This window comes from Actinomadura sp. KC06, assembly GCF_004348735.1.
In the GTDB taxonomy this organism is placed as follows: Bacteria; Actinomycetota; Actinomycetes; order Streptosporangiales; family Streptosporangiaceae; genus Spirillospora.
In genome coordinates this window covers 1-53,867 of sequence record NZ_SMKT01000004.1, presented here as the reverse complement: position 1 = coordinate 53,867, position 53,867 = coordinate 1, and the positions used below count along the sequence as shown (strand labels likewise).

Sequence of the window (53,867 nt, the reverse complement as noted above, 5' to 3'; positions counted from 1 at the left end):
CGCGATCGAGCCGAAGACCAAGGCCGACCAGCAGAAGCTCGGCACCGCCATCCAGCGGCTCGCCGAGGAGGACCCGTCCTTCCAGGTCCGCACCGACGAGGACACCGGCCAGACCGTCATCTCCGGGATGGGCGAGCTCCACCTGGAGATCCTCGTCGACCGGATGAAGCGCGAGTTCAAGGTCGACGCCAACGTCGGCAAGCCGCAGGTCGCCTACCGCGAGACGATCAGCCGCAAGGTCGAGAAGGTCGAGTACACCCACAAGAAGCAGACGGGCGGCTCGGGCCAGTTCGGCCGCGTGATCATCGACCTGGAGCCGCTCGGCGGCGGGTCCGACGGCTACGAGTTCGAGAACAAGGTCACCGGCGGCCGCATCCCGCGGGAGTACATCCCGTCGGTCGACGCGGGCTGCCAGGAGGCCGCCGAGTTCGGTGTCCTCGCCGGCTACCCGATGGTCGGCGTCAAGGTCACTTTGCAGGACGGCGCCTACCACGAGGTCGACTCCTCGGAGATGGCGTTCAAGGTCGCCGGTTCCATGGCGTTCAAGGAGGCCGCCCGCAAGGCGTCCCCCACGCTGCTGGAGCCGATGATGGCGGTCGAGGTCACCACGCCCGAGGACAACATGGGCGACGTGATCGGCGACCTCAACAGCCGCCGAGGTCAGGTCCAGTCCATGGACGAGCGGCACGGCATGCGCGTCATCAAGGCGCTCGTGCCGCTGTCCGAGATGTTCGGCTACGTGGGTGATCTGCGCAGCAAGACCCAGGGCCGGGCTGTCTTCACGATGCAGTTCGACTCCTATGCCGAGGTTCCGGGGAACGTCGCGCAGGAGATCATCGCCAAGGCACGGGGCGAATGATGAAAAAGCTGCGAAGCCGGCCCGCCGCCGACCACAGCACCCTGTGCGGTGGCATGCGGCGGGCAGGCGAGCAGGTTTTTCATCAGCAATAGAGCGCCGGCCTGCCCACCAGATCACCAGAACGCACATCGAAACGGTCGTCGAGGACGGCCGAGGATCGCAAGCAAGGAGCAACCAGTGGCGAAGGCCAAGTTCGAGCGGACGAAGCCGCACGTGAACATCGGCACCATTGGACACATCGACCACGGTAAGACCACGCTTACCGCGGCGATCACCAAGGTGCTCCACGACAAGTACCCGGACCTCAACCCCTTCACGCCGTTCGAGGACATCGACAAGGCGCCGGAGGAGCGCGAGCGCGGCATCACCATCTCCATCGCGCACGTCGAGTACCAGACCGAGGCCCGGCACTACGCGCACGTGGACTGCCCGGGTCACGCGGACTACATCAAGAACATGATCACCGGTGCGGCGCAGATGGACGGCGCCATCCTGGTGGTCGCCGCCACCGACGGCCCGATGCCGCAGACCAAGGAGCACGTGCTCCTGGCCCGCCAGGTCGGCGTCCCCTACATCGTCGTCGCGCTGAACAAGTGCGACATGGTGGACGACGAGGAGATCCTGGAGCTCGTCGAGCTCGAGGTCCGCGAGCTGCTCACCGAGTACGAGTTCCCGGGCGACGACCTGCCGGTCATCCGCGTCTCCGCCTTCCAGGCCCTGCAGGGCGACGAGAAGTGGTCCAAGTCGATCGGCGAGCTCATGGACGCCGTCGACGAGAACGTGCCCGAGCCGGTCCGCGACGTCGACAAGCCGTTCCTGATGCCGATCGAGGACGTCTTCTCGATCACCGGCCGCGGCACCGTCGTGACCGGTCGCGTCGAGCGCGGTGTCGTGAACGTCAACGAGACCGTCGACATCATCGGCATCAAGAACGAGAAGACCACGACGACCGTCACCGGCGTCGAGATGTTCCGCAAGCTCCTCGACCAGGGCCAGGCGGGCGACAACGTCGGCCTGCTCCTGCGCGGTGTCAAGCGCGAGGAGGTGGAGCGCGGCCAGTGCGTCATCAAGCCGGGCACCACCACCCCGCACACCGAGTTCGAGGCGCAGGTCTACATCCTGTCCAAGGACGAGGGCGGCCGCCACACACCGTTCTTCAACAACTACCGTCCGCAGTTCTACTTCCGGACCACGGACGTGACCGGCGTGGTGAACCTCCCCGAGGGCACCGAGATGGTCATGCCGAGCGACAACACCGAGATGCGCGTCGAGCTGATCCAGCCCGTCGCCATGGAGGAGGGCCTGAAGTTCGCCATCCGCGAGGGTGGCCGGACGGTCGGCTCCGGTCGCGTCACCAAGGTCATCAAGTAGCACCGTCGTAGAGCGGCGGCCCAGCCGTGTCGGTCTGGGGGGACGACCCCCCCAGACCCCCCGGAAGGGCCTTTGGGCCGGGCCGCCGCTCCTACGCCACCGAAGTATCCAGCGGCACTACAGCAAAGGACACCGAGGCCACCATGGCGGGACAGAAGATCCGCATCCGGCTCAAGGCCTACGACCACGAGGTCATCGACACCTCCGCGAAGAAGATCGTTGAGACGGTGACGCGGACGGGCGCCAAGGTCGCGGGCCCGGTGCCGCTGCCGACCGAGAAGAACGTGTACTGCGTCATCCGCTCGCCGCACAAGTACAAGGACAGCCGCGAGCACTTCGAGATGCGCACGCACAAGCGGTTGATCGACATCATCGACCCGACGCCCAAGACGGTGGACTCGCTGATGCGGCTCGACCTTCCGGCCGGCGTCGACATCGAGATCAAGCTCTGAGGGACGCACCGACATGAGTACGCAGAGGAAGGGCGTCCTGGGCGAGAAGCTCGGCATGACCCAGGTCTTCGACGATGAGGGCCGGATCGTTCCGGTGACCGTCGTCCAGGCCGGGCCGTGTGTCGTCACGCAGCTCAAGACCCAGGAGAACGACGGGTACACCGCCGTCCAGATCGGGTTCGGGCAGATCGACCCGCGCAAGGTGAACAAGCCGCGCACGGGTCACTTCGAGAAGGCCGGCGTCACACCGCGCCGCTACATCGTCGAACTGCGCGCTGACGACACCACCGGGTACGAACTCGGCCAGGAGATCACCGCCGACGTCTTCGAGGCCGGCCAGAAGATCGACGTGACCGGCACGAGCAAGGGCAAGGGCACCGCCGGTGTCATGAAGCGCCATGGGTTCAAGGGCCTCGGCGCTTCGCACGGCACCCAGCGCAAGCACCGCTCGCCGGGTTCGATCGGCGGCTGCGCGACCCCCGGTCGCGTCTTCAAGGGCCTCCGCATGGCGGGACGGCACGGCAACGCCCGTACCACCGTGCAGAACCTGACCGTCCACGCCATCGACGCGGAGAAGAACCTGCTGCTGATCAAGGGCGCGGTTCCCGGTCCCAACGGCGGCGTGGTGCTGGTCCGCGACGCGACGAAGGGAGCGGGCAAGTGACCTCCAAGCTCGACATCGATCTGCCCGCCGAGGTCTTCGACGCGAAGACCAACATCCCGCTGATCCACCAGGTCGTGGTGGCTCAGGAGGCGGCGGCGCGGCAGGGCACGCACTCGACCAAGACGCGCGGCGACGTCCGCGGCGGCGGTCGTAAGCCGTACCGGCAGAAGGGCACCGGACGCGCCCGCCAGGGCTCGACCCGCGCTCCGCAGTTCGCCGGCGGCGGCATCGTGCACGGCCCCCAGCCGCGCGACTACTCGCAGAAGACGCCCAAGAAGATGAAGGCGGCGGCGCTTCGCGGCGCCCTGTCCGACCGCGCCCGGTACGGCCGGGTGCACGTGGTCGACCACCTCATCGAGGGCGACACCCCGAAGACGAAGACGGCGCTGAAGGCGCTGCGCGAGGTCACCGAGGCCAAGCGCGTTCTCGTGGTCGTCGACCGCGAGGACGAGCTGACCTGGCGGAGCCTGCGCAACGAGCCCGCCGTGCACGTGCTCGTCTCCGACCAGCTCAACACCTACGACGTGCTGGTGAACCACGATGTCGTCTTCACGAAGGCGGCGTACGACGAGTTCATCTCGCGTGCGGCGAAGAAGTAAGGAGGGTCGCACATGAACAAGATCGCCGACCCCCGCGACATCATCATCGCGCCGGTCGTCTCGGAGAAGAGCTACGGGCTGCTGGACGAGAACAAGTACACGTTCGTCGTCCGCCCGGACGCCAACAAGACCCAGATCAAGCAGGCGGTCGAGGCGGTGTTCGGCGTCAAGGTGACGAGCGTGAACACGCTCAACCGGCAGGGCAAGCGCAAGCGCACCCGGTTCGGCTACGGCAAGCGCAAGGACACCAAGCGCGCCATCGTCAGCCTGGCCGAGGGCGAGCGGATCGACATCTTCGGCGGCCCGGCCTAACCGGCCGGGGCCCGAAGCAGACAAGGGATGAACGAATAAGATGGGCATCCGTAACTACAAGCCGACGACTCCCGGTCGTCGCGGCTCCAGCGTGGCCGACTTCGTCGAGATCACGCGCACCGAGCCCGAGAAGTCGCTGCTGCGTCCGCTCCCCAAGAAGGGCGGCCGCAACAACCACGGCCGCATCACGACCCGGCACCAGGGCGGCGGGCACAAGCGCGCCTACCGGATCATCGACTTCCGGCGGCACGACAAGGACGGCGTCCCGGCGAAGGTCGCGCACATCGAGTACGACCCGAACCGCACCGCCCGGATCGCGCTGCTGCACTACGTGGACGGCGAGAAGCGCTACATCCTCGCCCCGCGCGGCCTGAAGCAGGGCGACCGCGTCGAGAACGGGCCGAGCGCCGACATCAAGCCGGGCAACTGCCTCCCGCTGCGCAACATCCCGACCGGTACCGTCATCCACGCCATCGAGCTCCGGCCCGGCGGCGGCGCCAAGATCGCCCGCAGCGCGGGCGCCGGCGTCCAGCTGCTGGCCAAGGAGGGCAAGTACGCCACGCTGCGCATGCCGTCCGGCGAGATGCGGATGGTGGACGTGCGCTGCCGCGCGACGGTCGGCGAGGTCGGCAACGCCGAGCAGTCGAACATCAACTGGGGCAAGGCTGGCCGCATGCGGTGGAAGGGCAAGCGCCCGACCGTCCGCGGCGTGGCCATGAACCCGATCGACCACCCGCACGGTGGTGGTGAGGGCAAGACCTCCGGTGGCCGGCACCCGGTCAACCCGGCCGGCAAGAAGGAAGGCCGCACTCGCCAGGCGAACAAGTCGAGCGACCGGCTGATCGTCCGTCGTCGCAGCAAGAAGAAGCGGTAGGAGTCGCTCGTCATGCCACGTAGCCTTAAGAAGGGCCCCTTCGTGGACGACCACCTCATGAAGAAGGTGGACGACCAGAACGAGAAGGGCACCAAGAACGTCATCAAGACGTGGTCGCGGCGCTCCATGATCGTGCCGGACATGATCGGTCACACGATCGCCGTGCACGACGGCCGCAAGCACGTCCCGGTGTTCATCACCGACTCCATGGTGGGGCACAAGCTCGGCGAGTTCGCGCCGACGCGCACGTTCCGCAGCCATGTCAAGGAAGACCGCCGCAGCCGTCGCGGCTGAGCAGGCCAGCAGAGAGAGGGAAAGCGATGGAAGCCAGGGCCCAGGCGCGGTTCATCCGCGTCACGCCCAGGAAGGCCCGCCGCGTGGTGGACCTCATCCGCGGCCTCCCGGCCGCGGAGGCTCAGGCGGTGCTGCGGTTCGCCCCCCAGGCTGCGAGTGAGCCGGTGGGCAAGGTGCTGGCGAGCGCCATCGCCAACGCCGAGCACAACTTCAAGCTCGACACCGACACGCTCGTCGTCAGCCGGGCGTACGTGGACGAGGGGCCGACGCTGAAGCGTTTCCGTCCCCGCGCCCAGGGCCGGGCTTACCGCATCAACAAGCGCACGAGCCACATCACCGTGGTCGTGGAGTCGCGGGACGAAGCGTCGTCCGCGTCCGGCGGCGGTAAGAAGACGAGGAGGGCCCGGTAGTGGGTCAGAAGATCAACCCGCACGGGTTCCGGCTCGGTATCACCACCGATCACAAGAGCGTGTGGTTCGCCGACAAGCTCTACAAGGACTACGTCAAGGAAGACGTCCAGATCCGGCGCATGCTGCAGAAGGGCATGGACCGGGCGGGCATCTCCAAGGTGGAGATCGAGCGGACCCGTGACCGTGTCGAGGTCAACATCCACACCGCCCGGCCGGGCATCGTCATCGGCCGCCGCGGCGCGGAGGCCGAGCGCCTGCGCGGCGACCTGGAGAAGCTGACCGGCAAGCAGGTCCGGCTGAACATCCTCGAGGTCAAGAACCCCGAGATCGACGCGCAGCTCGTCGCGCAGGGCGTGGCCGAGCAGCTGTCCAGCCGGGTCGCGTTCCGCCGCGCCATGCGCAAGGCGATCCAGTCCGCGATGAAGTCGGGCGCCAAGGGCATCAAGGTGCAGTGCGGCGGCCGTCTCGGCGGCGCCGAGATGTCGCGGTCGGAGTTCTACCGCGAGGGCCAGGTCCCGCTGCACACGCTGCGCGCCGACATCGACTACGGCTTCTACGAGGCCCGGACGACGTTCGGCCGCATCGGCGTCAAGGTGTGGATCTACAAGGGCGAGGCCGCATCGACGCGCGCCGAGCGCGAGCAGCAGGCCGCGCAGCAGCGCGCCGCGGGTGGCGGCGGTGGCCGTGAGCGTCGCGGCGAGCGTCGCGGCGGTGGCCGCGGCGGCCGTGGCGGACGCGGCGGCGCCGGTGGCGGCGAGCGCGGCGGTGCCGGTGGCGGCGACCGCGGTGGCGCGCCCAAGCAGCAGCAGAGTTCCGAGCAGCAGGCGCCGGCCGCCGAGGCTGCTCCGCAGGGTGAGGGGAGCTGAGTAACCCATGCTGATCCCTCGCAAGGTCAGGCACCGCAAGCAGCACCACCCGAAGCGTCGCGGCATGGCCAAGGGCGGCACGAGGGTGGCGTTCGGCGAGTACGGCATCCAGGCCGTCGAGCCCGCGTACGTGACGAACCGGCAGATCGAGGCCGCGCGTATCGCGATGACCCGGCACATCAAGCGCGGCGGCAAGGTCTGGATCAACATCTTCCCGGACCGTCCGCTGACCAAGAAGCCCGCCGAGACCCGCATGGGCTCCGGCAAGGGCTCCGTGGAGTGGTGGGTCGCCAACGTGAAGCCGGGCCGCGTGCTGTTCGAGATCTCCTACCCGAACGAGCAGATCGCCAGGGAAGCCCTCACGCGCGCGATCCACAAGCTTCCCATGAAGTGCAAGATCGTTAAGCGAGAGGTGGGTGAGTCCTGATGGCCAAGGGTCTTACCGCCGACGACCTGCGGACCGAGCCCGAGGACGTCCTGGTCACCAAGCTCAAGGAGGCCAAGGAGGAGCTGTTCAACCTCCGCTTCCAGGCCGCGACCGGTCAGCTTGAGAGCCACGGGCGGCTCCGCGAGGTCAAGCGCGAGATCGCCCGCATCTACACCGTGATGAGGGAGCGCGAGCTCGGCATCGTCACGGTCGAGGACGCGGAGGAGAGCGAATGACCGAGCAGCAGACAGAGCAGACCGCCGCGCAGCGGAACAGCCGCAAGATCCTTGAGGGTCTCGTGGTCAGCGACAAGATGGACAAGACCGTCGTCGTGTCCGTCGAGGACCGCGTGAAGCACGCCAAGTACCACAAGGTGATCCGCCGCACGAAGAACTACAAGGCGCACGACGAGGCCAACGAGTGTGGCGTCGGCGACCGCGTCCGGCTCATGGAGACCCGCCCGCTGTCGGCCACCAAGCGGTGGCGCGTGGTGGAGATCCTCGAGAAGGCCAAGTAATTACTGGTTCCACCAGGCTGCCGCCGAGACGGCGGCAGAACCGGTGTGACGAACAGGAGTTGACGTGATCCAGCAGGAGTCGCGACTCAAGGTCGCCGACAACACGGGTGCGAAGGAGATCCTTTGCATCCGGGTTCTCGGCGGCTCGGGTCGGCGCTACGCGGGAGTCGGCGACATCATCGTCGCGACGGTGAAGGACGCCCTTCCCGGCGCGGGCGTGAAGAAGGGTGACGTCGTCAAGGCGGTCGTCGTGCGCACCCGCAAGGAGCGCCGGCGCCCGGACGGCTCCTACATCCGCTTCGACGAGAACGCCGCAGTGCTCATTAGGGACGGCGGCGACCCCCGCGGCACCCGAATCTTCGGCCCGGTGGGCCGCGAACTGCGCGAGAAGAAGTTCATGCGCATCATCTCGCTCGCGCCGGAGGTGCTCTGATGAAGATCCGCAAGGGCGACGAGGTGATTGTCCTCGCCGGCAAGGACAAGGGCGCGACGGGCAAGGTCCTGCGCACCATCCCCCGCGAGGAGCGGGTGGTCGTCGAGGGCGTCAACCTCATCACCAAGAACATCAAGGCCGACGCGCAGCGGGCCGGCAAGGAGAGCGGCCGCGTCACGGTCGAGGCGCCGCTGCACGTCAGCAACGTCGCGATCGTGGAGGACGGCAAGCCGGTCCGGGTCGGATACCGCATCGACGAGAACGAGGACGGCACCACGACCAAGGTCCGGGTCTCGCGGCGCAGCGGTAAGGAGATCTGAGACCGATGACCGACACCGTCACCGAGACGCAGACCGACGCGCGTCCCGTCCCGCCGCCGCGGCTCAAGGTCCGCTACCGCGAGGAGATCGCGGGGCAGATGCGGGAGCAGTTCGGCTACGAGAACGTCATGCAGATCCCCACCCTCACCAAGATCGTGGTGAACATGGGGGTCGGCGACGCGGCCAAGGACGCCAAGCTGATCGAGGGCGCGATCCGCGACCTGGCGCTGATCACCGGCCAGAAGCCGGCCGTGAACCGGGCCCGCAAGTCCATCGCGCAGTTCAAGCTGCGCGAGGGCATGCCGATCGGCGCGCACGCCACGCTGCGCGGCGACCGCATGTGGGAGTTCCTGGACCGGCTGCTCGCGACGGCGCTGCCCCGCATCCGCGACTTCCGCGGCCTGTCGCCGAGGCAGTTCGACGGCAACGGCAACTACACGTTCGGGCTGACCGAGCAGGTCATGTTCCACGAGGTCGACCCCGACAAGGTCGACCGGCAGCGCGGCATGGACATCACGGTCGTGACGACCGCGAAGACCGACGACGAGGGCCGGGCGCTGCTGAGGCTCCTCGGTTTCCCGTTCAAGGAGAACTGAGCACATGGCGAAGAAGTCGATGATCGCCAAGGCGGCGCGGAAGCCGAAGTTCGGCGTCCGCGCGTACACTCGATGCTCGCGCTGCGGGCGTCCGCGCTCCGTCTACCGGAAGTTCGGCCTGTGCCGCGTCTGCTTCCGGGAGATGGCCCACCGCGGCGAGCTGCCCGGCATCACGAAGTCCAGCTGGTGACCGCGTCCCGGGGCGCGCCCCGGGACGGGCGGGAAACCGGCCTGATAATGACCGACCGGGCGTCCGCGAGGACGCCCACGACCGCGCCAAAGGTCCACGGGCGCATCAGTCCAAGGAAACCGTGGCGAGGGAGGGCCAGTAGGCCATGACGATGACCGACCCGATCGCAGACATGCTGACGCGTCTGCGGAACGCGAATTCGGCGTACCACGACCAGGTGGCGATGCCGTACTCGAAGATCAAGGCGCACATCGCCGAGATCCTCCAGCAGGAGGGCTACATCTCGGGCTGGAGCGTGGAGGACGCCGAGGTCGGCAAGAAGCTCAACATCGAGCTCAAGTTCGGGCCGACCCGGGAGCGTTCGATCGCCGGCATCAAGCGCGTCTCGAAGCCGGGTCTGCGCGTGTACGCGAAGAAGGACAACCTGCCCAAGGTCCTCGGCGGGCTGGGCGTCGCGATCATCTCGACGTCCTCCGGCCTGATGACCGACCGGCAGGCGGGCAAGCGCGGCGTGGGCGGCGAAGTCCTCGCCTACGTGTGGTGAGGGGGGTTCTGACCAATGTCTCGAATCGGACGTAGCCCCATCGCCGTGCCCGGCAACGTCGAGGTCAAGCTCGACGGCCGGGAGGTCACCGTCAAGGGGCCGAAGGGCACGCTGTCGCACACGGTCGCCGAGCCCATCGAGGTCAAGCAGGAGGACGGCAAGATCGTCGTCTCCCGGCCGAACGACGTCAACAAGGTGCGCGGCCTGCACGGGCTCACCCGGACGCTGATCAACAACATGGTCGTCGGGGTGACCGACGGCTACAAGAAGACCCTGGTCATCCAGGGCGTCGGGTACCGCGTGGTGGCGAAGGGCAAGAACCTGGAGTTCTCGCTCGGATACAGCCACCCGATCACCGTCGAGCCGCCCGAGGGCATCAGCTTCACGGTGGAGCGTCCGACCCAGCTGGTCGTCGAGGGCATCGACAAGCAGAAGGTCGGCGAGGTCGCCGCCAACATCCGCAAGCTGCGCAAGCCCGACCCGTACAAGGGCAAGGGCGTGCGGTACGAGGGCGAGCAGATCCGCCGCAAGGTCGGAAAGGCTGGTAAGTAGTCATGGCAGGCACCAAGACCCTGGCCGGCAAGGCCACGTCGGCGCGGGCCAAGGCCCGCAGGCGCCGGCACATCCGGGTCCGCAAGAAGGTCCTCGGCACCGCCGAGCGTCCTCGCCTGGTCGTGACCCGCTCCAGCCGGCACGTGTTCGTCCAGGTCATCGACGACGACAAGGGCCACACGCTGGCCAGCGCGTCCACCATGGAGGCGGACCTGCGCGCCGACTCCGGCGACAAGACCGCCAAGTCCCGCAAGGTCGGCGAGCTCGTCGCCGCGCGGGCCAAGCAGGCCGGCGTCGCCGCGGTCGTCTTCGACCGGGGCGGCAACAAGTACCACGGCCGCATCGCCGCAGTCGCGGACGGTGCGCGCGAGGGGGGCCTCCAGCTGTGACGACCGTCCTCCAGCCCCCACCCACCACCTACAAAGGACGAGCTTCGCTCGCACCCCTTGTGAACGAGAGGAACCACTGATGGCAGCGCAGAGGCGTGGCGGCGGTCAGGGTGGCGACCGTCGCGATCGCCGCGACGACCGCCGCGGTGGCGCCGACAAGGGCCAGTCGTACATCGAGAAGGTCGTGGCGATCAACCGCGTCGCCAAGGTCGTCAAGGGCGGGCGTCGCTTCAGCTTCACCGCCCTGGTGATCGTCGGTGACGGCAACGGCACCGTCGGCGTCGGCTACGGCAAGGCCAAGGAGGTGCCCGCGGCGATCGCCAAGGGCGTCGAGGAGGCCAAGAAGCACTTCTTCAAGGTCCCGCGGATCCAGGGCACCATCCCGCACCTGGTGCAGGCGCGGGACGCGGCGGGCGAGGTCCTGCTGCGTCCGGCGAGCCCCGGCACCGGCGTGATCGCGGGCGGCCCGGTGCGCGCGGTGCTGGAGTGCGCCGGCATCCACGACGTGCTGAGCAAGTCGCTGGGCAGCGACAACGCGATCAACATCGTGCACGCCACGATCGCGGGTCTGAAGGCACTGAAGCGTCCCGAGGAGATCGCGGCCAAGCGCGGCCTGCCGATCGAGGACGTCGCCCCCGCGGCGATGCTGCGGGCCCGCGCCGCGGGCAGCGAGCCCAGGGCGGAGGCCGCGACCTCATGACCCAGTTGAAGATCACGCAGACCAAGTCGGTGATCAGCGAGAAGCAGAACCAGCGTGAGACGCTGCGCACCCTCGGCCTGAAGAAGATCGGGCAGAGCGTGGTCCGCGAGGACCGCCCCGAGGTGCTCGGCATGATCCGGACGGTGGCGCACCTGGTCACCGTCGAGGAGGTCGACTGAGATGGCTGATCTCTCCAAGGACGCCCCCGAGGCCGAGGACACCGCCGCGGGCACTCCGCTGCAGGTGCACGATCTGCGTCCGGCCCCGGGTTCGAACCGCCGCAAGGTCCGCAAGGGCCGCGGCGAGGCGTCCAAGGGCAAGACCGCGGGCCGCGGCACCAAGGGCACCAAGGCCCGCGGCACCGTGCCGGTCGGTTTCGAGGGCGGCCAGATGCCGCTGATCCGCCGGGTGCCGAAGCTCAAGGGCTTCAAGAACCCGAACCGGGTCGAGTTCCAGGTCGTGAACCTGGACAAGCTCGCCGCGCTCTACCCCGAGGGCGGCGAGGTCACGGCGGACGATCTGGCGGCCAGGGGCGCGGTGCGCCGCGGCCGTCCGGTCAAGGTCCTCGGCACCGGCGAGATCTCCGTCGCGGTTCAGGTGAAGGCGCACGCCTTCTCCGGCACCGCGAAGGAAAAGATCGCCGCGGCCGGTGGAACCGCCGACGAGCTGTAAGAAGGACCACGTCAGATGCCGGGGCCGCTCTCGCCAAGCGCCCGGGGCCGCAAGGCCGCCGGGACTGGTGGGACGGCCCCGGTCGCTTCTGCTGTTAGAGTCACACCGGCGGCGTTCCGCGTGAGATTGCACACTCCCGCCTCTCACCCGGTATTCTCCGCCCGACGTCATGGACCTGTAACCGGCCCCTCGGCGGCCATGAATTCGCCAGTCACGCAGGAGGAATGGTGCTGACCGCTTTCGCTCGGGCTTTCCGTACGCCTGACCTGCGTAAAAAGCTTTTGTTCACGTTGTTCATCATCTTGGTGTTCCGGCTGGGGTCGATCATCCCGACGCCGAACGTGAACGTGAAGGTGCTGAAGGAGACCGCCGACGCGGCCAAGGAGAGCAACAACCTCTACGGCCTCGTCGACCTGTTCAGCGGCGGCGCGCTGCTGAAGTTGTCGATCTTCGCGCTGGGCATCATGCCGTACATCACGGCGAGCATCATCCTGCAGTTGCTGACGGTGGTGATCCCGCGGCTGGAGGCCCTCAAGAAGGAGGGCCAGGCCGGCACGACGAAGATCACCCAGTACACCCGTTACCTGACGGTCGGGCTGGCGATCCTGCAGGCCACCGGAATCGTCGCGATGGCGAGCACCGGGCAGCTGTTCCAGGGCATCTCCGGGAGCGGCGACATCCTGTACGAGACGGGCGTCTTCCCGATCATCACGATGGTGATCTGCATGGTCGCGGGCACGTCGGTCATCATGTGGCTGGGCGAGCTGATCACCGACCGCGGCGTCGGCAACGGCATGTCACTGCTGATCTTCACCCAGGTCGTCGCGGTCTTCCCGGCCCAGTTCTGGAGCATCTACAAGGCCAAGAACGGCTTCGTCTTCGCGGTGGTGCTGCTCGTCGGCCTCGCGATCATGGCGGGCGTGGTGTTCGTCGAGCAGGCCCAGCGGCGCATCCCCGTCCAGTACGCCAAGCGCATGGTCGGCCGCCGCATGTACGGCGGGACGTCCACCTACATCCCGCTCAAGGTGAACCAGGCCGGCATCATCCCGATCATCTTCGCGTCGTCGCTGCTCTACCTGCCGGTCCTCGCGACCCAGCTGTGGCCCGACACGAAGTGGTTGCAGAAGGTACAGCCCTACCTGCAGCAGGACAACCCATGGCACATGGGGATCTTCTTCGTCTTCATCATCTTCTTCACCTACTTCTACGTGGCGATCACGTTCAACCCCACTGAAGTGGCCGACAACATGAAGAAGTATGGTGGATTCATCCCAGGTATCCGTCCTGGTCGGCCGACCGCCGAGTACCTCGACTTCGTGCTGACCCGGATCACCACACCCGGTGCGCTTTACCTGGGGCTCGTGTCACTGATCCCCATGGTGGCGTTCGCACTCCTGAACGCGACCCAGGAGTTCCCCTTCGGCGGCGCGAGCATCCTCATCATCGTCGGCGTCGGACTGGATACCGTGAAGCAGATCGAGAGTCAGCTCCAGCAACGCAACTACGAGGGCTTCCTTCGGTAGATGCGTATCGTCCTGGTGGGCCCCCCGGGTGCGGGCAAGGGGACGCAGGCCCAGTTCATCGCATCGCATCTGTCCATCCCGAAGATCTCGACAGGTGACATCTTCCGCGCCAACGTGAGCGGCGGTACGGAGCTCGGCCGGCAGGCCAAGCAGTACATGGACCGCGGCGACCTGGTGCCCGACGAGGTCACGATCGCGATGGTGCGCGACCGGCTCGCCGAGGACGACGCCCGCGACGGGTTCCTGCTGGACGGGTTCCCGCGCAACGTCCCGCAGGCGGAGACGCTGAAGAAGATCCTCGCCGAGTGGGACGCCAGGCTCGACATCGTGCTCGAGCTGGTCGTCGACGAGGACGAGGTCGTCCGGCGGCTTTCGGGCCGCCGGACCTGCGACCGGTGCGGGCGGATCTGGCACGTCGACTTCGACGACAAGCAGGACGACATCTGCGACGACTGCGGCGGCCACCTCTTCCAGCGCGACGACGACAAGGAACAGGTGGTCATGCACCGCCTGGAGGTCTACAAGCACGACACGGCCCCGCTCGTGCAGTTCTACGCCGACGAGAACATCCTCGTCGGCATCGACGCGACGGGCCCGGTCGAAGAGGTCACCAAGCGCGCCCTGACAGCGCTGCGCCCCTTGGAGAAGTGACGGGCCTGCCAGAGCGGTGCCAGGGCCGATGAGAAGTGGCGGGCCCTGCAGGGGGAGAGATGTTCAAACGGCGCAGGCTCGAGATCCAGCTGAAGACCGCGGAGCAGATCGAGCTGATGCGCGCGGCCGGGCTCCTGGTCGGCCGCACGCTGGAGCTGCTCCGCGACGCCGTGCGGCCGGGGATCACCACCCTCGACCTTGACGAGCTCGCCGAGCGGCACATCCGCGACAACGGCGGCGTCCCGTCGTTCAAGGGCTACCACGGCTTCACCGGGACGATCTGCGCGTCCGTCAACGAGGAGATCGTGCACGGCATCCCGCGGCCCGGGAAGGTGCTCGCGGACGGCGACATCGTCTCCATCGACTGCGGCGCGATCGTGGACGGCTGGCACGGCGACGCGGCGATCACCGTCCCCGTCGGGGAGATCACCGCGGAGCGCCGGCGGCTCCTGGAGGTGACCGAGGCGTCCCTGTGGCACGGTCTCGCGGCCGGGAAGGCCGGGGCCAGGCTCACCGACATGTCGCACGCGATCGAGTCTCACATCCGCTCTCAGGGCGCCTACGGCATCGTCGAGGGCTACGGCGGGCACGGCATCGGCACCGAGATGCACATGGACCCGCTCATCCCGAACCACGGGCCGCCCGGGCACGGACCCGTCCTGGAGCCCGGGATGTGCTTCGCGGTCGAGCCGATGGTGAACCTCGGCGCCAAGGACACCGTGGAGCTGGACGACGGCTGGACGGTCGTCACCGTCGACGGCCGCGCGTCGGCGCACTTCGAGCACACGTTCGCGGTCACGCCGGACGGCCCGCGCGTCCTGACGGCGCTGGACGAGGGCGAGGAATGGCTCGGCAGGCTCGGCGTCGTCCAGAATGAAACCGAGACCTCGTCCTGACGAGCGGAGGAATCATGGCGCCGAACCCAGACCTCCGGGCCTCGGACGCCGATCGCGACCGGGTGGCCGAGAGCCTGCGGGAGCACTGCGCCGAAGGCCGGATCACCGTGGACGAGTTGCAGGAGCGGCTTGAGGCCGTGTACGCGGCGAAGACCCTCGGGCAGCTCCAGGAGGTCACCTCCGACCTGCCGGAGGAGGATCTCTACCAGCTCCCCGTCCCGGCGGCGCAGCCGAAGAGCACCGCCTCGCCGGCCGTGCGCCGGTCGTCGAGCGACCTGGAACTCCAGCGCATACGGGCGATGTGGGGCGCCTGGGCGGTCGTCGGCGGGATCAACTTCGTCATCTGGCTGATCCTGACGGTGCAGGGATCTGGGGCGGTCTACCCGTGGTGGATCTGGGTGGCGGGCCCGTGGGGCGCGCTCCTGTTCCTCCGCACCGTCCTCGGCCGCCACCGCGACGGCTGACGCCCTCGTCCAGCGGTCACTCCACGTCCATGAGCGGCCGGTAGTTCCCGGTCGGCGCGAAGTGGGTGGTCGCCGAGCCGTCCGTCCCGATGAGGTGGATGGCGAACCCGGCGGGCTCCCCGGTGACGGCCGCGCGGCCCTGCGACGTGAGGTCCAGGAACAGCTGCCGGTAGGTGCTCGGGCACGTGGTGCTGACGGTCCCCGCCAGCGACCCGACCGACGCGCGGTGGACGTGCCCGGAGATCACCCGCACCACCTGCGGGTGCCGGGCGATCACCGACGCGAACCCGGCCGGGTCGACGAACCGCAGGTCGTCGATGAACCGCATCCCGATCGGGAACGGCGGATGGTGCGTGGCGATGACCGTCGGGGTGTCGGGCGCGGCGCCGAGCGTGCCGTCGAGCCAGGCGAGCCGCTCTTCGCTCATGTGCCCGTGGGCGTGGCCGTCCACGGTGGTGTCGCAGCAGACGAGCCGCACGCCGGCCACGTTCACGGCGTACTGCACGGGCGCCTGCGGGACGGTCCCCGTGCCCGTCACCTCATGGTGGTCGTCGAACACCTTCCGCATCTCGTCGCGATCGTCGTGGTTGCCGCACATGGGGTAGACGGCCATCGGCAGCGGCGACAGCAGCGCGTGGAGCCGGGCGTACTCGGCGTGTTTACCGCCGTCGGCGAGGTCGCCGGTGATGACGACGGCGTCCGGCCTGGCCGGCAGCGAGAGCAGGCTCGACACCGCCGCCCGCAGCGCGCGCACCGGTCCCGAGCCGTCGTCCACCTCGCCGTCCCGTCCGGCCGCCAGGTGGATATCGCTCAGCTGCGCGATGATCGCCATCGATCGTCTCCCCCTTGCCCAAGCACATCACGGACCTTCGGTTCAGGCGCCACCGGCACGGCACCGGGACGATCTTCGCCCCCGCCGCCCCGCACTGTCGACTCGGGGCGCCACCTGCCGCCCGGCCGGTTCCCGGCGCTGTCACGCAGAGGCACGCGGCCCCGACCCTGGGCGAACGCGACGCGGGCATTTCGTGCTTGTTGGGCTCGGAAACGCGGCGTATGCCCGGAAGTGCGGCCTATGCGACGTGCGGGATCACCAGGGAGAGGGCGGAGGTGACCTCTTCGGCGGCGGGCGCCACGTCGGGGACGACGTCGCGGAGCGCGAGCCAGCCGTTGATCGCCTGGACGGTCGGCTTCGCCTCCACGAGCTGCGGGTCGTCCAGCCCGTAGTAGGCGGCCACCTTGGACCAGCGCCACAGCCGGTGCCCGGCCGTCGACATCTCCGACGAGGGGAAGCCGGCCGCGCCGCGGGAGCCGGTGATGGCGTGCCGGACCGAGTCGAGGGAGCGTCCGACCCGTTCGGCGATGTCGCGGATCGTCAGCAGCGGGTCGGCCTCGACCTGCAGGACGTGCACGCCGGGCGCGCTGGCCTCGACGTGCTCCACCACCTCCATGATCGCCGCGGCGAGGGTGGCGCCCGGCCAGGAGCAGGACGCGTTGCCCGGACGGTCGGCGTGCTGCGGCTCGCTGATGATCGACACCGTGACGGCGCCGTGGGTGCGGCCGAACAGCGGGTCCAGCTCGTCCTCGTAGAGGGGACGGCTCAGGATCAGCGCGAAGTCATAGCTCGGCATGCTGATCCTCCTCGAACGTATCTCTCCTGAAAGGTACAACGCGCACGCGATGTATGCTTGGGTCGGGAGGAGTCTCCGGACCCGTGTCATGCGCTGATTTCGCATTGGACGGCCGGTTGACGTAGACTCCTTAGTCGGTCCGTCGCCGACCGTCTGATTCCCCTTCCTGACGCCTCCCGCGTCGCGGTGTGGATTGTGGATTGCGGTCGATTCTCCTCCGGGAGCCGGGCCGAGTCCAATGAGCCGATCAGTGAAGCGCGGAGGACATGCCCAAGAAAGAAGGGGCCATCGAGATCGAGGGCACCGTCATCGAGTCCCTCCCGAACGCCATGTTCCGGGTGGAGCTCGACAACGGGCACAAGGTGCTCGCCCACATCAGCGGCAAGATGCGGATGCACTACATCCGGATCCTGCCGGACGACCGCGTCGTTGTGGAGTTGAGCCCCTACGACCTCACGCGCGGTCGGATCGTCTACCGCTACAAGTGAATCCCACTGGGGTTGCCTTCCCCGTGCGTGGCGGCGCGGGGGTGACCCTGATCTCTAGGAGACCCAGTGAAGGTCAAGCCGAGCGTCAAGAAGATCTGCAAGAACTGCCGGATCATCCGGCGGCACGGCCGGGTCATGGTCATCTGCTCTGACCCGCGCCACAAGCAGCGCCAGGGCTGACACAGGCCGGGCGCGGCACAACAGCTAGCGCATCGCAACCTTCACACGGGCAGCCGTACGACCGTCGAAAGATCGGTTCGTGCGGCACCGCCGTGTGAGGACCACCCCCGGATCGTCGGAGGCCGGGGCCGCCACCCGGGCAGGGTGTTCGCGGACGCGATGCGTCCATACCTCCGCGCAACGAAAGGGAACTGCCCACATGGCACGCCTCCTCGGCGTCGACCTCCCGCGCGAAAAGCGCCTGGAGGTCGCTCTCACCTACATCTTCGGCATCGGCCGGACGCGCGCGCTCGAAACCCTCGCGGGCACCGAGATCAGCGGCGACATGCGGGTGCACCAGCTCGGCGACGACGAGATGGTGAAGCTCCGCGACTGGATCGAGGCGAACTACAAGATCGAGGGTGATCTTCGCCGCGAGGTCCAGGCGGACATTCGCCGCAAGATCGAGATCGGGTGCTACCAGGGCGTCCGGCACCGCCGCGGGCTTCCCGTGCACGGTCAGCGCACGCAGACCAACGCGCGCACCCGCAAGGGCAAGAAGAAGACCGTGGCCGGCAAGAAGAAGGCCGGCAAGAAGTAGTCCGGAGTCGGTCCTCCGGATCGATGACCTCAAGAGTAGAGAGAGCAGATGCCTCCTAAAAGCCGTGTCGGCGCGAAGAAGGTGCGCCGCAAGGAAAAGAAGAACGTCGCTCACGGGCACGCCCACATCAAGAGCACGTTCAACAACACGATCGTCTCGATCACCGACCCCAACGGCAACGTGATCTCCTGGGCCTCGTCCGGCCACGTCGGCTTCAAGGGCTCCCGCAAGTCCACGCCGTTCGCCGCGCAGCAGGCCGCCGAGGCCGCCGCCCGGCGCGCGATGGAGCACGGGATGCGCAAGGTCGACGTCTTCGTGAAGGGCCCGGGCTCGGGCCGCGAGACCGCCATCCGGTCGCTGCAGGCGACCGGCCTCGAGGTGGGCTCGATCCAGGACGTCACGCCCGTTCCGCACAACGGCTGCCGCCCGCCCAAGCGTCGCCGGGTCTGAGGCAGGGGAGATCTAAGACAATGGCTCGTTACACCGGTGCGGACTGCAAGCTCTGCCGCCGCGAGAAGATGAAGCTGTTCCTCAAGGGCAGCAAGTGCGAGGGCCCCAAGTGCCCGATCGAGATCCGTCCCTACCCGCCGGGTGAGCACGGACGCGGCCGGCCGAAGGAGACCGAGTACCTGCTGCAGCTTCGCGAGAAGCAGAAGGCGCGGCGCATCTACGGCGTGCTGGAGCGGCAGTTCCACAACTACTACGTCGAGGCGAACCGCCAGCAGGGCAAGACGGGCGAGAACATGCTCGCCCTCCTGGAGCGCCGCCTCGACAACGTGGTCTACCGCGCGGGCTTCGCCAAGTCCCGCGACATGGCCCGCCAGCTCATCCGCCACGGCCACATCAGGGTCAACGGCAAGAAGGTCAACATCCCGTCGGCGCTGGTGACCGAGGCCGACATCGTCGACGTCAAGCCGAAGTCGCTGGAGATGGTCCCGTTCCAGGTCGCCAAGGCCGAGGTCGGCGACCGTCCCGTCCCGGCGTGGCTCGGGGTGGACGGCGAGAAGATGCGGGTCCTCGTGCACTCGATGCCGGTCCGGCAGCAGATCGACGCTCCCATCCAGGAGCAGCTCATCGTCGAGTACTACTCGAAGTAGAGACTCGGCTCCGCCGGGATTCCGCGGTGTCATCCGTGGGATCCCGGCGAATCGGGGAACACTCACAGTCGCGGTAGTCAAATAGCGGGCACCGCGGAAAGAAGGCACCACCATGCTCATCGCTCAGCGTCCGACTCTCACCGAAGAGCAGGTCGACGAGTACCGGTCGCGGTTCACCATCGAGCCGCTGGAGCCGGGCTTCGGCTACACGATCGGCAACTCGCTGCGTCGCACCCTGCTCTCCTCGATCCCCGGTGCGGCCGTCACCAGCATCCGCATCGAGGGCGTCCTCCACGAGTTCTCCACCGTTCCGGGGGTGAAGGAGGACGTCACCGACATCATCCTGAACCTCAAGGAGCTCGTCGTCTCGTCCGAGCACGACGAGCCGGTGGTCATGTACCTGCGCAAGCAGGGCCCGGGCGAGGTCACCGCGGCCGACATCGCGCCGCCCGCGGGCGTCGAGGTGCACAACCCCGACCTGCACATCGCCACGCTGAACAACAAGGCCAAGCTGGAGATGGAGCTGACGGTCGAGCGCGGCCGCGGCTATGTCTCCGCCGCGCAGAACAAGCAGCCGGGCCAGGAGATCGGCCGGATCCCGATCGACTCCATCTACTCGCCCGTGCTGAAGGTCACCTACAAGGTCGAGGCGACCCGCGTCGAGCAGCGCACCGACTTCGACCGCCTCATCCTGGACGTGGAGACCAAGCAGGCGATGCTGCCGCGCGACGCGGTCGCGTCCGCCGGCAAGACCCTCGTCGAGCTGTTCGGGCTGGCCCGGGAGCTCAACGTCGAGGCCGAGGGCATCGACATGGGCCCGTCCCCGACGGACGCGGCGCTCGCCGCCGACCTGGCCCTGCCGATCGAGGAGCTGAACCTCACCGTCCGCTCCTACAACTGCCTGAAGCGCGAGGGCATCCACTCGGTGGGCGAACTCGTCGCCCGCTCCGAGCAGGACCTGCTCGACATAAGGAACTTCGGCGCCAAGTCGATCGAAGAGGTCAAGCAGAAGCTCAACGACATGGGCCTGTCGCTGAAGGACTCCCCGCCCGGGTTCGACCCGAGCGCGGCGGCCGACAGCTACAGCGACGACGACCAGAGCTACGCCGAGACCGAGCAGTACTAGAAACCAGATCCCGGACGGCCGGGGGCGCGTTCCCCGGCCGTCCCGGGACCAGCTGACACCGGTACCTGACACGGCCGGTGCAGGAAGGAAGCACAATGCCCAAGCCCACCAAGGGCGCCCGCTTCGGCGGCAGCCCCGCTCACCAGCGCCTCATCCTGGCGAACCTGGCGACGGCGCTGTTCGAGCACGGCCGCATCACCACCACCGAGGCCAAGGCCCGGCGGGTGCGTCCGCTGGCCGAGAAGCTGATCACCAAGGCCAAGAAGGGCGACCTGCACAACAGGCGCCTGGTGGCCCGGACGATCCGCGACAAGGGCGTCGTGCACGAGCTCTTCACCGAGATCGCGCCGCGCTTCGAGAACCGCCCCGGCGGCTACACCCGCATCACGAAGATCGGCCCCCGCAAGGGCGACAACGCGCCGATGGCCGTGATCGAGCTGGTGCAGGAGCAGATGCCGTCGGTCTCGACCGCCAAGGCCGCGTCCACCACCAAGGCCGCGCCCGCGAAGGCGAGCGAGGACGTCGACCTTCCCGCCGAGGACGAGGTGACCCTCAGCAAGGCCGAGGACACCAAGGCCGAGGACACCGACGCCGAGGAGACCGAGGGCGACGACACCGGCGCCGACGCCGAAGCGAAGAAGGACGAGTAGCCTCTGGCTGCAGACCGTCGGTCTCGCACCCCGTGCATATGGGGGTGATCTGACCCCTTGGCTAATCCATTAATGGTCTAGGCCGACATGATGGTTTGGGTCCGCCGTCCGGTACAGGACGGCGGGCCCTCTTCTTTGCCAGACTTGATCGCATGGTCATGGCAGGCGGGCGAGCATTCGCAGGGGAGCGTGTCAGGGGGGTTCCCGTAGGGCGGGGCGGCTCATCGGGAGAACGGACGGGGAGTGACAGAGAAGGACAGCTCAGCTGACATGACCGCTTTGGTACGACTCCGGCTCGATATCTCCTATGACGGGTCGGACTTCGCGGGCTGGGCGAGGCAGCCGAACCAGCGGACCGTCCAGGGCGTCATCGAGGACGCGCTGGCCCGCATGCTGCGCCTGGACCCGCCGCCCATGCTCACCGTCGCCGGCCGGACGGACGCCGGCGTCCACGCCCGGGGCCAGGTGGCCCACCTGGTGGTGCCGGTCGCCGCGTACTCGGCGATCAACGGGACGATGCCGCGGCGGCTCGCCGGGCTGCTGCCGCCGGACGTGCGGGTGTGGCGCGTGTCCATCGCCCCGGAGGGGTTCGACGCGCGGTTCTCCGCCCTGTCCCGCCGCTACGTGTACCGGGTGTGCGACAACCCCGTCGGGGTGGAGCCGCTGCGCCGCCACGACGTGCTCTGGCATCCGCGTCCGCTGAACCTGGCCCGCATGAATGATGCCGCGCGGCGGCTGCTGGGCGAGCAGGACTTTGCCGCCTACTGCCGAAGGCGGGAGGGTGCGACGACCATCCGGGAGCTGCTGCGCTACGAGTGGGCCCGCGACGACCGCGACCCGCACCTGGCGCTCGCGACCGTGGAGGCCGACGCGTTCTGCCATTCGATGGTCCGCGCGCTGGTCGGGGCGCTGCTGATGGTCGGGGACGGGCGGCGCGAGGTGGAATGGCCGGCCGAGGTGCTCGCGGCACGCGTCCGCGACTCCGGTGTGAACGTGGCACCCGCGCACGGGCTGTCGCTGGAGGAGATCCGCTACCCGGAGGACGACAGCATGGCCAAGCGCGCCCAGGAGACGCGCCGCGTCCGGACGCTCAACGCCGCCGCGGCCGCGGAAGCCGCAGCGGCGGAGGCCGCGGCGACCGGAGAAGGCTCCGGCCCCTCGTCCGAGAGGGAAACCTCCTAGCGCACGGTGCGGCGGCCGTCTATGGCGTGGGTCAGCTTCCGGCGCGGGCGATGATCGGGCGCAGGTCGTAGTCCAGGAACTGCTGGGCGGCCTGCCTGATCGTCTGGTCGCCGGGCTCGGCCTTCTTGCCGTTCGCCCACTGAACGTAGGCGTAGGCGACGTACCGGCCGCGGACGGTCGTGGCGGCGTATCCGCCGGCGCGGTCCAGGTCCGGGGCGTTCTTGCCGCCCATGCCGCGGAACCACTCGTACTTGGCGGGGTTCCCGGCCTTGCTGATCGCGAGCGCGGCCTCCTTCGTCGGCATCACCGCGATTCCGGACGTGACGGCGAGCGAGCTCTTCCGGTCGATGTACGTCGCGCGGACGATCTTGCGGCACTGCTCGCGCTCCAGCGCCTTGAGCATCGCGCCCCTGGCCGCGTACGACGGCTCGCGGTTCAGGGACCAGCGCTCGCGGGTGAAGGTCCGTCCGCCGAGCTTGATGACCTCGGTGGGGAACACGTCGCGGAACGCCAGGTCCTTGGTGTCGCTCTTCTCGTTCGTGATGTCCACGGGCGTGGACGGGACGGCGGTGCCCGGCGGGGTGCCCGCCGGCGTGGACGTCGCGGCGGGGGACTCGACGGCCTGGCCGCCCTTGCCCTCGTCGCCGCTGGAGCCCGGCCCGCCGATGACGAACAGGGCGGCGGTGGCGGCGAGGACGGCCGCCGCGACCCCGCCGATCAGCAGCGGCCTGCGCCTGCTGCCGCCGCCCGCGCCGCGATGCGGGGGACGTCCGGGCGGCGGCGGTGTGTCGATCGGGGCGCCGCCCTCGGCGTGGTAGATCGGCGTGATCACCGGTGGCTGCTCGGCGGTCGCCGCGGCGTTACCGGTGTTCGCGGCGTTCCCGGCGTTCCCGGGGGCCTCGGTCTGCGGGAACGGTCCGCTGCCGGTGGGCGGCTCGACGCCGGGCGGCAGGATCGCGTCCGGCACGAGAACCGGCGCCAGCGACGCGGACGACGCGTTCTCGGCCTCCTTGGCCTTCTCGAACGCGGGGTCTGCCTCGGGCGGCGCGAGCGGCGCCGTGACGGTTTCCTGGGCGGGTCGCTGTTCCACGGGAGCGTCCACAGCGGTCTCCTCCGGTGCGGCATCGTCCGCTGGACGGACGGGCGGGAAGCCGTCGGGATCGGTGTCGCCGCCGGCGGGCGGACGCTTCACGATCGGCGCGGCGGGCACGGCGCGGCGGGAGTCGACGCTGGGGACGCCGACTCCGGCGACGAGCCTCCCGGGCGGGAGGTCGGTGGTCTCAATCCCGGCCGGACGGTCCTCGGCGGGCGCGGCGGGCACCGCGCCGAAGACGATCTCCTCGGGCTCGGGCTCGTCCGCCGGTGCTTCTTGTGCGGGTCGTCCGCCCTCTGCGGCGGGGGCGTCTTCGGGAGGCGTGTCCTCGGCCTCGGCGGGCGGGGCCGCGTCGGAGGACTCGGCGGCCCACCAGGGAGCCTCAAGGCCGAACGCGGGCGGCCTGATGGAGGCGTGCGGCGCCTCCTCCGCGATCGAGGCGTCGGCGGAGGGCGTTTCGGCGGAGGGCGCGTCGGCGGGAGCCGCGTCGGCGGGGGGCGGCCCGGCGGCCGGGGGCACCGCGCCGCCGAAGCTGGGCGGCACCGGGTCGGCGAGGACGTCGGACGTCCCCGCCGGCTCGGCGGACTCCCGGGTGTCTCTAGGTCCAGACATAGGCAGAGAGGGTATTCAAACGGGTCACTTTTGGAGGGGTTTGCCTTCGGTTTCTCTGTAGTGCAGGGCGAGGGCCAGGTTGCTGCCCTTCACCATCTGCGTACCGAAGACACGGACGGCCGCATGGTACTTGCTCGCGATTTTCTTGCCGTCCGGCCGCTGCACCCACGTCATCACCAGGTAGTGTCCGCGCGCCTGGGAGGTGCCGAGCGCCTCGCCCTTGCCGTTGGTCTTGGAGACGCCCTTGCCGGGCAGCGCCAGCAGGAAGGCGTCCTTGGCGGCGGCGGCCTTGACGGCCTGCTCGGCCGCGGCCTGGTTCTCGAGGTTGAACACACCGACGGTGCCGATGAGGGAGCCGGTGGTGAGCGCGTACGTAGCCCGTAGCGCCTGCGTGCAGCCGCCCTTCTTGAGGACCCTGTCCAGCTTGGCGCCGCCCGCGACGCCGGTGCAGTTCTTCGTCGAGGCCACGGCCGTCCGGACGTACCGGTACTTGCCCGCCTTGAACTTCCCGTTGCCGAAGACCTCCTTGAGCGTCAGCGGCTTCGGGTCGGTCGTGCGGCTCTGCAGCTTCACCGGCGCCAGGACGGGCTGCGGCGGGCTCGGGGTGCCCTGCGGTTGCTTGGACTCGGCGGCCTTCGGCGACGCCGGCTCGGAGTCGTCCTTCAGTGCCGACGACAGCGCGACGCCGCCGCCGATCAGCAGGAGCCCGGCGACCGCCGCGCCGCCGATGACGAGCGGCAGGCCGCGGCGCCGCTCGGGCGGGTTCGGCCCGCCACGGGAGGGATCACCGCCGGACGGCCCTGGAGGCCCTGGCGGCACGCCTTCGTAGGCCCCGTAGGACTGGTCCGGCGGGAAGGAGGGAGGCGCGTTCCCGGCGGCGGGCTCGTCGGCCCACGCGACGGTCTGATCCGCCGCCCCGCCGTACGGCTCGCCGCCGAACGGCTCGTTCCCGTACGGCTCATTGCCGGAGGACTGGTTGCCGAAGGATTCGCTACCGAAAGGCTCGTTGCCGAACGGCATCGCACCTGGCCCCTCCTCGCGTGGCGCGAAGGGGGCTTCGTCGTTGTCGTGGCCGTACGGCGGCGCTTCGGCTCCGGGTCCGTACGGCGCGTGCGGCGGCTGCTGATGAGGGGGCCAGCCGCCGGGCTTGCCTTGATCGCCCGGATAACCCATGGCTTGGACCTTACCGTTCCTCGTTCAGGGCTCTGGACCTTCGCGACACCCACCATGACATGGGGGCGAACCGGACGCCGGTGATTTCGCGAAGGTCAGGGTCATGATCATTTCCAGCCGAAGTCCTGTGTCCACAGCGGGCCGCCGGGTCCTGAGGCCTTGCCGACGCCGATGGCGCGCAGGTCGCAGTTGAGGATGTTGGCGCGGTGTCCCGGGCTGTCCATCCATCCCTTCATCACGGCCGCGGCGGTCGAGTAGCCCTTCGCGATGTTCTCCGCGCCGGGGCTGGGGTAGCCGGCGTCCTCCATCCGCTTCCACGGGCTGTCGCCGTTGCGCGAGGTGTGGTCGAAGTAGCCGTTGGCCGCCATGTCGGCGGAGTGCCGGCGGGCCGCGGTGACGAGCCGCTGGTCGACGTGCAGCGGCTCGCAGCCCGCCTTGGCGCGCTCGGCGTTGGTGAGCGACACCACGGCCGCCTCCGCGCCGGACGACCCGCCCGATCCGCCGGGCGAGCGCGCGCCGTCGCCCGGTGCCCTGCCCGTCTCGGGCGGCGTGCCGGGCCCGGACGGCTTGCCCGCCGCGCCGCCGGGCGCGCGCATCGTCTTCAGCGGCGGCGTCGGCACGTCCGCGTTCGGCGCCGGAGCGCCGCCGCCCGCGGGTGCCTTGCCGCCGCCCGCGGCGCCCGTCCCTGGCCCGGACCCGGTCGACGGGTCGCTCTGCGGCCCGGGCTCGACGATGTCGGGCGTCCGCGCCTCGGGCCCGGCCGAGGTGGTCGGCTCCGAGCGCAGCTCCGGCAGCAGGAGCCGGTCGATCGCGACGCCGACGCCGATGGCGAGGCTGGACGCGGTGACGGCCACAACGATGCTGCGCCGCGCCCGCCCGCGCCCCTTGACTTGGGGTCGACGACCGTCGCCCTGGGGCGGACGTCCGGCGTTCTGAGAGTGCCGGCCGCCCTGCGGCCGCCGGTGGTCGTCGTGCGGCGCGCGGCGTCCGGACGGCGGGCTCGGCCGGGGCGCGTCGCGCCGGGGGCCACTGGCGACGAGTTCGTCACCGTAAGGGGAGGTGCGGCGGCGGGAGGCGTCAGGGGACGCGGCGCCGGGCTGCCCGATGTACCCGGGCTGGCGGCGTCCGGCGGGATCACCTGGTCTGCGGGGAGTGGACAGCGGGGGCTCCCGGGTGCGGGCCGGCGTATGCCGGCGTGGACCGGTCGCCCGGCACAATATCCCGGTATTCACCCCCTGTTACGAAGATCGCCCAAAAAAGATCAATACAACTACTAGGTGTAACTCGTCCGCCGCTGACCGTTCCATTCCGGGCCGATCGGGCGGACCGCGGAACGGCCACGAGGGCCCCAGGCGCGGGCCGTTTTGACCCTTGGGCGCGCGGCCGAGTATCCTGCCTGTTTGTTGTGTGCGTCGTGCCCGCCGACGGCGGGCAGTAGACGACGCGACGACGTGTCGGTGTGCCCCAGGAGTGTTCGCGTCAGGCGACGCGGGCGCCGGTCCGGGCCCCGGCATCCCGGAGCGCCAGGTCGGACGATCCTCTGATCGGCGCGAGCAGGATTCCGCTGACGGCGCCCGCCCCGTGAGGGCGGGCGAGGATCGAAACCGCCTGTAAGTCGACGAGAAACGAAGGCCTACGACCGTGCGCACGTACACCCCTAAGCCCGCTGACGTCCAGCGTCAGTGGTACGTCATCGACGCGACCGATGTCGTGCTTGGCCGTCTCGCCAGTCAGGTCGCGCAGCTGCTCCGGGGTAAGCACAAGCCGATCTTCGCGCCGCACCTCGACACCGGTGACTTCGTCGTCATCGTGAACGCCGAGAAGGTGGCGCTGTCCGGCAACAAGCTGGAGCAGAAGCGCGCCTACCGGCACTCCGGCTACCCGGGCGGCCTCCGCTCGGTGACCTACGCCGACCTGCTGGCCAAGCACCCCGAGCGGGCCGTCGAGAAGGCGATCAAGGGCATGCTGCCCAAGAACTCCCTCGGCCGGAAGATGTTCGGCAAGGTGAAGGTCTACGCCGGGCCGGACCACCCGCACCAGGCGCAGAAGCCGGTGCCGTTCGAGATCACCCAGATCAGCCAGATCAAGAAGTGACGCCCGCGCACGCCGACGCGCGTGCGCACCCGGAACAGCGGCCGCCGGGGCACCCGTGAGACGGGCCAGCCGCCCTGGCTAGAACACCCCAAGGAGAACCGTGGACGAGACCACCGAACCGGCCGTCGAGGCCGAGTCGTACGAGGACGCGCCGTCCGAGTACAGCACCGAGACCCCCGAGACCGCGGGCGAGGGCCTTCTCGGCCAGCCCATCGCGACGGGCCCCGCGGCCGGCACCGGCCGCCGCAAGCAGGCCATCGCGCGGGTCCGCATCGTCCCCGGCAGCGGCCAGTGGAAGATCAACGGCCGCACCCTGGACCAGTACTTCCCGAACAAGGTCCACCAGCAGATCGTGAACGAGCCGTTCGTGCTGCTGGGCCTGGAGGGCCAGTTCGACGTGCTCGCGCGCGTGAACGGCGGCGGCACCACCGGGCAGGCCGGCGCGCTGCGCCTCGGCATCTCCCGCGCGCTGCAGTTCGGCAACATCGAGCACCGCCCGGCGCTGAAGAAGGCCGGCTTCCTCACCCGCGACGCGCGGGTGCCGGAGCGCAAGAAGGCCGGTCTCAAGAAGGCCCGCAAGGCCCCGCAGTACAGCAAGCGCTAATTCCCAGGGGGGCGACCCCCTGGAACCCCCGTCACGGTCGGGAGGCCGTTTCCCGAGCCGCTGGCGCGTCTCGCGAAACGGCCTCCCGACCGGCGGGTCGTGCGACCTCCGGCGCTGGGCGCCTACGGCCGCACGACCCGTGCCCCGGCTGAGGTCCGTCCAAGGGGTGCCCAGGTCGTGGACGGTCTACGCCGGTTGTTGGGGGTTCGTAGGGGCGGTGGCCACTAGATTTGACCGCGCGGAGCGGGCAGGGGTGTGAACCCCCAGATCCCGTCCGCGCGGTCTTTCGTCTTTATCGGGAGTGAAGCTGTGGGTCGTTTGTTCGGGACTGATGGTGTGCGTGGGCTCGCCAACCGCGATCTGACCGCGCCGCTCGTCATGGACCTGTCCGTCGCGGCGGCGCGGGTGCTGGGCGAGCAGGGCGCGTTCAAGGGGCACCGGCCGCTGGCGGTGGTCGGGCGCGATCCGCGGGCGTCCGGCGAGTTCCTGGAGGCGGCCGTGGTGGCGGGCCTCGCGAGCTCCGGGGTGGACGTGCTGCGCCTCGGCGTCCTGCCGACGCCCGCGGTGGCGCACCTGACGCACCAGCTCGACGCCGACCTCGGCGTGATGCTGTCGGCGTCGCACAACCCGGCCCCCGACAACGGGATCAAGTTCTTCGACCGCAGCGGCCACAAGCTTCCCGACGAGCTCGAGGACCGCATCGAGGCGCGGCTCGGCGAGGTGTGGGACCCGCCGACCGGCGCCGGGGTCGGGCGCGTCCGGGAGGCGCACGGCGCGGTCGAGCAGTACGTCGCGCACCTGCTGTCGACCGTCCCGGTGTCGCTGGACGGCCTGCGCGTCGTGGTCGACTGCGCGAACGGCGCGTCCAGCGACGTGGCGCCCGAGGCCCTGCGCCGCGCCGGCGCCGAGGTGATCACGATCGGGACGGCGCCGGACGGCCTGAACATCAACTCGGGCTGCGGTTCCACGCATCTGGAGGCGCTGCAGCACGCCGTCCGGGAGCACGGCGCGGACGCGGGCATCGCCAACGACGGCGACGCCGACCGCTGCCTGGCCGTGACCGCGTCCGGCGAGATCGTGGACGGCGACCAGATCATGGCGATCCTGGCGCTGGACCTGCGGGAGGCGGGCGCGCTGGCCGCCGACACCGTCGTCGCGACCGTGATGTCGAACCTCGGGTTCAAGCTCGCGATGCGCGACGCCGGGATCAACGTGGTGGAGACGGCGGTCGGCGACCGGTACGTCCTGGAGGCGATGAAGGAGGGCGGGTTCGGCTTCGGCGGCGAGCAGTCCGGCCATGTGATCATGCTGGATCACGCGACGACCGGCGACGGGGTCCTGACCGGCCTGCACCTGCTCGCCGCGATGATCCGCCGCGGCCGCCCGCTGGACGAGCTGACGAAGGTGATGACGCGGCTGCCGCAGGTGCTCATCAACGTCAAGGACGTCGACAAGAACCGCGCGAAGACGTCGCCCGAGCTCGCCGCGGCCGTGTCCGCCGCCGAGGCCGACCTCGGCGACACCGGACGCGTGCTGATCCGGCCGAGCGGCACCGAGCCGATGGTCCGCGTGATGGTCGAGGCGGCGTCGGAGACGCAGGCGCAGACGGTCGCCGAGCATCTGGCGGGCGTCGTGAAGACCGCCCTGGGCTAGCCTTCGTCGATCTCCAGCCGGCCGACCTTCAGGTGCTTGATCTCGACGGTCCCGGCCTCCAGGTGGCCGACGACGGCGCGCTTGACGACGAGTTTCCCGATCGCGACCGCGCCGACCGCCAGCGCGCCGACCGCCATCGACCCGAGCGCGAGCGCGCCGAGGCCGTTGCCGGGGCGCAGCGTGAGGCCGGTCAGGGAGGCGCCGGTGACCTCCGCGCCCGTCGCACGCGCGCCCACACCGCGTTCCGTCCGGACGCGGGGCCGCTCGTCCGCGGGTGCCTTCTCATCGTGGGATTCGCTGCTCATGCGACGAGCATAGGAGCCGCCGGGCTAGCACCTTCCGAGGAAGGTCTGGAGGGCGTCGTGGTCGGCGCGGGTTATGGGGAGTGCGTACTTCTTCGCGACGGCGATGTATTTGACGCCGTAGGTGCACTGGAACGCCTTCCGCGGCTTCCATTCGCCGGGGCCGGAGTCGCTTTTCTGCTGGTTGGGCACGCCCCACACGGCCAGCAGGTTGCCGTGGTCGTTGGCGAACCGCTCCCGCCGGTCCTCGGTCCAGCGGGACGCGCCCATCCGCCAGGCGAGCGCGAGCGGGTAGACGTGGTCGATCTGCACCTCGGCGGCGTCCCGCTTGGCGAAGGCGATCTCCTTGCCGGTGTAGGGGTCGCGGAGGCGGCCGGACAGGACCACGCACCGGCCCCTCTTCTCGACCGCCGTCAGGTCGCGGGCGAGGACGTCGTTGCGCTGGTCGCAGCCGTTGCGGTCGACGTCCTTCCAGCGCGTGCCGAACCTGTCGCGCTCGTAGCCGCCGCCGTCGCGCTCGGACGCGATCCGCAGCCCGGACAGGTCCCGGCGGGCCCGCGCCTGGTCGCCCGGCGCGGGCGCTTCGCCGTTCGGCGGCGGCGAGCCGGTCTCCGAGAGGCCGACGTCGGCGTCGCAGGCCGCCGTCGCCAGCGGGACGGTGAGCGCGACGCATGCCAGCGCCGTCCGTCCGGCCGCCCGGGTCATGGCCTCACCGTCCTGGTTTTTCCTAGCTTTTACCCATATCGGACGATCAAAGCGTAGGGCTCGGCCTCGTGGTCACGTCCGCGCGCCGAGTAAGGCAGCATGTGCCTGTGCTTCATCTCAGAGCGATCGTCCCGTCCGACCGGACCGACGCGGTCTGCGAGGCGCTCGCGGACTGCCCCGGAGCCACCAACGTCGTCGTCCTCCCGGGTGCCGCCCGCTCTCCGCGCGGCGACCTGGTGACCAGCGACATCGCCCGCGAGTCCGCCAACGAGATCCTGGACGCGCTGCGCCGCCTCGACGTCGACCGGGACGGGTCCATCGCGCTCGACAAGGTCGACCTGACGCTCTCCGACAAGGCCGACGAGGCGATGGAACGTGCCCCCGGCCACGGCGACGACGCAGTCGTCTGGGAGGAGCTCGACCAGCAAGTCAGCGAGGGGACGGCCCTCACCTGGTCGTTCGTCGCGTTCCTCGCGCTCGCCACGCAGCTGGCCGGGATCGCGGCGCTGATCGACTCACCGGTCCTGGTCGTCGGCGCGATGGTGCTCGGGCCGGAGTTCGGCGCCGTCGCGGCGATCTGCTACGGGCTCCTCCGGCTCCAGCCCCGGCGGATCGTGGACGCGGTCCGGGCGCTGGCCGTCGGGTTCGCCGTCGCGATCGTGATCACCTATCTGTGCGCGCTGGTCAGCCGGTGGATCGGCGTGATCGAGCTGGACCGGCTGCCCGACGAGCGCCCGCTCACCGCGTTCATCTACAGCCCGGACCGCTGGTCGTTCATCGTCGCGCTGCTCGCCGGGGCCGCCGGCGTGCTGTCGCTCACGGCGGGCAAGTCGTCGGCGCTGGTCGGGGTGTTCATCTCCGTCACCACCGTGCCCGCCGCCGGGAACCTCGCGGTCGCGATGGCGCTGCGGCACGGCAGCGAGATCACCGGGTCGGTGCAGCAGCTCGCCGTCAACTTCGCCGGCATGATCATCGCGGGCACGCTGACGCTGCTCGTCCAGCGGGTGCTGTGGGCGGCCGTCCTGCGCGGGCAGGACAGAAGGGTCGCCCGCAGGCGAACTTAGGTCGATCCGGAATCTGGCCGAAAGGCTGAGGCACATCGCTCTTTAGGCTGACGTGACGTGACGCGCCAGCCACTAGGTTCGTATCCATGCCGATCATCGCCACCCAGGGCCTGACGATGAGGTTCCCCCGGGTGACCGCCCTGGACGACCTCTCCGTGGCCGTCGAGCCGGGCGTCGTCGGGCTGGTCGGCGCCAACGGCGCCGGCAAGTCGACGCTCATCAAGATCCTGCTCGGGCTGATGCCGCCCACCTCCGGGACCGCGACCGTGCTCGGCCTCGACATCGCCCGCGAAGGTCTGCGGATCCGCGAGAGCGTCGGGTTCATGCCCGAGTACGAGTGCCTCCCGCCGGACGTGTCCGCGACGGAGTTCGTCGTCCACATGGCCAGAATGTGCGGGCTGCCGCCGACCGCCGCCCGCGAACGCGCCGCCGACACGCTCCGGCACGTCGGCCTGTACGAGGAGCGCTACCGCCCCATCGGCGGCTACTCCACCGGGATGCGCCAGCGGGTGAAGCTCGCCCAGGCCCTCGTCCACGACCCGAAGCTCGTCTTCCTGGACGAGCCCACCAACGGCCTCGACCCGGCCGGACGCGACGAGATGCTCGACCTCATCCGCCGGATCGGCGCCGAGTTCGGGATCAGCGTCCTCGTCACGTCCCACCTGCTGGGCGAGCTGGAACGGGTCTGCGACCACGTGGTCATCATCGACGGCGGGAAGCTGCTGCGCTCCCAGGCCGTCGAGGCGTACACGACCGCGAGCGGCGTCCTCACCGTCGAGGTCGACGAGGGACGCGACCAGCTCGGGCAGCACCTGCACGACCGAGGCGCCGCCGTCCATCCGGAGGGCCGGTTCCTCATCGTCGACATCGCGGGCGAGACGACCTACGACCTGATCCGCGACGGCGTCGCCGACCTCGGGCTGCGGCTGATCCGGATGGAGCAGCGCCGCCACCACATCGAGGAGGTCTTCCAGACCGGGCCCGAGTCGCCGGCGCCGCCGGGCGTGCCGCCGGCCGCCGGGACCGTCCCGCAGGAGGTGTCCCGGTGAGCACGAGCACGATCCACGACATCGGGTACCGGCACTACGACGGGCGCCGCAACGGCCGCGCCTACGTGCTGCGGTCCCTGTACGTGCACAACCTGCGCGCCGCGTTCGGCCTCGGCCGCCCCGTGCGGGCGAAGATCATGCCGTTCGTGCTGGGCGCGCTCATGCTGCTGCCGGCCGCCGGGTCGGTCGCCGCGTTCGCGTTCACCAACGAGGAGGACGCGCTGATCCCGTACTCCGAGTACGCGGATCTGATGCAGGTCATCGTGGCGATCTTCCTGGCCACGCAGGCGCCGGTGCTGGCCTCGCGGGAGGTGCGCTTCCACGTCATCCCGCTGTACTTCTCCCGTCCGGTCGGCCATCTCGACTTCGTCGTGGCCAAGGCCGGGGCGATGGTGACCGCGCTGTTCGCGCTGCTGGCGGTGCCCGTCACCGTCCTGTACGTCGGCGGGCTGGTCACCAAGGCGCCCGACTCGGGGGAGCAGCTGCTGAAGTACCTCGGCGGGCTCGTCGGCTGCGTGCTGTACGCGCTGGTCCTCGCCGCGATCGGGATGGTGGTCGCGGCGTTCACGCCGCGGCGCGGCTTCGGCGTCGCCGCGGTCATCGCCGCCTACATGATCCCCACCGCCGTCGCGGGCGCCGTCCAGGGCATCGCCGAGGCGGAGACGAACTTCACCCTCCAGGGCTGGATCGGCCTGCTGGCGCCGTTCAACCTGGTCGACATCGTCGAGGTCCGGCTGCTCGGCGCCGACTCGGCGTCGCCCGGCATCGCGCCAGGCATCACCGGCGGCGTGGTCGCCCTGGCGGTGTGCGCCGTCCTCGTCCTCGGCTCGATCGCGGTTCTGTACCGCCGGTTCCGGAAGGCGGGCCTGTCATGAGCGAAGCGAACCGGGGGGTGTGGGGGGTCGTCCCCCCACAGGGAGCACAGCATGAGTGAGTTGATTCTGGACAAGGTTTCGCGCTGGTACGGCAACGTCGTCGCCGTCAACGGCGTGTCGATGAAGGTCGGGCCGGGCGTCACCGGGCTGCTCGGGCCGAACGGCGCCGGGAAGTCGACGCTCATCCACATGATGGGCGGGTTCCTGCAGGCGTCGTCCGGGTCCGTCACGCTGGACGGGACGCCCCTCTGGCAGAACCCCGGCGTCTACCGCCATCTCGGCCTCGTCCCGGAGCGGGAGTCGGCGTACGACTTCCTCACCGGCGAGCAGTTCATCGTCGCGATGGCGAAGCTGCACAAGCTGCCCGACCCGGCCGCCGCCGCGCGCCGCGCCATCGGCCTGGTCGAGATGGACTACGCCGCCGGCCGGCAGATCGGCAACTACTCCAAGGGCATGAAGCAGCGCATCAAGATGGCGTCCGCGCTGGTGCACGACCCGCCCGTCCTGCTGCTGGACGAGCCGTTCAACGGCATGGACCCGCGGCAGCGGCTCCAGCTCATGGACCTCATCCGCCGGATGGCCGACGAGGGCCGCACGATCCTGTTCTCCTCGCACATCCTGGAGGAGGTCGAGCGGCTCGCCACCCACATCGAGGTGATCGTCGCGGGGCGGCACGCCGCGTCCGGCGACTTCCGCAAGATCCGGCGGCTGATGACCGACCGGCCGCACATCTTCCTCGTCCGCTCGTCCGACGACCGGCGGCTCGCCGCCGCGCTCATCGCGGACGGCTCGGCCCGCAGCGTCCAGCTCACCGAGAAGGGCCTGCAGATCGAGGCCGTCGACTTCCAGCGCTTCACCTGGCTGCTGCCGCAGGTCTCGCGGGACGCGGACGTGCGGCTGTGGGAGGTCTCCCCGTCGGACGAGTCCCTGGAAAGCGTCTTCTCCTACCTGGTGGCCCGATGAACTCCACGATCGCGATGATCACGTTCCGGTCGATGCTCGGCCGCAAGCGTGCGCTGCTCCTGCTGGGACTGCCGCTGATCCTGCTCGTCCTGGCGGCCATCCTGCGGATGACCGGCAACAACGACCTGGACGTGTCCTCGGGCGTCCTGCAGCAGTTCGGCCTCGCGACCCTGCTGCCGCTGCTCGCGCTGATCGCCGGCACGGGCGTGATCGGGCCGGAGATCGACGACGGCCAGATCATGTACGTGCTGACCAAGCCGATCCCGCGCGAGGTGATCGTGCTGACCAAGCTGGTCGTCGCGATCATCCTGGTGACGGTGTTCGCGGTCGTCCCGACGCTGCTATCGGGGCTGGTGCTGGTAGGCACGACCGCGGAGGTGACGCCCGCGTTCACCGTCGGCGTCCTGGTGGGCGGCGTCGCCTACAGCGCGGTGTTCGTCGCGCTCGGCGTCGCGAGCCGCAACGCCGCCACGATCGGCCTGCTGTACGCGCTGGTCTGGGAGTCGCTGCTCGGCAGCTTCGCGCCGGGCGCCAAGTCGGCGTCCATCCAGCAGTGGTCCCTGTCGGTCACGGACGCGCTCACCAGCGCTTCGCCGGTCGAGTCGTCCGTCAACCTGACCGTGGCGATCACGCTGCTGATCGTGGTGACGGCCGTGGCCGCCTTCCTGGCGGCATTCCGCCTCCGCTCCCTCACGGTCGCCAGCGCCGACTAGGGGACGGAAGACCGGACGGTCATTGCGCCTCGTAGGGTCCCGTGACGACGATGATCACGGGATGGCCGTCCAGCTCCCGGGGGACGCTCCGCTCCACCGGCCCGCTCGTGACGTGGACGCGGATCACGTCCGTCCCGTCCTCCCGGCGGGCGTGGTCGAGCGCCGCGACGCCGTCGATCGCGAGGAACCGGCACCGCTCCGCCCTGCGGTCGTTCACCCTCTGGGCCGCCGGGCGCGGCTGGGACATGGGCGACCCGGCCGCCGCATCGAGCGGCGTCCCGAACCCAGCGGCTCGCCGTCTACGTCAGGCCGCGCGGCGGTCCGCGCCACGGCGCGTGACGCGGGAGACCCGCGCGGACGACGGGAGACCCGCCCGGACGGCACGTGTTACAACGGGCTGGAGGGTCCGATCGTCCAGCAGGGAGTGTGCTCATGTCAGTCTCGCGCCGTCGGCTCCTGGCCGGGACGGGCGCGGTGGGGGCGGGGATCGCCTTCAGCGGCGCCGTCGAGCAGCTGTTCGCGGGGGACGCCGACGCCGTGCCGGTCGGCGGCCGCGACGGGTACGGGCCGCTGGTGCCCGACCCGAAAGGCGTGCTGGACCTGCCGCGCGGCTTCCAGTACACGATCCTGTCGCGCGAGGGGGAGCCGCTCCGGTCCGGGGAGGGGCCGGTGCCGAGCCATGCCGACGGGATGGCGGCGTTCGCCGGATCAGGAGACCGCACCTGGCTCGTCCGGAACCATGAGAACCGGCCGGACGCCGAGCACCGGGTGCCGCCGGTCAAGGGCGTCACCTACGACCCCGCGGGCCTCGGCGGCTGCACCGCGCTGGAGGTCGACCGCGCCGGACGGGTGCACACCGAACGCGTCGCCATCGCCGGGACGGCGGTGAACTGCGCGGGCGGCCCCACGCCGTGGCACACCTGGCTGACCTGCGAGGAGACCGAGGACAAGGCGGGCACCGGCGGCTACGCCAAGGACCACGGGTTCGTCTTCGAGGTCGACCCGTACCGGCGGGACAGGACCGTCCCGGAACCGCTGGCCGCGATGGGACGGTTCCAGCACGAGGCGGTCGCCGTCGACCCGCGTGACGGCGTCGTGTACGAGACCGAGGACGCGTTCGAGAAGCCGTTCGGCCTCTTCTACCGGTTCCTGCCGAAGAAGCCGAAGGGCGGGGCCGGGAGCCTGCGGGCGGGCGGACGGCTTGAGGCGCTGCGCGTCCCCGACGTCCCCGACCTGTCCGTCGTGCGGAAGCCGGGCACGGTGTTCGACCGCGTCGAGTGGCTGCCGGTGCCCGACCCGCTCGCCAAGGAGACGCCCATCCGGTTCCAGGACTTCGGGCCCGGCGGCGTCACGCACGCGCAGAAGCTGGAGGGCTGCTACTGGGGCGGCGACCGCGTCTACTTCGTGTCGAGCTACGCCCGCAAGAAGGAGGGGTCGGGCGCCGACCATTTCGGGCAGGTGTGGTCGTACGAGCCGTCCGCGGGCCGCCTCACGCTGGTGATCGTGTTCGGCCCGGACACCGACGTGGAGGCGCCGGGCGAGTCGCCGGACAACATCTGCCTCGCCCCGCACGGCGGCCTGATGGTCTGCGAGGACGGCGGCGGCGCGCAGCACGTCTACGGCGTGACGCGCCGGCGCAAGGTGTATCCGATGGCCCGGAACAGGCAGAACATCGGCACGGACGGCAAGCCCGAATGGGGCGAGTTCGCCGGCGTCACGTTCTCCCGCGACCGCCGGACGACGATGTTCGTGAACGTCTACGACCCCGGCACGACCTTCGCGATCACCGGCCCCTGGGACCGCCGCTAGCCCTCGTCCCGGGCGTCAGCCGTCGCGGCGCCGCGCTGCGGCCCGCCGCTCCTCGATCTCGCGGGCGCGGGCGGTCTGCGGCGTGCCGTCGCGGTCCCGGCCGAGCCTGCCCGCCGCCACCGACGACGCCAGGACCTCGCAGATCAGCCGGACGCCGAGGAGGCTCGTCACGTCCGACTGGTCGTAGGGCGGCGAGATCTCGACCATCTCCATGCCGAGCAGCCCCTCGGCGGCGAACCGGCGGACGAGCTTCAGCACCTCGCGCGGGTACAGGCCGCCGGGCTCCGGCCAGCCCGTCCCGGGGGCGAACCCGGGGTCGACGGCGTCGATGTCGAACGACAGGTACACGCCCTCGGCGCCGCCGCTCCAGGCCACCTCCAGGGCGAGGTCGGCGGTCCTGTCCACGCCGAGCCGCTCGACGTCCTCCGCGGTCATCACCAGCGAGCCGCCGTCGCGGACGGTGCCGACGCCGGGCCGCGGGACCTGCCAGCCGCCGATCCCGATCTGGACGAGGTTGCCCAGGTCGAAGTGGTGCTCGTGCGCGGCCCAGTAAAAGGGCGTGGTGTGCATGCGCTCGTCGAGGTCGCGCTTCTGGGTGTCCAGGTGCCGGTCGAAGTGGATGACGCCGATCTTCTTGCCGAAGGCGTTCATCACGCCCCTGGCGGTCGGGAAGCCGATCGAGTGGTCGCCGCCGAGCACCACCGGGAACGTCCCGTGCGCCACCAGGTGCTCGACGCCCTTGGTGATCTGGTCGAACGCCTTCTCGATGTTGGCCGGGGTGATGAAGATGTCGCCGACGTCCACCATGTCGAGCTGCTCGCGCAGGTCGATGCCCTGCTCGAAGTAGTACGGCGAGTACAGCGACGAGATCCGCCGCATCCCCTCCGGCCCGAACCGCGGTCCGGGACGGTAGGTGGTGCCGGTGTCGAGCGGCGCGCCCACCACGGCGACCTCGTGCTCGCCGACCCGGTTGACGTCCTCCAGGAACGGCGCCCTCAGGAACGTGTTGATCCCGGAGAAGTGCGGCAGCTCGCCGCGCTGGAAGGTGGACGCCAGTTCCTTGTCCTCGATCGAGTCAGCCGGGGGGAGACCGAGCCGGTGCGTGCGGCGCAGCTCTTCCCGGTACCGGTCGTCGGTGAGCTCCGCCTCCAGGTGCTTGGCCTTCTCGCCGTCCAGTTCGGCCCGCGGATCCTCGTCCGCGCCTCGCCCTCCCATGCCGCGCCTTCCCTTGGGTGACCACGCGTACGCAGGCGTTGCTTCCCGGTGGGCGTGCCGATAGCGCAAAGGCGAGGTAGGGCTTCGGTCAGATGCGGCGCAGGCGCACGCGCTGGACGGCGTGCTTGCGGTCCTTGTGGAGGACGAGCGTGGCGCGGGCGCGGGTCGGGAGGATGTTGGAGACGAGGTTGATCTCGTTGACGTCCCGCCAGACGCGCTGGGCGAACGCGGCGGTCTCGTCCTCGTCCAGCTCTATCGCGTACTTGTGGAAGTAGGAGCGCGGGTCGGTGAACGCGGTGCGGCGCAGCGCGAACAGCCGGTCGACGTACCACTGCCGGATGTCCTCGACCCGGGCGTCGACGTAGATGGAGAAGTCGAAGAAGTCGGACACGCCGAGCGCGCCGGGCGGCGGGGCCTGCAGCACGTTCAGCCCCTCGACGATCAGGATGTCGGGGCGCCGGACGGTCTGCGCCGCGCCCGGGACGATGTCGTACTCCAGGTGCGAGTACACCGGGATCGACGCCTCGTCCGCGCCCGACTTGATCGACGACACGAACCGGACGAGGGCGCGCCGGTCATAGGACTCGGGGAAGCCCTTGCGGTCCATGATCCCGCGCTCGGACAGGACGGCGTTCGGGTAGAGGAAGCTGTCGGTGGTGACCAGCTCCACGGTCGGGTGCTCGGGCCACCGGGCGAGCAGCGTGCGCAGCAGCCGGGACGTCGTGGACTTGCCGACGGCGACGCTGCCCGCGATGCCGATGATGAACGGGGTGGGCTGGACCTCGCCGCCGAGGAAGCCGCTGACGGTGTCGCGGAGCCGTCCGTCCGAAAGGAAGAACAGGTTCAGTAACCGCGACAGCGGCAGGTACACATCCTCGACCTCCGCGATGTCGATCGGGTCCTTGAGACCGCGCAGAGCGTCCAGTTCGCCGGGTGTGAGGGGCAGCGGCGTGTTCTCGCGCAGAGCCCGCCAGGCGTCCCGGGAGAGTTGCACGTAGGGGCTCGGCACGCTGTCCCATCCGGTCGTCATGGCTGAACAGTAACCGGGCGGCTCGGCCGGTCACGGCGTTTTCACCGGTCGTCCACGTTAGCGTCACCCGACTACGCCACTTGCGGTAGGCCCTGGTCGGGGCACCGAATAGAGTTGCCGCCATGTGCGGAATCGTGGGGTACGTAGGCGGCCGTCCGGCGCTCGACGTGGTCGTGGAGGGCCTGGCGCGGCTGGAGTACCGCGGCTACGACTCGGCCGGGGTGGCCGTGCTGGCCGACGGGAAGCTGGCGACGGCGAAGCGCGCGGGCAAGCTCGTGAACCTCCGGGGCGCCCTGGCCGAGGAGCCGCCGCCCGCCGGGACGCTCGGGATGGGGCACACGCGGTGGGCGACGCACGGCCCGCCGAACGACCGGAACGCGCACCCGCACGTCGACTGCACCGGCTCCGTCGCGGTGATCCACAACGGGATCATCGAGAACTTCGCCGAGCTGCGGGCCGAGCTGGAGGAGAGCGGCCACGGGCTCGCCTCCGACACCGACACCGAGGCGGTCGCGCACCTGCTGGAGGACGAGCTGAAGGCCGTCGGCGGCCTCGCCGGGACGGCCGGGTCGGGCGGCGGGCTCGCCGAGGCGATGCGCCGCGTCTGCCGCCGGCTGGACGGCGCGTTCACGCTGGTCGCGGTGCACACCGGCGACCCGGACCTGGTCGTCGGCGCCCGCCGGAACTCGCCGCTGGTCGTCGGGATCGGCGACGGGGAGAACTTCCTCGCCAGCGACGTCGCCGCGTTCATCGCGCACACCCGCGACGCGATCGAGCTCGGCCAGGACCAGGTCGTCGAGCTGCGCGCCGGCGGGGTGGAGATCACCGACTTCGAGGGACGTCCCGCCGAGGTGCAGGAGTACCACGTCGACTGGGACGTGTCGGCCGCGGAAAAGGGCGGCTACGACTACTTCATGCTCAAGGAGATCGCCGAGCAGCCGCGGGCGGTCGCCGACACCCTGCTCGGCCGGATCGGCACGGACGGCCGCCTCCGCCTGGACGAGATGCGCATCCCCGACCGCGAGCTCCGCGAGGTCGACAAGATCATCATCGTGGCGTGCGGGACGTCCTACCACGCCGGGCTGATCGCCAAGTACGCGATCGAGCACTGGGCGGGGCTGCCGTGCGAGGTGGAGCTGGCCAGCGAGTTCCGCTACCGCGACCCGATCCTGTCCCCGGCGACGCTGGTCATCGCGATCTCCCAGTCGGGCGAGACGATGGACGCGCTGATGGCCGTCCGGCACGCCAGGGAGCAGAAGGCGAAGCTCCTCGGGATCTGCAACGTCAACGGCTCTACGCTGCCGCGCGAGTGCGACGGCGTCCTGTACACGCACGCGGGGCCGGAGATCGCGGTCGCGTCCACGAAGGCGTTCCTCACGCAGCTCGTCGCCGTCTACCTCATCGCCCTCTACATCGCGCAGGTGCGCGGCACCAAGTGGGGGGACGAGGTGTTCGCGATGGTGCAGCTCCTGGAGCGGATGCCGGAGAAGGTCGCGAAGGTCCTGGAGACGATGGAGCCCGTCCGGGAACTGGCCCGGTCGCTGGCGGGGGAGCGGTGCGTGCTGTTCCTCGGCCGCCACGTCGGCTTCCCGGTCGCGCTGGAGGGCGCGCTCAAGCTCAAGGAGCTCGCGTACATGCACGCGGAGGGCTTCGCGGCGGGCGAGCTGAAGCACGGCCCGATCGCGCTGATCGAGGAGGGTCTGCCCGTCGTGGTGATCGTGCCGCCGCGGGCGCGGGACGTCCTGCACGACAAGATCGTGTCGAACATCCAGGAGATCCGGGCCCGCGGCGCCCGGACGCTCGTGATCGCCGAGGAAGGCGACGAGTCGGTGGTGCCGTACGCGGACACGCTGATCGGCGTCCCGGCCGTCCCGACGCTCCTGCAGCCGCTGGTCACGACCGTCCCGCTGCAGGTGTTCGCGTGCGAGCTAGCCACGGCGAAGGGCCACGACGTCGACCAGCCGCGCAACCTCGCCAAGTCCGTCACGGTCGAGTAGGCGCGAGTGGCGGGCGAATAGCGCGGATTGCCCGGAACCTTTCGCCGCCGGGTCGCGTCCCACGAAGATCGGGACCGGCCGGTGTCGGGAGGATGACGGGTGGCAGGACACGGCGACCTCGGGAACGGCGACCTAGTAGACCGCCGGTACCCCGACGAGCATGACGATCACGACGGTCATGGCGGGTTCGGGATCGAGGCGCGCGGCGTGACGCGGAGCTTCGGCTCCGTGCAGGCCCTCGGCGGGCTCGACCTCACCGTCCCGTACGGGCAGGTCACGGCGCTGGTAGGGCCGAACGGCGCGGGCAAGACGACGCTGCTGCTCATCCTCGCGACGCTGCTGGCGCCCGACGCCGGCCTGGTGCGGATCGCGGGGCACGACGTGCGGCGGCGTCCGGCCGAGGCCCGCGACGCGCTCGGCTGGATGCCGGACACGTTCGGCGTGTACGACCAGCTCACCGTGGACGAGTACCTGGCGTTCTTCGCCGACGCCTACGGGCTGCCGAAGGACGAGCGCCCGCGCCGGGTCCGGGCGCTGCTCAGCCTCGTCCACCTGGACGACCGGCTGGGGCAGCCCGTCCACGCGCTGTCGCGCGGGCAGAAACAGCGGCTCGGGCTGGCCCGCGCGCTGGTGCACCGCCCCCGCGTCCTCCTCCTGGACGAGCCCGCGTCCGGCCTCGACCCCCGCTCCCGGATCGAGCTGCGCGACCTGCTGCGGTCGCTGGCGGCGGACGGCGTCGCGGTGCTGGTGTCGAGCCACATCCTCAGCGAGCTGGAAGAGATCGCGGACCGGGTCGTCCTGGTCGACAACGGCCGGACGGTCGGCGACCACGCGATGGCGGACCTCACCGGTGTGGAGGCCCGCGTCCGGTGGCGAATCCGGTCGCTCACCCCTGACCTGCTGGCCGAGACCCTCGCCCGCGTCCTCGACGGGCGGGCGGGCCTCGAACCCGCCGCCGGCCTGCCGGGCGGCGCCGAGGTCGGCCCGCTCACCGAGGCCGAGGCCGCCGCGCTGCTGGCCGAACTGGTCGCCGCGGACGTCCCCGTCACCGGCCTCGCGCCCGCGGGCAGCGCGCTCGAATCGGCGTACCTGGCGATGACCGAGAACCGGAGGTGAGGCGGCCATGACCGCACACGGCGTCGGCCTGATGGCCAGGCAGGAGATCAGGACCCGGCTGCGGACGGGCCGCTGGAAGACGCTGCTGGCCGTCTGGTTCGTGATCGTGAACGGGCTCGGGCTGCTGCTGCGGCTGGCGCTGGAGGCCGACGGCACCTCCGAGTTCGGCCATGAGGGCGTGCCGATGTTCGGCGGCGTCCTGCTCGGGGTGCTGGTGCTGACGCTGCTGGTCACCCCGGCGCTCGGCGGCCAGTCGATCAACGGCGACCGGGAGCGCGGGACGCTCGCCACCCTCCAGGTCACCCGGCTCACGCCCGGCGAGATCGCGCTCGGCAAGCTCGCCGCCGCCTGGGGGACGGGCCTGCTGACGCTGCTGCTCACGCTGCCGTGCGTGCTCTGGCCGGTGGTCGAGGGCGCGGTCGGCATCGGACGCGCCGCGGTCGTCCTGCTGGTCATCGCGCTGCTGATCGGCGCGGTCTGCGCGGTGTCGCAGGCGTGGTCGGCGCTGCTCGCGCGGAGCGTCACCTCCGTCCTGATGTCGTACCTGACGGTGTTCGGGCTGCTCGTGGGCACGGCGCTGCTGTACATGATCGGCGTCCCGCTCACGGCCGAGCGGGTGGACCACGGCGACCACGTGCACACCAACGAGCACACCGAACGGGTCTGGTGGCTGCTCGCCCCGAACCCGGTCGTGGTGCTCGCGGACGCCGCGCCGCGGCTGCCCGAGCGGGAGGTCGTCATCGACGGCCGGGTGTACGAGCGGACGCCGGCGTCCGACCCGCTCGGCGATCTCAGCCGGGAGGTGCGCGACATCCGCGAGGGCGACGACGGGGACGAGCACGCCGTTGTCTACAGTTCCGCCGGAACGCACACGTACGGCGGGTACAACAGGTCCGAGAGGGACGACCAGAAGTCCGTCTGGCAGTACGGACTGCTCTTTCATCTCGCCCTCGCCGGCGGTTCCGTCGCCCTCACCAGGGCCCGTTTGCGAACGCCTCTTCACCGTGTGCCACGCGGCGTTCGCGTGGCGTGAGAATCGGGAATGCGCACGCCGTCGGGCGCAATTCTCCGACCCTGAGAGAATCTCAGTAAAGTGAAATTTGCAGGGACGCTTTCGGGGGTGCTTTCAGGGACGGTCGAAACGGCCGTCCCGTACTCCCCGGACGAAGACCCGCCATTCAGCGAGGTCGAACGCGAGGCGAGTCTCGGCGTCCTCGGTGTCCCGTACGGATATCGCGCCCTCGTCGAGGCGTGCGACCTCGACGCATGTGGTGGTGGCGCATCGGGAGCTCCTTCTCCATCGGGCGGGCGGTGTCCCATGGACCAAACTCATTCCGGCTCCTGCCTCGAAAGTTGCATTTGCCCGCGGCCGCGCTGCCGGTGCCAAGCACAAGGTAACAAGATCACAAAAAACTGCTGATCACACCCGGGTCAGGACGGTGCTCTTGTGGCCGGCGGGGTGAGGAAGGAGCAAAGTTTCCGGTGTGACGGCTACGAGCCGAGTCCCGTGCGGACCCGGCTCGCTCGCTGCGCTGCCCCACCGCGCCCTCGTGAGGCGCCGGGCGGGGCTCATTCACACGTCATCGGCCCAAATCGAATTCGCCCTTCTTGGCTCGTTCGACGAACACCCGCCACTCTCCCTGGGAGAACGACAGGACCGGGCTCTGCGTGCCGTACTTGGCGTCGCGCGCACCAATGAAATCGGACGAACCGACCAATGAGGCGACTTCGACGCATGTGTTGCTCGCCCCGCAGTGGGCGCTTCTCCTCCATTGTGGAGCAGGAGTGGCGAAACGGGACACTCGGTGCCTTTCACAAGGGTTGAGCCGCTCTGCGGGCCCTCACCAGGCATCCCTGGCCTCGATGATGCGCCGCCGCGACTCGGCGGCGTCGAGAGCCTGGTCGGCCAGGCTTTTATAGGCAAGCCTGTACATATAAGTGACAGCCTCTTCCGCAAAGTGGCTGATCGTGAGCGATTCGGTGTGCACGATATCAGGGAATACGATGTCGTGCACCGGTGAGAATTGCAGCAGGATAAAGGACTCGGCCAACACCGAGTGTGCCGTGTTCAAAGGCAGTATCTGCACCGTCACGTTCGGAAGCTCCGTCATCCGGAAGAGATGTTCGAGCTGCTCGCGCATGACCTTCTGGTCGCCGATCCGGCGCTGCAGAACCGCCTCGTCGAGAACCGCCGAGAGTTCCAGCGGATGCGCGCGGTGCAGCACCTCACGGCGGCGCATTCGCACGTCCAGGCGGCGTTCCAGTTCCTGCGGGGGCAGGGTGGCCAGGTCGCTCCAGCCGCCGATCACATTCCGCGCGTAGCTCTCGGTCTGGAGGAGGCCGGGGAACACGGTGCTGCCCCATTCCCGCACGGCCGTGGCCTCGGACTCCAGCGCGATGAAGTCGGCCAGCGAGCTCGGGAGGTCGCGGTATTCCTCCCACCATCCGCGCCGTGCCGCGTCGTTCGCCAGCGCGATCAGGTCGTCGCGGCGCGAGCCCTCGATCTCGTACAGGTCGAGGAGCCGCAGCACATCGCCGATCTTCGCGCCGGTCCGCGCGTTCTCGATGCGCGAGACTTTCGCGGTGGACCAGGTCAGCCGGTCGGCGACGTCGTCCCCGGTGAGTCCCTGCCGCTCGCGGAGCCGGCGGAGTTCCGCGGCCAGCCGCCGCTGCCGGACGGAGGGACCTCGGGAAGTGCTCATTGCTCGGGCCTCTCCAGTCCCTGCGGACTGATCTGGGCGCATTCTGCCGCACCCGCGTGCGGCAATGCGAATACATCGGACCGGGTGTGGAAGATTCTACGGCCGATCATTCTTGGCCGCACATGACACCGAAAGTTGCACTGCAAGGTACTAATGCCCTGGGCGCGAGGTTGCGGAAAGCGTTCGCGTGGCACCCTGAGGATGTGATCGACATGTGTGCGATCACGAGTGTGTGAGCTACGTGGGGAGCCGCGGATGAGGTACGCGCACGAGGTCGGCAAGGTGCGGGCGGCGGAGCGGGCGCTGATGGCCCGGCTTCCGGACGGCGCCCTGATGCAGCGCGCCGCCGCCGGCCTGGCGGCGGTGTGCGCCCGCGTCCTGCCCGCCGTGTACGGGTCGCGCGTCGTCCTGCTCGCCGGCGGCGGCGACAACGGCGGCGACGCCCTCTACGCGGGCGCGCGGCTCGCCCGGCGCGGCGCCCGCGTCCGGGTCGTCCAGGCGGGTTCCAAGATCCATGAGCAGGGGCTGGCGTCGCTGCGCCTCGCGGGCGGGCGGCTCCTCCAGGACGGCGAGGCCGCCGCCGCCATCGCCGGCGCCGACCTGATCATCGACGGGCTGACCGGCATCGGCGGGACGGGCGGCCTCCGCGAGCCCCAGGCCCGCTACGCCGCGCTCGCCTCCGAGTCCGCGGGCCTCGTCGTGGCCTGCGACGTCCCGAGCGGTGTCGACGCGAGCACCGGCCAGGTCGCGGGCGCCGCGGTCGAGGCCGACGTCACCGTCACCTTCGGGACGCACAAGCCGGGCCTCTTGATCGATCCGGGCGCGTCCTACTGCGGCGTGGTCGAACTGGTCGACATCGGTCTCGGCCCCGACCTGCCCGACCCGGACGTCGTCGCGCCCCGCCCGGCGGACGTCCGGCCGCCCGAGCCCGGCCCCGAGTCCGACAAGTACCGCCGCGGCGTCGTCGGCATCCTCGCGGGCGGCGACGCGTTCACCGGCGCGGCCGTGCTCAGCGCGGGCGGCGCGGTGCACGGCGGCGCGGGGATGGTCCGCTTCGCGTCCGTCGCCCGGCCGGTCGAGCTCGTCCGGCAGCGGTGGCCCGAGGCCGTCACCACGGTCATCGACCCGGGCTCGCACGAGCCGAAGGTCCTCGAACGCGTCGGGCGCGTCCAGGCGTGGGTCGTCGGCCCCGGCCTCGGCACCGGCGACGCCGCCGAGTCGCTGCTGGAGGCCGTGCTCACCACCGACCTGCCCGCGCTCGTGGACGCCGACGGCCTCACCGTCCTGGCCCGCCGCCGCGACCTCCTCGCCCGCGCCGCGCCGACCGTCCTCACGCCCCACGCGGGCGAGCTGGCCCGCCTCATCGGCGGTGACCGCGACGCCGTCGAGGCCGCCCGGCTCGACCACGTCCGCCGCGCCGCCGCCGAGCTGTCCGCGACCGTCCTGCTCAAGGGCTCCACCACGCTGGTCGCCGAGCAGGACCGTCCCGTCCGGGTGAACCCGACCGGCACGCCGCGCCTCGCCACCGCCGGGACGGGCGACGTCCTGTCCGGCCTCATCGGCGCCCTCCTCGCCGGGGGCCTGCCCGCCATGGACGCGGCCGCCGCCGGCGCCTACCTCCACGGCCTCGCCGCCCGCCTTGCCTCCGCCCCGTCCCCAGGCCCCGAGGCGCCCATCACCGCATACGACGTGATCCGCTCCCTGCCCGCCGCATTTCGCGCCGTCCACGGCGTCGGCCCGGCTTGAACCTGGGTACAGGCAATGGCGTCTTATTGGACAGGGAGTGCCGTTGGAGCGCTCCCTGACGGGCCGGACTGGCCATGACCTGGGCCGTGATGCCCCGGGCATGGCATTGAGGGCGGCAGACTGATGGGCATGAACGTTCCAGCGGAGGCGCGTGTCGATCTCGGCGCGATCGCCGGCAATGTCGGTCTGCTGCGCGAGCGCGCGGGGGGCGCCGAGGTCATGGCCATGGTCAAGGCCGAGGCGTACGGGCACGGCCTGGCCGAGGCCGCCGGGGCCGCGCTCGCCGGCGGCGCCTCCTGGCTGGGGGTCGCGAAGCTGGGCGAGGCGCTGCGGCTGCGGGACGCGGGCTTCACCGTCCGGACGCTGGTGTGCGTCGGCGTGCCCGGCGAGCCCTACGAGGAGGCCGTCGCCCGCGACATCGACCTGACCGTCGGCGCCGGGTGGCTGCTTGAGGAGGTCGTCCAGGCGGCGGAGCAGGCCGGACGCGCGGCGCGCATCCACCTGAAGGCCGACACGGGCATGTCGCGCGGCGGGGTCCGCGGCCGCGACTGGGAGGAGCTCGTCGACGCCGCCCTCAAGGCGGAGGCGTCCGGACGGGTGCACGTGGTGGGCGTCATGTCCCACTTCGCCTGCGCGGACGAGCCCGGCCACCCGTCCATCGCGGCGCAGATCGGCGCGTTCACCGAGATGACGGCGTACGCCGAGGAGGCCGGGGCGCGGTTCGAGGTCCGGCACCTGGCGAACTCGGCGGGAGCGCTGACGGTGCCCGAGGCCAGGTTCGACCTGGTCCGTCCGGGTATCGCGATGTACGGGCTGACGCCCATACCGGCGCTCGGCACGTTCGGGCTGCGTCCCGCGATGACGCTGGTGGCGGACGCGGCGCTGGTCAAGCGGGTCCCGGGAGGCAGCGGCGTGTCGTACGGCCACACCTACCACACCGAGCGGGAGACGACCCTGGCCGTTGTCCCGGTCGGGTACGGGGACGGGATACCCCGGCACGGGTCGAACCTGCTGCAGGTCCTCGCGGCCGGGGCCCGGCGGACGATCGCCGGACGCGTCTGCATGGACCAGTTCGTCATCGACCTCGGCGACGACCCGCTCGCGGCGGGCGACGAGATCGTCCTGTTCGGGCCGGGCGACCGGGGCGAGCCGACGGCGCAGGAGTGGGCGGACGCACTGGGCACGATCTCGTATGAGATCGTCACCCGCATCGGGTCCCGGGTACCGAGGGCGTACCCGGGAGGGGCGCTGTAGGAGGCGCGCGTGGGCAGCAGCAGGCGCAGGATCGGCATCGCCGGCACCGTCGCGGGTGTCGGCGCGGCCGGGGTGGGGGCGGCCGTCGGCCTGCGGCGGGTCGCGGTCGGCCGGGTGCGGCTGCGCCCCGACCCGGACGCCGACGAGCCGTTCGGCGAGCTGCGCGGCCGGGAGCTGACCGTCGAGGCGAGCGACGGCCTCCCGCTGCACGTCGAGGTGGACGGCCCGGACGACGCCGACCTCACCGTCGTGTTCAGCCACGGCTACACCCTCAACCAGGACTCCTGGCACTACCAGCGCCGCGACCTGCAGGGATCGCTCCAGATGGTGTTCTGGGACCAGCGCAGCCACGGCCGGTCCGGGCGCGGCGACCCCCGCAACGCGACGATCGAGCAGACGGGCGACGACCTGTACGCGGTGCTGAGGGCGACCGTCCGGCGCAAGCAGCCCGTCGTCCTCGCCGGGCATTCCATGGGCGGCATGTCGATCATGGCGCTGGCGGACCGGCATCCCCAGCTGTTCAAGCGGCAGGTCGTCGGGGTGGCGCTGGTCAACACGTCCTGCGGCGACATGGCGGAGCTGACGCTGGGGCTGCCGCTGGTGCTGGCGAAGGTCGTCCGGCCGCTGGCGCCGCGGACGCTGCGCGGCCTCGGCCGCCAGGCCGACCTGGTGGAGCGGGCCCGCGGGCTGGGCGCCGACCTGGCGTTCGTCGTGACGCGGAAGATGGCGTTCGCGGACAAGCAGGTGAGCCCGTCCGTCGTCGGTTTCCTGGAGCAGATGATCAGGGCGACGCCGATCGACGTGATCGCGGAGTTCTATCCGGCGCTGATCGCGCACGACAAGATCGCCTGCCTGGACGTCCTCGGACGCGTCCCGACGCTCGTGCTGGCGGGCGGGCAGGACCGGCTCACCCCGGCCGGGCACTCCCGCCGCATCGCCGATGCGCTGCCGGACGCGGAGCTGGTAGAGGTGGAGGAGGCCGGGCACGTGCTGCCGCTCGAGTACCCGGGCGTGGTGACCGGCGGCCTGCGCCGGCTGATCGACCGCGTCCGGCCGGAGTACGAGGAGGAACGCACCGCGTGAACGCGATCACGATCAGGGTGCCCACGGCGGAGGACATGCGCGAGCTGGGCGTCCGCCTCGCGGGGCTGCTGCGTCCCGGCGACCTGCTCGTCATGACGGGCCACCTCGGGGCGGGCAAGACGACGCTCACGCAGGGGATCGGCGAGGGCCTGAAGGTGCGCGGCCCGATCACCTCGCCGACGTTCGTCATCGCGCGGGTGCATCCGTCGCTGGCCGGCGGGCCGCCGCTGGTGCACGTGGACGCCTACCGGCTGGGCGGTTTCGCCGAGCTGGACGATCTCGATCTCGACGCCTCGGTGGAGGAATCGGTGACGATCGTGGAATGGGGAGAAGGGCTCGCGGAGGGCCTTGCCGACGACCGGCTGGAATTGATCATTTCGCGCGGGGACGGCCCCGGAGAGGAACGCGAAGTAAGGCTCGTCGGGGTCGGTCGTCGCTGGTCAGAGCTGGAACTGGCGGCCGGCTGAGGTTCCTTCGGGGAACCTTGATGCCTTTACAGTCCGGCTGGGCAACTTTACGGCGACATGTCGTATTCTTTGCCGGAACGAACCTCACGTTCGCGACATATCGATTCTCGCAGCGGGAGTTGGGATCCGGTGAGTGGGAGCCATCGCGGCGGCAGTGACCGCGGCACGGGAGATGCGGGCGAGTACCCGCGCCACCCGGCCCATGACCCGCGCCGCTCGCCGGCCGCGGGCGGCGGCCGGACGTACCGCAGCGAGACCGGCCCGTACCAGACCGGCAGCGACCCGTACCGCACAGACAGCGGCGGCTACAGCTCCGACAGCGGCGGCTACCGCACGGGCAGCGGGGCCTACCGCTCCGACAGCGGGGGCTACCGCTCCGACAGCGGCGGCTACCGGACGGGCAGCGGCTCGCACCGCTACGGCGGCGGGAGCCGCAACACCGGCAGCCACCGCGTCGTGCGCGAGCGCCGCCGCGACGGCAGGCGCTGGGCGGTCATCCTCGGCGCCCTCGGGGCCGGGATCGGCGTCTGCGTGCTCGCCGTGTTCGCCGTCCTGACGGGTGTCGGGGCGAGCGACGACCCCGGCGGCGGCCAGGCCGTCGGCAGCGCCGCCACCGAGAGCGCCCCGATGCCCAAGGGCGAGCGCACCGCCGTCCCCGACTCCTGCACGATCGTCGGCCAGGACCTCGTCGACAGGCTCGCGCCCGGCGCCGCGCGCACCGAGGCCGACAACTACCAGGGCGACGACCAGCAGAACCAGTGCGTGTGGGGCGCCTACGCGGGCGACGCCAAGCGCCAGCTGACCATCGAGCTCCGCGCGATCCCCGCCGCCGGGGCCCAGACACCCACCGACGCCGCCCGCGCCAAGTTCACCTCGGAACGGGCCGCCGACGAGTCCGGCAAGGGGCTCCTCGCGGGCCAGGAGCTCACCGACAAGGTCCGCCTCACCGATGTCGGTGACGACGGGTACGTCGTCTACAGCGTCGACGACGGGCAGGGCTCGGGCGAGGCGATCGGCAACGTCCGGCTGGGCAACGTCCTCATCACCATCCACTACTCCGGCTCGGACGACGGCGACCCCCTGCCGTCGCAGCGCGCCAGAGACGGCGCCGTCGACGTGGCGAAGGCCGTGATCCAGGGCCTCAACCAGTCCTGACCCTGTGTCATCTGACCCGTCGCCTGACAGGCGTCACACCGGACGGGACCTGTAGGCTTACAACCCGTGCTGGTCTTGGCTTTCGACACCGCGACCGCCGCGATCACCGTGGCGCTTTACGAATGGACACCCGGTGAGGGCGCCGTGCGGCGCGGCGCGGCCGAAGCGGTCGACCGGCGCAGGCACACGGAGCTGCTGACCCCGTCCATCGCGAACGTGATGGCGGAGGCGGGCGCCGCACCGGACGATCTCAGCGCCATCGCCGTAGGCGTCGGGCCGGGCCCCTACACGGGATTGCGCGTCGGGCTGGTCACCGCCCGTTCCATGGGCGAAGCGCTCAGCATCCCGGTGCACGGCATCTGCACGCTCGACATCATCGCCTGGGCCACCGGACGGGACGAGCCGTTCGCCGTCGCCACGGACGCCCGCCGCAAAGAGCTCTACTGGGCGCGGTACCACTCGTTCCGCGCGCGCGCCACGGCGCCTGCCGTGGGCCCGCCCGCCGACGTCCTGGACGGGGCGCCGCACGGCCTGCCCGTCGTCGGCGAGGGAGCCGCCCTGTACCCGGAGATCTTCGGCGAGCCGGGGCACGAGCCGCTGCTGCCCACCGCGGGCGCGCTCGCGGAGCTGGCCGTCGCGCGCCTGGCCGGGCTGAAAGGCCCGGACCTCCTGCCGCCCGAGCCGCTCTACCTCCGCCGTCCGGACGCGAAGGAACCGGGCCCGCGCAAGAAGGTGACACGGGCGTGAGCCCGCACGAAACGGGACGCATCGTCCTGCGGGCGATGTCCGGCGCGGACGTCCCCACCGTCCACCTGCTGGAGCAGTCGCTGTTCCCCGAGGACGCGTGGAGCGAGGACATGCTCACCGGCGAGCTCGCCGACCAGCCGCGGACGCGCCACTACGTCGTCGCGGAGGCGCCCGGCGGCGAGATCGTCGGCTACGCGGGCCTCGCCGCGGCCGGCGGGCAGGCCGACGTGCAGACGATCGGCGTCCGCGCCGACCAGCGCAAGTCGGGCGTCGGCGCCGCGCTGCTCGCCGAGCTGCTGGACGAGGCCGCCCGCCGGGGCAGCGAGGCGGTGTTCCTGGAGGTCCGCGCCGACAACGCCGCGGCCCGCCGCCTGTACGAGCGGTTCGGCTTCGACGAGGTCGGCATCCGCAAGCGCTACTACCAGCCCTCCGACGTGGACGCGATCGTCATGTGCCGCAAGCTCCGCGACCGTCCGCCGATGGGCTTCACCAGGGAGAACACGTGATTTCGGACGAGCCGCTGGTGCTCGGCATCGAGACGTCCTGCGACGAGACCGGCGTCGGGATCGTGCGCGGCCACACCCTCCTCGCGGACGCGATCGCGTCCAGCGTCGACGAGCACGCCCGGTTCGGCGGCGTGGTGCCCGAGGTCGCGTCCCGCGCCCATCTGGAGGCGATGGCGCCGACGATCGAGCGGGCCCTCGCCGACGCGGGCGTGGCGTTCACCGACGTCGACGCGTTCGCCGTCACGGCCGGGCCCGGCCTGCCGGGCGCGCTGATGGTCGGCGTCGCCGCCGCGAAGGCGTACGCGCTGTCGCTCGGCAAGCCGCTGTACGGCGTCAACCACCTGGCCGCGCACGTGTGCGCCGACCAGCTCGAACACGGCCCGCTGCCGAAGCCGTGCGTGGCGCTGCTGGTGTCGGGCGGGCACTCGTCGCTGCTGCTGGTGCCGGACGTGACGGGCGACGTCCGCTCCCTCGGCGCCACGGTGGACGACGCGGCCGGTGAGGCGTTCGACAAGGTCGCCCGCGTCCTCGACCTCGGCTTCCCGGGCGGCCCGGTCATCGACCGGATGGCCCGCGACGGCGACCCGGCCGCGATCGCGTTCCCGCGCGGCAAGTACAACGACGGCACCTACGACTTCTCGTTCTCCGGCCTGAAGACGGCGGTGGCGCGCTGGGTGGAGGCCAAGGAGCGCGCGGGCGAGCCGGTCCCGGTCGCGGACGTGGCGGCGTCCTTCCAGGAGGCCGTCGTGGACGTCCTGACGCAGAAGGCGCTGAAGGTCTGCAAGGACAACGGCGTCCACGACCTGCTGATCGGCGGCGGCGTCGCGGCCAACTCGCGGCTGCGGGCGCTCGCGGCGGAACGCTGCGAGCGGGCGGGGGTGCGGCTGCGCGTCCCGCGCCCGAAGCTCTGCACCGACAACGGCGCGATGGTCGCCGCGCTGGGCTCCGAGCTCCTCGCCGCCGGGGCGTCCCCGTCCGCCCTCGAACTCCCGGCCGATTCGAGCCTCCCGATCGAGTCCGTCCTGCTCTGAAGCCCTGGCCTCAGCAGTCGGCCAGGAGCTTGGAGAGGTAGTCCTCGTAGAGGGGGACCTGGGCTTCGTCTATGACGCGCGTGTGGTCTTCGGGGAGGAGGTCGAGGAGGCTGCGGACGTCCCAGTAGGGGTCGTGCGGGTAGCCGCCGGAGACCTGGTCGAACGCGCAGAGGAAGCGGTCGGCGATGCCGGGCCCGTAGCGGAGGGCGAGGCCGCGGCGCATGTGGGCGATGTCGACGGCGATGGGCCCGGACGAGGCGTCCGACCAGTCGACCACGCCGGTGAGCTTGCCGTAGGACCACAGCGTGTTGTCGGCGTGGTAGTCGCGGTGGATGAACCGGGCGGGCGCCTCCGGAGCGGGCCGGGCCGCGATCTCGTAGGCGCGTTCCCACAGGTCGGGGCGGTGCGCGTGCTTGGGCGGGCAGCGCTCGTCCAGCCGGTTGTGCGGGACGTACGGCGGCATCGTGGACGCGCCGTTCAGCGTGTGCACCGACAGCAGCGCGGCCGCCAGCTGGATGAGGTACTCGGGCAGATCGTCGGGGGACGGGCGCGGCGGGTGGCCGGTGAGGCGGGTGATGAGCAGCGCGGGGACGTCGCAGTAGG

At 70.6% G+C, this 53,867-nt stretch carries 69 protein-coding genes (1 of these 69 running past the window's edge); 55 read left to right on the top strand and 14 right to left on the bottom strand.

Features of this window, described 5'->3' with window-relative positions:
- From fusA to E1287_RS02525, 27 genes are all read left to right on the top strand, one after another.
- Positions 1-859 carry the final stretch of an elongation factor G gene (gene fusA / locus E1287_RS02660; protein WP_131963175.1) on the top strand. It extends 1,253 nt beyond the left edge of the window, so only the last 859 of its 2,112 coding nucleotides appear in the window; the start codon falls outside the window, past its left edge; its stop codon occupies positions 857-859.
- A 177-nt stretch (positions 860-1,036) separates the two neighbouring features.
- Positions 1,037-2,230 (top strand): elongation factor Tu, encoded by a 1,194-nt coding sequence (gene tuf / locus E1287_RS02655; protein WP_131963174.1) that lies wholly within the window; start codon positions 1,037-1,039, stop codon positions 2,228-2,230.
- A 143-nt stretch (positions 2,231-2,373) separates the two neighbouring features.
- Positions 2,374-2,682, top strand: a complete 309-nt coding sequence (gene rpsJ, locus E1287_RS02650; RefSeq protein ID WP_018657599.1) for a 30S ribosomal protein S10 — start codon at positions 2,374-2,376, stop codon at positions 2,680-2,682.
- A gap of 13 nt (positions 2,683-2,695) precedes the next feature.
- A complete protein-coding gene (rplC, locus tag E1287_RS02645) occupies positions 2,696-3,346 on the top strand; it encodes a 50S ribosomal protein L3 (RefSeq protein WP_131963173.1) in 651 nt (216 codons plus the stop codon).
- Positions 3,343-3,945 carry a 50S ribosomal protein L4 gene (gene rplD, locus E1287_RS02640; RefSeq protein ID WP_131963172.1) on the top strand — a complete coding sequence of 201 codons (603 nt, stop codon included), beginning with the start codon at positions 3,343-3,345 and terminating at the stop codon, positions 3,943-3,945. The genes rplC and rplD overlap by 4 nt, the downstream gene beginning before the upstream one ends.
- A gap of 12 nt (positions 3,946-3,957) precedes the next feature.
- Positions 3,958-4,257 (top strand): 50S ribosomal protein L23, encoded by a 300-nt coding sequence (rplW, locus tag E1287_RS02635; RefSeq protein WP_131890072.1) that lies wholly within the window; start codon positions 3,958-3,960, stop codon positions 4,255-4,257.
- Positions 4,258-4,297: 40 nt separating this feature from the next.
- On the top strand, positions 4,298-5,131 hold the full coding sequence (rplB, locus tag E1287_RS02630) for a 50S ribosomal protein L2 (RefSeq protein WP_131963171.1): 834 nt from the start codon (positions 4,298-4,300) through the stop codon (positions 5,129-5,131).
- Positions 5,132-5,143: 12 nt separating this feature from the next.
- Positions 5,144-5,425: a 30S ribosomal protein S19 gene (rpsS, locus tag E1287_RS02625; RefSeq protein ID WP_131963170.1), complete on the top strand. Its 282-nt coding sequence runs from the start codon at positions 5,144-5,146 to the stop codon at positions 5,423-5,425.
- Positions 5,426-5,451: 26 nt separating this feature from the next.
- Entirely contained in the window at positions 5,452-5,835 is a 384-nt protein-coding gene (gene rplV / locus E1287_RS02620; protein WP_131963169.1) for a 50S ribosomal protein L22, read from the top strand.
- Positions 5,835-6,701 carry a 30S ribosomal protein S3 gene (rpsC, locus tag E1287_RS02615; RefSeq protein ID WP_131963168.1) on the top strand — a complete coding sequence of 289 codons (867 nt, stop codon included), beginning with the start codon at positions 5,835-5,837 and terminating at the stop codon, positions 6,699-6,701. The genes rplV and rpsC overlap by 1 nt, the downstream gene beginning before the upstream one ends.
- A 7-nt stretch (positions 6,702-6,708) precedes the next feature.
- A complete protein-coding gene (gene rplP, locus E1287_RS02610) occupies positions 6,709-7,128 on the top strand; it encodes a 50S ribosomal protein L16 (protein ID WP_131963166.1) in 420 nt (139 codons plus the stop codon).
- Positions 7,128-7,364 (top strand): 50S ribosomal protein L29, encoded by a 237-nt coding sequence (gene rpmC / locus E1287_RS02605; protein WP_131963164.1) that lies wholly within the window; start codon positions 7,128-7,130, stop codon positions 7,362-7,364. Before rplP ends, rpmC begins: the two co-directional genes overlap by 1 nt.
- Complete coding sequence (gene rpsQ / locus E1287_RS02600; RefSeq protein WP_131963162.1) at positions 7,361-7,645, top strand: 30S ribosomal protein S17; 285 nt, start codon at positions 7,361-7,363, stop codon at positions 7,643-7,645. Before rpmC ends, rpsQ begins: the two co-directional genes overlap by 4 nt.
- Before the next feature lie 64 nt (positions 7,646-7,709).
- Positions 7,710-8,078: a 50S ribosomal protein L14 gene (gene rplN / locus E1287_RS02595; RefSeq protein WP_067629407.1), complete on the top strand. Its 369-nt coding sequence runs from the start codon at positions 7,710-7,712 to the stop codon at positions 8,076-8,078.
- Positions 8,078-8,398 (top strand): 50S ribosomal protein L24, encoded by a 321-nt coding sequence (gene rplX / locus E1287_RS02590; protein ID WP_131963160.1) that lies wholly within the window; start codon positions 8,078-8,080, stop codon positions 8,396-8,398. Before rplN ends, rplX begins: the two co-directional genes overlap by 1 nt.
- 5 nt (positions 8,399-8,403) lie before the next feature.
- Complete coding sequence (gene rplE, locus E1287_RS02585) at positions 8,404-8,994, top strand: 50S ribosomal protein L5 (protein WP_131963158.1); 591 nt, start codon at positions 8,404-8,406, stop codon at positions 8,992-8,994.
- Between the two features lie 4 nt (positions 8,995-8,998).
- A complete protein-coding gene (locus E1287_RS02580; protein ID WP_131963156.1) occupies positions 8,999-9,184 on the top strand; it encodes a type Z 30S ribosomal protein S14 in 186 nt (61 codons plus the stop codon).
- Between the two features lie 145 nt (positions 9,185-9,329).
- Entirely contained in the window at positions 9,330-9,728 is a 399-nt protein-coding gene (rpsH, locus tag E1287_RS02575; protein WP_067454634.1) for a 30S ribosomal protein S8, read from the top strand.
- Between the two features lie 15 nt (positions 9,729-9,743).
- The gene (rplF, locus tag E1287_RS02570) at positions 9,744-10,280 is read left to right on the top strand and encodes a 50S ribosomal protein L6 (RefSeq protein WP_131963154.1); all 537 of its coding nucleotides are present in this window, start codon (positions 9,744-9,746) and stop codon (positions 10,278-10,280) included.
- Between the two features lie 2 nt (positions 10,281-10,282).
- A complete protein-coding gene (gene rplR / locus E1287_RS02565; RefSeq protein WP_131963152.1) occupies positions 10,283-10,669 on the top strand; it encodes a 50S ribosomal protein L18 in 387 nt (128 codons plus the stop codon).
- Between the two features lie 76 nt (positions 10,670-10,745).
- On the top strand, positions 10,746-11,369 hold the full coding sequence (gene rpsE, locus E1287_RS02560) for a 30S ribosomal protein S5 (RefSeq protein WP_121434531.1): 624 nt from the start codon (positions 10,746-10,748) through the stop codon (positions 11,367-11,369).
- Positions 11,366-11,548 carry a 50S ribosomal protein L30 gene (rpmD, locus tag E1287_RS02555; protein ID WP_131963150.1) on the top strand — a complete coding sequence of 61 codons (183 nt, stop codon included), beginning with the start codon at positions 11,366-11,368 and terminating at the stop codon, positions 11,546-11,548. Before rpsE ends, rpmD begins: the two co-directional genes overlap by 4 nt.
- Before the next feature lies 1 nt (position 11,549).
- Complete coding sequence (gene rplO, locus E1287_RS02550; RefSeq protein WP_131963148.1) at positions 11,550-12,041, top strand: 50S ribosomal protein L15; 492 nt, start codon at positions 11,550-11,552, stop codon at positions 12,039-12,041.
- 227 nt (positions 12,042-12,268) lie between these two features.
- Complete coding sequence (gene secY / locus E1287_RS02540) at positions 12,269-13,564, top strand: preprotein translocase subunit SecY (RefSeq protein ID WP_131963237.1); 1,296 nt, start codon at positions 12,269-12,271, stop codon at positions 13,562-13,564.
- Positions 13,565-14,215 carry an adenylate kinase gene (locus tag E1287_RS02535; RefSeq protein WP_131963144.1) on the top strand — a complete coding sequence of 217 codons (651 nt, stop codon included), beginning with the start codon at positions 13,565-13,567 and terminating at the stop codon, positions 14,213-14,215.
- Positions 14,216-14,274: 59 nt separating this feature from the next.
- The gene (gene map / locus E1287_RS02530; protein ID WP_131963142.1) at positions 14,275-15,111 is read left to right on the top strand and encodes a type I methionyl aminopeptidase; all 837 of its coding nucleotides are present in this window, start codon (positions 14,275-14,277) and stop codon (positions 15,109-15,111) included.
- A 14-nt stretch (positions 15,112-15,125) separates the two neighbouring features.
- Positions 15,126-15,575 (top strand): DUF1707 domain-containing protein, encoded by a 450-nt coding sequence (locus E1287_RS02525; RefSeq protein WP_131963141.1) that lies wholly within the window; start codon positions 15,126-15,128, stop codon positions 15,573-15,575.
- A 16-nt stretch (positions 15,576-15,591) separates the two neighbouring features.
- Here E1287_RS02525 and E1287_RS02520 read toward each other — a convergent pair whose 3' ends face one another.
- On the bottom strand, positions 15,592-16,407 hold the full coding sequence (locus tag E1287_RS02520) for a phosphodiesterase (RefSeq protein WP_131963140.1): 816 nt from the start codon (positions 16,405-16,407) through the stop codon (positions 15,592-15,594).
- 238 nt (positions 16,408-16,645) lie between these two features.
- On the bottom strand, positions 16,646-17,203 hold the full coding sequence (locus tag E1287_RS02515; RefSeq protein ID WP_131963139.1) for a hypothetical protein: 558 nt from the start codon (positions 17,201-17,203) through the stop codon (positions 16,646-16,648).
- Positions 17,204-17,469: 266 nt separating this feature from the next.
- Here E1287_RS02515 and infA point away from each other — a divergent pair, with 266 nt between their 5' ends.
- The 8 genes from infA (at position 17,470) to truA (ending at position 22,506) form a co-directional block, all read left to right on the top strand.
- Positions 17,470-17,691: a translation initiation factor IF-1 gene (infA, locus tag E1287_RS02510; protein WP_018657567.1), complete on the top strand. Its 222-nt coding sequence runs from the start codon at positions 17,470-17,472 to the stop codon at positions 17,689-17,691.
- A gap of 66 nt (positions 17,692-17,757) precedes the next feature.
- Entirely contained in the window at positions 17,758-17,871 is a 114-nt protein-coding gene (gene rpmJ / locus E1287_RS02505) for a 50S ribosomal protein L36 (RefSeq protein ID WP_131963138.1), read from the top strand.
- 199 nt (positions 17,872-18,070) lie between these two features.
- A complete protein-coding gene (gene rpsM / locus E1287_RS02500) occupies positions 18,071-18,451 on the top strand; it encodes a 30S ribosomal protein S13 (protein ID WP_131963137.1) in 381 nt (126 codons plus the stop codon).
- A gap of 48 nt (positions 18,452-18,499) precedes the next feature.
- Entirely contained in the window at positions 18,500-18,901 is a 402-nt protein-coding gene (gene rpsK, locus E1287_RS02495; RefSeq protein ID WP_021596710.1) for a 30S ribosomal protein S11, read from the top strand.
- 20 nt (positions 18,902-18,921) lie between these two features.
- The gene (gene rpsD / locus E1287_RS02490) at positions 18,922-19,548 is read left to right on the top strand and encodes a 30S ribosomal protein S4 (RefSeq protein WP_131963135.1); all 627 of its coding nucleotides are present in this window, start codon (positions 18,922-18,924) and stop codon (positions 19,546-19,548) included.
- 112 nt (positions 19,549-19,660) lie between these two features.
- On the top strand, positions 19,661-20,674 hold the full coding sequence (locus E1287_RS02485; RefSeq protein WP_131963133.1) for a DNA-directed RNA polymerase subunit alpha: 1,014 nt from the start codon (positions 19,661-19,663) through the stop codon (positions 20,672-20,674).
- A 95-nt stretch (positions 20,675-20,769) separates the two neighbouring features.
- Positions 20,770-21,324, top strand: coding sequence for a 50S ribosomal protein L17 (rplQ, locus tag E1287_RS02480; RefSeq protein WP_131963131.1), 555 nt, complete (start codon positions 20,770-20,772; stop codon positions 21,322-21,324).
- A gap of 270 nt (positions 21,325-21,594) precedes the next feature.
- Positions 21,595-22,506, top strand: coding sequence for a tRNA pseudouridine(38-40) synthase TruA (gene truA, locus E1287_RS02475; protein ID WP_207933976.1), 912 nt, complete (start codon positions 21,595-21,597; stop codon positions 22,504-22,506).
- A 31-nt stretch (positions 22,507-22,537) separates the two neighbouring features.
- On the opposite strand, the gene E1287_RS46215 is transcribed toward truA, so the two are convergent.
- The 3 genes from E1287_RS46215 to E1287_RS46210 form a co-directional block, all read right to left on the bottom strand.
- Positions 22,538-24,211: a hypothetical protein gene (locus E1287_RS46215; protein ID WP_131963129.1), complete on the bottom strand. Its 1,674-nt coding sequence runs from the start codon at positions 24,209-24,211 to the stop codon at positions 22,538-22,540.
- Between the two features lie 24 nt (positions 24,212-24,235).
- Entirely contained in the window at positions 24,236-25,384 is a 1,149-nt protein-coding gene (locus E1287_RS43495; RefSeq protein ID WP_165968855.1) for a hypothetical protein, read from the bottom strand.
- A 107-nt stretch (positions 25,385-25,491) separates the two neighbouring features.
- Entirely contained in the window at positions 25,492-26,238 is a 747-nt protein-coding gene (locus tag E1287_RS46210) for a CAP domain-containing protein (RefSeq protein WP_279502892.1), read from the bottom strand.
- A 787-nt stretch (positions 26,239-27,025) separates the two neighbouring features.
- Here E1287_RS46210 and rplM point away from each other — a divergent pair.
- The 3 genes from rplM to glmM all read left to right on the top strand — a co-directional run bounded on the left by rplM (position 27,026) and on the right by glmM (position 29,735).
- Complete coding sequence (gene rplM / locus E1287_RS02455; protein ID WP_131963127.1) at positions 27,026-27,478, top strand: 50S ribosomal protein L13; 453 nt, start codon at positions 27,026-27,028, stop codon at positions 27,476-27,478.
- Between the two features lie 100 nt (positions 27,479-27,578).
- A complete protein-coding gene (gene rpsI / locus E1287_RS02450) occupies positions 27,579-28,082 on the top strand; it encodes a 30S ribosomal protein S9 (protein ID WP_131963125.1) in 504 nt (167 codons plus the stop codon).
- Between the two features lie 309 nt (positions 28,083-28,391).
- The gene (gene glmM, locus E1287_RS02445; RefSeq protein WP_131963123.1) at positions 28,392-29,735 is read left to right on the top strand and encodes a phosphoglucosamine mutase; all 1,344 of its coding nucleotides are present in this window, start codon (positions 28,392-28,394) and stop codon (positions 29,733-29,735) included.
- Here glmM and E1287_RS02440 read toward each other — a convergent pair.
- A complete protein-coding gene (locus tag E1287_RS02440) occupies positions 29,732-30,040 on the bottom strand; it encodes a hypothetical protein (RefSeq protein WP_131963121.1) in 309 nt (102 codons plus the stop codon). The genes glmM and E1287_RS02440 overlap by 4 nt on opposite strands.
- A 24-nt stretch (positions 30,041-30,064) precedes the next feature.
- Positions 30,065-30,742, bottom strand: a complete 678-nt coding sequence (locus tag E1287_RS02435) for an HNH endonuclease family protein (RefSeq protein WP_131963119.1) — start codon at positions 30,740-30,742, stop codon at positions 30,065-30,067.
- A gap of 107 nt (positions 30,743-30,849) precedes the next feature.
- Here E1287_RS02435 and E1287_RS02430 point away from each other — a divergent pair, with 107 nt between their 5' ends.
- The 5 genes from E1287_RS02430 to E1287_RS02410 all read left to right on the top strand — a co-directional run bounded on the left by E1287_RS02430 (position 30,850) and on the right by E1287_RS02410 (position 35,406).
- On the top strand, positions 30,850-31,806 hold the full coding sequence (locus tag E1287_RS02430; protein WP_131963117.1) for a DUF389 domain-containing protein: 957 nt from the start codon (positions 30,850-30,852) through the stop codon (positions 31,804-31,806).
- Between the two features lie 86 nt (positions 31,807-31,892).
- Positions 31,893-32,855: an ABC transporter ATP-binding protein gene (locus E1287_RS02425; RefSeq protein ID WP_131963115.1), complete on the top strand. Its 963-nt coding sequence runs from the start codon at positions 31,893-31,895 to the stop codon at positions 32,853-32,855.
- Positions 32,852-33,730: an ABC transporter permease gene (locus tag E1287_RS02420; protein ID WP_131963113.1), complete on the top strand. Its 879-nt coding sequence runs from the start codon at positions 32,852-32,854 to the stop codon at positions 33,728-33,730. Before E1287_RS02425 ends, E1287_RS02420 begins: the two co-directional genes overlap by 4 nt.
- 51 nt (positions 33,731-33,781) lie before the next feature.
- Complete coding sequence (locus E1287_RS02415) at positions 33,782-34,693, top strand: ABC transporter ATP-binding protein (protein WP_131963111.1); 912 nt, start codon at positions 33,782-33,784, stop codon at positions 34,691-34,693.
- Positions 34,690-35,406, top strand: a complete 717-nt coding sequence (locus tag E1287_RS02410; protein ID WP_131963109.1) for an ABC transporter permease — start codon at positions 34,690-34,692, stop codon at positions 35,404-35,406. Before E1287_RS02415 ends, E1287_RS02410 begins: the two co-directional genes overlap by 4 nt.
- 19 nt (positions 35,407-35,425) lie before the next feature.
- On the opposite strand, the gene E1287_RS02405 is transcribed toward E1287_RS02410, so the two are convergent.
- Positions 35,426-35,623, bottom strand: a complete 198-nt coding sequence (locus E1287_RS02405; RefSeq protein ID WP_131963107.1) for a hypothetical protein — start codon at positions 35,621-35,623, stop codon at positions 35,426-35,428.
- A 215-nt stretch (positions 35,624-35,838) separates the two neighbouring features.
- On the opposite strand from E1287_RS02405, the gene E1287_RS02400 reads away from it, so the two are divergent.
- Positions 35,839-37,215, top strand: a complete 1,377-nt coding sequence (locus tag E1287_RS02400; RefSeq protein WP_131963105.1) for an alkaline phosphatase PhoX — start codon at positions 35,839-35,841, stop codon at positions 37,213-37,215.
- Positions 37,216-37,230: 15 nt separating this feature from the next.
- On the opposite strand, the gene E1287_RS02395 is transcribed toward E1287_RS02400, so the two are convergent.
- Together E1287_RS02395 and coaA are read right to left on the bottom strand one after the other, a co-directional pair.
- The gene (locus E1287_RS02395) at positions 37,231-38,430 is read right to left on the bottom strand and encodes an agmatinase family protein (RefSeq protein ID WP_131963103.1); all 1,200 of its coding nucleotides are present in this window, start codon (positions 38,428-38,430) and stop codon (positions 37,231-37,233) included.
- A gap of 88 nt (positions 38,431-38,518) precedes the next feature.
- Positions 38,519-39,460 carry a type I pantothenate kinase gene (coaA, locus tag E1287_RS02390; RefSeq protein ID WP_131963101.1) on the bottom strand — a complete coding sequence of 314 codons (942 nt, stop codon included), beginning with the start codon at positions 39,458-39,460 and terminating at the stop codon, positions 38,519-38,521.
- 122 nt (positions 39,461-39,582) lie between these two features.
- On the opposite strand from coaA, the gene glmS reads away from it, so the two are divergent.
- The 3 genes from glmS (at position 39,583) to E1287_RS02375 (ending at position 43,606) form a co-directional block, all read left to right on the top strand.
- Positions 39,583-41,457, top strand: coding sequence for a glutamine--fructose-6-phosphate transaminase (isomerizing) (gene glmS / locus E1287_RS02385; protein ID WP_131963099.1), 1,875 nt, complete (start codon positions 39,583-39,585; stop codon positions 41,455-41,457).
- Positions 41,458-41,556: 99 nt separating this feature from the next.
- Positions 41,557-42,573, top strand: a complete 1,017-nt coding sequence (locus tag E1287_RS02380) for an ABC transporter ATP-binding protein (RefSeq protein WP_131963097.1) — start codon at positions 41,557-41,559, stop codon at positions 42,571-42,573.
- A gap of 7 nt (positions 42,574-42,580) precedes the next feature.
- A complete protein-coding gene (locus tag E1287_RS02375; RefSeq protein ID WP_131963095.1) occupies positions 42,581-43,606 on the top strand; it encodes an ABC transporter permease in 1,026 nt (341 codons plus the stop codon).
- Positions 43,607-43,699: 93 nt separating this feature from the next.
- Here E1287_RS02375 and E1287_RS02370 read toward each other — a convergent pair whose 3' ends face one another.
- The 3 genes from E1287_RS02370 to E1287_RS02360 all read right to left on the bottom strand — a co-directional run bounded on the left by E1287_RS02370 (position 43,700) and on the right by E1287_RS02360 (position 45,275).
- Positions 43,700-43,906: a DUF397 domain-containing protein gene (locus E1287_RS02370; RefSeq protein WP_131963093.1), complete on the bottom strand. Its 207-nt coding sequence runs from the start codon at positions 43,904-43,906 to the stop codon at positions 43,700-43,702.
- Between the two features lie 247 nt (positions 43,907-44,153).
- A complete protein-coding gene (locus E1287_RS02365) occupies positions 44,154-44,375 on the bottom strand; it encodes a DUF397 domain-containing protein (RefSeq protein ID WP_131963091.1) in 222 nt (73 codons plus the stop codon).
- A gap of 39 nt (positions 44,376-44,414) precedes the next feature.
- Positions 44,415-45,275, bottom strand: coding sequence for a helix-turn-helix transcriptional regulator (locus E1287_RS02360; RefSeq protein WP_131963089.1), 861 nt, complete (start codon positions 45,273-45,275; stop codon positions 44,415-44,417).
- 255 nt (positions 45,276-45,530) lie between these two features.
- Here E1287_RS02360 and E1287_RS02355 point away from each other — a divergent pair, with 255 nt between their 5' ends.
- The 8 genes from E1287_RS02355 to tsaD all read left to right on the top strand — a co-directional run bounded on the left by E1287_RS02355 (position 45,531) and on the right by tsaD (position 53,264).
- The gene (locus tag E1287_RS02355) at positions 45,531-47,021 is read left to right on the top strand and encodes an NAD(P)H-hydrate dehydratase (RefSeq protein WP_131963087.1); all 1,491 of its coding nucleotides are present in this window, start codon (positions 45,531-45,533) and stop codon (positions 47,019-47,021) included.
- A 129-nt stretch (positions 47,022-47,150) separates the two neighbouring features.
- The gene (alr, locus tag E1287_RS02350) at positions 47,151-48,275 is read left to right on the top strand and encodes an alanine racemase (RefSeq protein WP_131963085.1); all 1,125 of its coding nucleotides are present in this window, start codon (positions 47,151-47,153) and stop codon (positions 48,273-48,275) included.
- 9 nt (positions 48,276-48,284) lie between these two features.
- Positions 48,285-49,358 (top strand): alpha/beta hydrolase, encoded by a 1,074-nt coding sequence (locus E1287_RS02345; protein WP_131963083.1) that lies wholly within the window; start codon positions 48,285-48,287, stop codon positions 49,356-49,358.
- A gap of 35 nt (positions 49,359-49,393) precedes the next feature.
- The gene (gene tsaE, locus E1287_RS02340; protein WP_131963234.1) at positions 49,394-49,825 is read left to right on the top strand and encodes a tRNA (adenosine(37)-N6)-threonylcarbamoyltransferase complex ATPase subunit type 1 TsaE; all 432 of its coding nucleotides are present in this window, start codon (positions 49,394-49,396) and stop codon (positions 49,823-49,825) included.
- Between the two features lie 129 nt (positions 49,826-49,954).
- Complete coding sequence (locus E1287_RS02335) at positions 49,955-50,980, top strand: hypothetical protein (protein ID WP_131963081.1); 1,026 nt, start codon at positions 49,955-49,957, stop codon at positions 50,978-50,980.
- A gap of 66 nt (positions 50,981-51,046) precedes the next feature.
- Positions 51,047-51,727: a tRNA (adenosine(37)-N6)-threonylcarbamoyltransferase complex dimerization subunit type 1 TsaB gene (gene tsaB / locus E1287_RS02330; protein WP_131963079.1), complete on the top strand. Its 681-nt coding sequence runs from the start codon at positions 51,047-51,049 to the stop codon at positions 51,725-51,727.
- Positions 51,724-52,233 (top strand): ribosomal protein S18-alanine N-acetyltransferase, encoded by a 510-nt coding sequence (gene rimI / locus E1287_RS02325; RefSeq protein ID WP_279502867.1) that lies wholly within the window; start codon positions 51,724-51,726, stop codon positions 52,231-52,233. Before tsaB ends, rimI begins: the two co-directional genes overlap by 4 nt.
- The gene (tsaD, locus tag E1287_RS02320) at positions 52,233-53,264 is read left to right on the top strand and encodes a tRNA (adenosine(37)-N6)-threonylcarbamoyltransferase complex transferase subunit TsaD (RefSeq protein WP_131963232.1); all 1,032 of its coding nucleotides are present in this window, start codon (positions 52,233-52,235) and stop codon (positions 53,262-53,264) included. Before rimI ends, tsaD begins: the two co-directional genes overlap by 1 nt.
- Before the next feature lie 10 nt (positions 53,265-53,274).
- On the opposite strand, the gene E1287_RS02315 is transcribed toward tsaD, so the two are convergent.
- A partial coding sequence (locus E1287_RS02315; protein ID WP_131963077.1) for an aminoglycoside phosphotransferase family protein occupies positions 53,275-53,867 on the bottom strand: 593 nt, incomplete at its 5' end.

Bases quoted from the DNA above. Each gene is read 5' to 3' on its own strand.
- rplW (WP_131890072.1), top strand. From the start codon at position 3,958: ATGAACAAGATCGCCGACCCCCGCGACATCATCATCGCGCCGGTCGTC.
- E1287_RS02535 (WP_131963144.1), top strand. From the start codon at position 13,565: ATGCGTATCGTCCTGGTGGGCCCCCCGGGTGCGGGCAAGGGGACGCAG.
- rplV (WP_131963169.1), top strand. From the start codon at position 5,452: ATGGAAGCCAGGGCCCAGGCGCGGTTCATCCGCGTCACGCCCAGGAAG.
- rplQ (WP_131963131.1), top strand. From the start codon at position 20,770: ATGCCCAAGCCCACCAAGGGCGCCCGCTTCGGCGGCAGCCCCGCTCAC.
- E1287_RS02525 (WP_131963141.1), top strand. From the start codon at position 15,126: ATGGCGCCGAACCCAGACCTCCGGGCCTCGGACGCCGATCGCGACCGG.
- E1287_RS02370 (WP_131963093.1), bottom strand. From the start codon at position 43,906: ATGAGTTTGGTCCATGGGACACCGCCCGCCCGATGGAGAAGGAGCTCC.
- E1287_RS02580 (WP_131963156.1), top strand. From the start codon at position 8,999: ATGGCGAAGAAGTCGATGATCGCCAAGGCGGCGCGGAAGCCGAAGTTC.
- E1287_RS02375 (WP_131963095.1), top strand. From the start codon at position 42,581: ATGACCGCACACGGCGTCGGCCTGATGGCCAGGCAGGAGATCAGGACC.
- rplX (WP_131963160.1), top strand. From the start codon at position 8,078: ATGAAGATCCGCAAGGGCGACGAGGTGATTGTCCTCGCCGGCAAGGAC.
- rpsM (WP_131963137.1), top strand. From the start codon at position 18,071: ATGGCACGCCTCCTCGGCGTCGACCTCCCGCGCGAAAAGCGCCTGGAG.
- rplB (WP_131963171.1), top strand. From the start codon at position 4,298: ATGGGCATCCGTAACTACAAGCCGACGACTCCCGGTCGTCGCGGCTCC.
- rpmC (WP_131963164.1), top strand. From the start codon at position 7,128: ATGGCCAAGGGTCTTACCGCCGACGACCTGCGGACCGAGCCCGAGGAC.
- rplC (WP_131963173.1), top strand. From the start codon at position 2,696: ATGAGTACGCAGAGGAAGGGCGTCCTGGGCGAGAAGCTCGGCATGACC.
- coaA (WP_131963101.1), bottom strand. From the start codon at position 39,460: ATGACGACCGGATGGGACAGCGTGCCGAGCCCCTACGTGCAACTCTCC.
- E1287_RS02435 (WP_131963119.1), bottom strand. From the start codon at position 30,742: ATGACCCGGGCGGCCGGACGGACGGCGCTGGCATGCGTCGCGCTCACC.
- rplP (WP_131963166.1), top strand. From the start codon at position 6,709: ATGCTGATCCCTCGCAAGGTCAGGCACCGCAAGCAGCACCACCCGAAG.
- glmS (WP_131963099.1), top strand. From the start codon at position 39,583: ATGTGCGGAATCGTGGGGTACGTAGGCGGCCGTCCGGCGCTCGACGTG.
- tsaE (WP_131963234.1), top strand. From the start codon at position 49,394: ATGCGCGAGCTGGGCGTCCGCCTCGCGGGGCTGCTGCGTCCCGGCGAC.
- rplE (WP_131963158.1), top strand. From the start codon at position 8,404: ATGACCGACACCGTCACCGAGACGCAGACCGACGCGCGTCCCGTCCCG.
- rpsH (WP_067454634.1), top strand. From the start codon at position 9,330: ATGACGATGACCGACCCGATCGCAGACATGCTGACGCGTCTGCGGAAC.
- E1287_RS02485 (WP_131963133.1), top strand. From the start codon at position 19,661: ATGCTCATCGCTCAGCGTCCGACTCTCACCGAAGAGCAGGTCGACGAG.
- rpsS (WP_131963170.1), top strand. From the start codon at position 5,144: ATGCCACGTAGCCTTAAGAAGGGCCCCTTCGTGGACGACCACCTCATG.
- rpsJ (WP_018657599.1), top strand. From the start codon at position 2,374: ATGGCGGGACAGAAGATCCGCATCCGGCTCAAGGCCTACGACCACGAG.
- rpmD (WP_131963150.1), top strand. From the start codon at position 11,366: ATGACCCAGTTGAAGATCACGCAGACCAAGTCGGTGATCAGCGAGAAG.
- E1287_RS02520 (WP_131963140.1), bottom strand. From the start codon at position 16,407: ATGGCGATCATCGCGCAGCTGAGCGATATCCACCTGGCGGCCGGACGG.
- rpsD (WP_131963135.1), top strand. From the start codon at position 18,922: ATGGCTCGTTACACCGGTGCGGACTGCAAGCTCTGCCGCCGCGAGAAG.
- E1287_RS02400 (WP_131963105.1), top strand. From the start codon at position 35,839: ATGTCAGTCTCGCGCCGTCGGCTCCTGGCCGGGACGGGCGCGGTGGGG.
- E1287_RS46215 (WP_131963129.1), bottom strand. From the start codon at position 24,211: ATGTCTGGACCTAGAGACACCCGGGAGTCCGCCGAGCCGGCGGGGACG.
- rplR (WP_131963152.1), top strand. From the start codon at position 10,283: ATGGCAGGCACCAAGACCCTGGCCGGCAAGGCCACGTCGGCGCGGGCC.
- E1287_RS02360 (WP_131963089.1), bottom strand. From the start codon at position 45,275: ATGAGCACTTCCCGAGGTCCCTCCGTCCGGCAGCGGCGGCTGGCCGCG.
- E1287_RS02415 (WP_131963111.1), top strand. From the start codon at position 33,782: ATGAGTGAGTTGATTCTGGACAAGGTTTCGCGCTGGTACGGCAACGTC.
- E1287_RS02425 (WP_131963115.1), top strand. From the start codon at position 31,893: ATGCCGATCATCGCCACCCAGGGCCTGACGATGAGGTTCCCCCGGGTG.
- rplF (WP_131963154.1), top strand. From the start codon at position 9,744: ATGTCTCGAATCGGACGTAGCCCCATCGCCGTGCCCGGCAACGTCGAG.
- truA (WP_207933976.1), top strand. From the start codon at position 21,595: ATGACCGCTTTGGTACGACTCCGGCTCGATATCTCCTATGACGGGTCG.
- alr (WP_131963085.1), top strand. From the start codon at position 47,151: ATGAACGTTCCAGCGGAGGCGCGTGTCGATCTCGGCGCGATCGCCGGC.
- E1287_RS02395 (WP_131963103.1), bottom strand. From the start codon at position 38,430: ATGGGAGGGCGAGGCGCGGACGAGGATCCGCGGGCCGAACTGGACGGC.
- map (WP_131963142.1), top strand. From the start codon at position 14,275: ATGTTCAAACGGCGCAGGCTCGAGATCCAGCTGAAGACCGCGGAGCAG.
- infA (WP_018657567.1), top strand. From the start codon at position 17,470: ATGCCCAAGAAAGAAGGGGCCATCGAGATCGAGGGCACCGTCATCGAG.
- E1287_RS02515 (WP_131963139.1), bottom strand. From the start codon at position 17,203: ATGCCGAGCTATGACTTCGCGCTGATCCTGAGCCGTCCCCTCTACGAG.
- rpsK (WP_021596710.1), top strand. From the start codon at position 18,500: ATGCCTCCTAAAAGCCGTGTCGGCGCGAAGAAGGTGCGCCGCAAGGAA.
- E1287_RS43495 (WP_165968855.1), bottom strand. From the start codon at position 25,384: ATGGGTTATCCGGGCGATCAAGGCAAGCCCGGCGGCTGGCCCCCTCAT.
- E1287_RS02440 (WP_131963121.1), bottom strand. From the start codon at position 30,040: ATGAGCAGCGAATCCCACGATGAGAAGGCACCCGCGGACGAGCGGCCC.
- E1287_RS02410 (WP_131963109.1), top strand. From the start codon at position 34,690: ATGAACTCCACGATCGCGATGATCACGTTCCGGTCGATGCTCGGCCGC.
- rplO (WP_131963148.1), top strand. From the start codon at position 11,550: ATGGCTGATCTCTCCAAGGACGCCCCCGAGGCCGAGGACACCGCCGCG.
- E1287_RS02355 (WP_131963087.1), top strand. From the start codon at position 45,531: ATGAGGTACGCGCACGAGGTCGGCAAGGTGCGGGCGGCGGAGCGGGCG.
- rpsQ (WP_131963162.1), top strand. From the start codon at position 7,361: ATGACCGAGCAGCAGACAGAGCAGACCGCCGCGCAGCGGAACAGCCGC.